Annotated in this window: 51 protein-coding genes (2 of these 51 only partly in view); 24 read left to right on the plus strand and 27 right to left on the minus strand. The window is 58.4% G+C overall.

What is annotated here, in order from left to right:
• Both AD665_RS06290 and AD665_RS06295 read right to left on the minus strand, forming a co-directional pair.
• Positions 1-213, minus strand: the start of a protein-coding gene (locus AD665_RS06290; RefSeq protein WP_024778375.1) for a DUF2138 domain-containing protein. 1,497 nt of this gene lie to the left of the window's left edge; only the first 213 of its 1,710 coding nucleotides appear in the window; it begins with the start codon at positions 211-213; the stop codon falls past the left edge of the window.
• Positions 214-246: 33 nt separating this feature from the next.
• Positions 247-1,035 carry a YfaP family protein gene (locus AD665_RS06295; protein ID WP_024778374.1) on the minus strand — a complete coding sequence of 263 codons (789 nt, stop codon included), beginning with the start codon at positions 1,033-1,035 and terminating at the stop codon, positions 247-249.
• Between the two features lie 270 nt (positions 1,036-1,305).
• Between AD665_RS06295 and AD665_RS06300 the strand changes: the two genes are divergently transcribed.
• The 6 genes from AD665_RS06300 to dxs all read left to right on the plus strand — a co-directional run bounded on the left by AD665_RS06300 (position 1,306) and on the right by dxs (position 7,712).
• Complete coding sequence (locus AD665_RS06300; RefSeq protein WP_053191412.1) at positions 1,306-2,442, plus strand: Fic family protein; 1,137 nt, start codon at positions 1,306-1,308, stop codon at positions 2,440-2,442.
• 117 nt (positions 2,443-2,559) lie between these two features.
• Positions 2,560-3,867: an AAA family ATPase gene (locus AD665_RS06305; RefSeq protein WP_053191414.1), complete on the plus strand. Its 1,308-nt coding sequence runs from the start codon at positions 2,560-2,562 to the stop codon at positions 3,865-3,867.
• Positions 3,864-4,454 (plus strand): retron system putative HNH endonuclease, encoded by a 591-nt coding sequence (locus tag AD665_RS06310; protein WP_053191416.1) that lies wholly within the window; start codon positions 3,864-3,866, stop codon positions 4,452-4,454. Before AD665_RS06305 ends, AD665_RS06310 begins: the two co-directional genes overlap by 4 nt.
• A 119-nt stretch (positions 4,455-4,573) precedes the next feature.
• On the plus strand, positions 4,574-4,816 hold the full coding sequence (locus AD665_RS06315; protein WP_003185917.1) for an exodeoxyribonuclease VII small subunit: 243 nt from the start codon (positions 4,574-4,576) through the stop codon (positions 4,814-4,816).
• Complete coding sequence (gene ispA / locus AD665_RS06320; RefSeq protein WP_024778371.1) at positions 4,813-5,700, plus strand: (2E,6E)-farnesyl diphosphate synthase; 888 nt, start codon at positions 4,813-4,815, stop codon at positions 5,698-5,700. The genes AD665_RS06315 and ispA overlap by 4 nt, the downstream gene beginning before the upstream one ends.
• Before the next feature lie 113 nt (positions 5,701-5,813).
• Positions 5,814-7,712: a 1-deoxy-D-xylulose-5-phosphate synthase gene (dxs, locus tag AD665_RS06325; RefSeq protein WP_024778370.1), complete on the plus strand. Its 1,899-nt coding sequence runs from the start codon at positions 5,814-5,816 to the stop codon at positions 7,710-7,712.
• A gap of 160 nt (positions 7,713-7,872) precedes the next feature.
• Here the strand turns inward: dxs and AD665_RS06330 are convergent, their stop codons facing one another.
• From AD665_RS06330 to nrdR, 11 genes are all read right to left on the minus strand, one after another.
• Complete coding sequence (locus AD665_RS06330; RefSeq protein WP_024778369.1) at positions 7,873-8,292, minus strand: hypothetical protein; 420 nt, start codon at positions 8,290-8,292, stop codon at positions 7,873-7,875.
• On the minus strand, positions 8,289-8,906 hold the full coding sequence (gene ribA / locus AD665_RS06335) for a GTP cyclohydrolase II (RefSeq protein WP_053191417.1): 618 nt from the start codon (positions 8,904-8,906) through the stop codon (positions 8,289-8,291). The genes AD665_RS06330 and ribA overlap by 4 nt, the downstream gene beginning before the upstream one ends.
• Positions 8,907-9,015: 109 nt before the next feature.
• Complete coding sequence (locus AD665_RS06340) at positions 9,016-9,774, minus strand: substrate-binding periplasmic protein (protein ID WP_024778367.1); 759 nt, start codon at positions 9,772-9,774, stop codon at positions 9,016-9,018.
• 11 nt (positions 9,775-9,785) lie between these two features.
• Positions 9,786-10,289: a phosphatidylglycerophosphatase A family protein gene (locus AD665_RS06345; protein WP_024778366.1), complete on the minus strand. Its 504-nt coding sequence runs from the start codon at positions 10,287-10,289 to the stop codon at positions 9,786-9,788.
• Positions 10,286-11,251, minus strand: a complete 966-nt coding sequence (gene thiL / locus AD665_RS06350) for a thiamine-phosphate kinase (RefSeq protein ID WP_024778365.1) — start codon at positions 11,249-11,251, stop codon at positions 10,286-10,288. The genes AD665_RS06345 and thiL overlap by 4 nt, the downstream gene beginning before the upstream one ends.
• Complete coding sequence (gene nusB, locus AD665_RS06355; RefSeq protein ID WP_024778364.1) at positions 11,252-11,752, minus strand: transcription antitermination factor NusB; 501 nt, start codon at positions 11,750-11,752, stop codon at positions 11,252-11,254. It abuts the gene before it with no gap.
• Positions 11,749-12,225 carry a 6,7-dimethyl-8-ribityllumazine synthase gene (gene ribH / locus AD665_RS06360; RefSeq protein WP_024778363.1) on the minus strand — a complete coding sequence of 159 codons (477 nt, stop codon included), beginning with the start codon at positions 12,223-12,225 and terminating at the stop codon, positions 11,749-11,751. Before ribH ends, nusB begins: the two co-directional genes overlap by 4 nt.
• A 224-nt stretch (positions 12,226-12,449) precedes the next feature.
• On the minus strand, positions 12,450-13,541 hold the full coding sequence (ribBA, locus tag AD665_RS06365; RefSeq protein WP_024778362.1) for a bifunctional 3,4-dihydroxy-2-butanone-4-phosphate synthase/GTP cyclohydrolase II: 1,092 nt from the start codon (positions 13,539-13,541) through the stop codon (positions 12,450-12,452).
• A 16-nt stretch (positions 13,542-13,557) separates the two neighbouring features.
• Positions 13,558-14,223, minus strand: coding sequence for a riboflavin synthase (locus tag AD665_RS06370; RefSeq protein ID WP_024778361.1), 666 nt, complete (start codon positions 14,221-14,223; stop codon positions 13,558-13,560).
• Between the two features lie 46 nt (positions 14,224-14,269).
• On the minus strand, positions 14,270-15,403 hold the full coding sequence (gene ribD / locus AD665_RS06375) for a bifunctional diaminohydroxyphosphoribosylaminopyrimidine deaminase/5-amino-6-(5-phosphoribosylamino)uracil reductase RibD (protein ID WP_024778360.1): 1,134 nt from the start codon (positions 15,401-15,403) through the stop codon (positions 14,270-14,272).
• On the minus strand, positions 15,400-15,864 hold the full coding sequence (gene nrdR, locus AD665_RS06380) for a transcriptional regulator NrdR (protein ID WP_024778359.1): 465 nt from the start codon (positions 15,862-15,864) through the stop codon (positions 15,400-15,402). Before nrdR ends, ribD begins: the two co-directional genes overlap by 4 nt.
• Before the next feature lie 127 nt (positions 15,865-15,991).
• Here nrdR and AD665_RS06385 point away from each other — a divergent pair, with 127 nt between their 5' ends.
• The 3 genes from AD665_RS06385 (at position 15,992) to trxA (ending at position 18,147) form a co-directional block, all read left to right on the plus strand.
• Positions 15,992-16,456, plus strand: a complete 465-nt coding sequence (locus tag AD665_RS06385) for a hypothetical protein (protein WP_053191420.1) — start codon at positions 15,992-15,994, stop codon at positions 16,454-16,456.
• The gene (locus tag AD665_RS06390; protein WP_024778357.1) at positions 16,453-17,112 is read left to right on the plus strand and encodes a class I SAM-dependent methyltransferase; all 660 of its coding nucleotides are present in this window, start codon (positions 16,453-16,455) and stop codon (positions 17,110-17,112) included. Before AD665_RS06385 ends, AD665_RS06390 begins: the two co-directional genes overlap by 4 nt.
• 162 nt (positions 17,113-17,274) lie before the next feature.
• The gene (trxA, locus tag AD665_RS06395; protein ID WP_024778356.1) at positions 17,275-18,147 is read left to right on the plus strand and encodes a thioredoxin; all 873 of its coding nucleotides are present in this window, start codon (positions 17,275-17,277) and stop codon (positions 18,145-18,147) included.
• Here the strand turns inward: trxA and AD665_RS06400 are convergent.
• Positions 18,144-18,497, minus strand: coding sequence for a hypothetical protein (locus tag AD665_RS06400; protein ID WP_024778355.1), 354 nt, complete (start codon positions 18,495-18,497; stop codon positions 18,144-18,146). The two genes, trxA and AD665_RS06400, sit on opposite strands and share 4 nt — an antisense overlap.
• A 132-nt stretch (positions 18,498-18,629) precedes the next feature.
• Here AD665_RS06400 and AD665_RS06405 point away from each other — a divergent pair, with 132 nt between their 5' ends.
• From AD665_RS06405 to AD665_RS06425, 5 genes are all read left to right on the plus strand, one after another.
• The gene (locus tag AD665_RS06405; RefSeq protein WP_024778354.1) at positions 18,630-19,226 is read left to right on the plus strand and encodes a DUF2796 domain-containing protein; all 597 of its coding nucleotides are present in this window, start codon (positions 18,630-18,632) and stop codon (positions 19,224-19,226) included.
• A gap of 161 nt (positions 19,227-19,387) precedes the next feature.
• Complete coding sequence (locus tag AD665_RS06410) at positions 19,388-20,098, plus strand: ABC transporter ATP-binding protein (RefSeq protein WP_024778353.1); 711 nt, start codon at positions 19,388-19,390, stop codon at positions 20,096-20,098.
• 1 nt (position 20,099) lies between these two features.
• Positions 20,100-21,365 (plus strand): ABC transporter permease, encoded by a 1,266-nt coding sequence (locus AD665_RS06415; RefSeq protein ID WP_024778352.1) that lies wholly within the window; start codon positions 20,100-20,102, stop codon positions 21,363-21,365.
• A gap of 11 nt (positions 21,366-21,376) precedes the next feature.
• Entirely contained in the window at positions 21,377-21,895 is a 519-nt protein-coding gene (locus AD665_RS06420; protein WP_024778351.1) for a DUF3299 domain-containing protein, read from the plus strand.
• Between the two features lie 185 nt (positions 21,896-22,080).
• Positions 22,081-22,779 (plus strand): OmpW/AlkL family protein, encoded by a 699-nt coding sequence (locus AD665_RS06425; protein ID WP_024778350.1) that lies wholly within the window; start codon positions 22,081-22,083, stop codon positions 22,777-22,779.
• Between the two features lie 137 nt (positions 22,780-22,916).
• Here AD665_RS06425 and AD665_RS06430 read toward each other — a convergent pair whose 3' ends face one another.
• Together AD665_RS06430 and AD665_RS06435 are read right to left on the minus strand one after the other, a co-directional pair.
• Positions 22,917-23,846, minus strand: coding sequence for an NAD-dependent epimerase/dehydratase family protein (locus AD665_RS06430; protein WP_024778349.1), 930 nt, complete (start codon positions 23,844-23,846; stop codon positions 22,917-22,919).
• Positions 23,839-24,723, minus strand: a complete 885-nt coding sequence (locus tag AD665_RS06435; protein WP_024778348.1) for a sugar nucleotide-binding protein — start codon at positions 24,721-24,723, stop codon at positions 23,839-23,841. Before AD665_RS06435 ends, AD665_RS06430 begins: the two co-directional genes overlap by 8 nt.
• 271 nt (positions 24,724-24,994) lie before the next feature.
• On the opposite strand from AD665_RS06435, the gene AD665_RS06440 reads away from it, so the two are divergent.
• From AD665_RS06440 to AD665_RS06465, 6 genes are all read left to right on the plus strand, one after another.
• Entirely contained in the window at positions 24,995-26,023 is a 1,029-nt protein-coding gene (locus AD665_RS06440) for an IS110 family RNA-guided transposase (protein ID WP_053191422.1), read from the plus strand.
• Between the two features lie 344 nt (positions 26,024-26,367).
• Entirely contained in the window at positions 26,368-30,681 is a 4,314-nt protein-coding gene (locus AD665_RS06445; protein WP_053191424.1) for a DEAD/DEAH box helicase, read from the plus strand.
• Between the two features lie 217 nt (positions 30,682-30,898).
• Positions 30,899-31,825, plus strand: a complete 927-nt coding sequence (locus AD665_RS06450; RefSeq protein ID WP_053191425.1) for a DUF72 domain-containing protein — start codon at positions 30,899-30,901, stop codon at positions 31,823-31,825.
• Positions 31,822-32,646 carry an endonuclease/exonuclease/phosphatase family protein gene (locus AD665_RS06455; protein ID WP_053191427.1) on the plus strand — a complete coding sequence of 275 codons (825 nt, stop codon included), beginning with the start codon at positions 31,822-31,824 and terminating at the stop codon, positions 32,644-32,646. The genes AD665_RS06450 and AD665_RS06455 overlap by 4 nt, the downstream gene beginning before the upstream one ends.
• Positions 32,643-33,941 carry a cardiolipin synthase ClsB gene (gene clsB, locus AD665_RS06460; protein WP_024778344.1) on the plus strand — a complete coding sequence of 433 codons (1,299 nt, stop codon included), beginning with the start codon at positions 32,643-32,645 and terminating at the stop codon, positions 33,939-33,941. Before AD665_RS06455 ends, clsB begins: the two co-directional genes overlap by 4 nt.
• A complete protein-coding gene (locus AD665_RS06465; RefSeq protein WP_024778343.1) occupies positions 33,928-34,929 on the plus strand; it encodes a lysylphosphatidylglycerol synthase domain-containing protein in 1,002 nt (333 codons plus the stop codon). The genes clsB and AD665_RS06465 overlap by 14 nt, the downstream gene beginning before the upstream one ends.
• A gap of 109 nt (positions 34,930-35,038) precedes the next feature.
• Here the strand turns inward: AD665_RS06465 and AD665_RS06470 are convergent, their stop codons facing one another.
• The 3 genes from AD665_RS06470 to AD665_RS06480 all read right to left on the minus strand — a co-directional run bounded on the left by AD665_RS06470 (position 35,039) and on the right by AD665_RS06480 (position 38,101).
• Positions 35,039-35,797, minus strand: coding sequence for an alpha/beta hydrolase family protein (locus tag AD665_RS06470; protein ID WP_024778342.1), 759 nt, complete (start codon positions 35,795-35,797; stop codon positions 35,039-35,041).
• Complete coding sequence (locus AD665_RS06475; protein WP_024778341.1) at positions 35,787-36,896, minus strand: DUF3182 family protein; 1,110 nt, start codon at positions 36,894-36,896, stop codon at positions 35,787-35,789. The genes AD665_RS06470 and AD665_RS06475 overlap by 11 nt, the downstream gene beginning before the upstream one ends.
• Positions 36,897-37,105: 209 nt before the next feature.
• A complete protein-coding gene (locus tag AD665_RS06480; RefSeq protein ID WP_024778340.1) occupies positions 37,106-38,101 on the minus strand; it encodes a GlxA family transcriptional regulator in 996 nt (331 codons plus the stop codon).
• 95 nt (positions 38,102-38,196) lie between these two features.
• Here AD665_RS06480 and AD665_RS06485 point away from each other — a divergent pair, with 95 nt between their 5' ends.
• Entirely contained in the window at positions 38,197-38,754 is a 558-nt protein-coding gene (locus AD665_RS06485; protein ID WP_024778339.1) for a cysteine hydrolase family protein, read from the plus strand.
• A gap of 1,121 nt (positions 38,755-39,875) precedes the next feature.
• Positions 39,876-41,819, plus strand: a complete 1,944-nt coding sequence (locus tag AD665_RS06495; protein WP_053191430.1) for an ATP-dependent nuclease — start codon at positions 39,876-39,878, stop codon at positions 41,817-41,819.
• Between the two features lie 341 nt (positions 41,820-42,160).
• Here the strand turns inward: AD665_RS06495 and tnpA are convergent, their stop codons facing one another.
• Positions 42,161-42,376 (minus strand): IS66-like element accessory protein TnpA, encoded by a 216-nt coding sequence (tnpA, locus tag AD665_RS26735; RefSeq protein ID WP_080996567.1) that lies wholly within the window; start codon positions 42,374-42,376, stop codon positions 42,161-42,163.
• A gap of 99 nt (positions 42,377-42,475) precedes the next feature.
• Entirely contained in the window at positions 42,476-42,976 is a 501-nt protein-coding gene (locus tag AD665_RS06500; RefSeq protein ID WP_231995014.1) for a hypothetical protein, read from the minus strand.
• Positions 42,977-43,117: 141 nt separating this feature from the next.
• Between AD665_RS06500 and AD665_RS06505 the strand changes: the two genes are divergently transcribed.
• Both AD665_RS06505 and AD665_RS06510 read left to right on the plus strand, forming a co-directional pair.
• Positions 43,118-43,309, plus strand: coding sequence for an MbcA/ParS/Xre antitoxin family protein (locus tag AD665_RS06505; protein ID WP_053191431.1), 192 nt, complete (start codon positions 43,118-43,120; stop codon positions 43,307-43,309).
• A 291-nt stretch (positions 43,310-43,600) separates the two neighbouring features.
• Positions 43,601-47,380 carry a CHAT domain-containing protein gene (locus tag AD665_RS06510; RefSeq protein WP_053191433.1) on the plus strand — a complete coding sequence of 1,260 codons (3,780 nt, stop codon included), beginning with the start codon at positions 43,601-43,603 and terminating at the stop codon, positions 47,378-47,380.
• A gap of 515 nt (positions 47,381-47,895) precedes the next feature.
• Here the strand turns inward: AD665_RS06510 and AD665_RS06515 are convergent.
• From AD665_RS06515 to AD665_RS06540, 6 genes are all read right to left on the minus strand, one after another.
• Positions 47,896-50,667, minus strand: coding sequence for a DEAD/DEAH box helicase (locus tag AD665_RS06515; protein ID WP_053191435.1), 2,772 nt, complete (start codon positions 50,665-50,667; stop codon positions 47,896-47,898).
• 157 nt (positions 50,668-50,824) lie between these two features.
• The gene (locus AD665_RS06520; protein WP_053191437.1) at positions 50,825-52,516 is read right to left on the minus strand and encodes a site-specific DNA-methyltransferase; all 1,692 of its coding nucleotides are present in this window, start codon (positions 52,514-52,516) and stop codon (positions 50,825-50,827) included.
• 19 nt (positions 52,517-52,535) lie between these two features.
• Entirely contained in the window at positions 52,536-54,275 is a 1,740-nt protein-coding gene (locus AD665_RS06525) for an AIPR family protein (protein WP_053191440.1), read from the minus strand.
• A complete protein-coding gene (locus AD665_RS06530; RefSeq protein WP_080996568.1) occupies positions 54,275-57,184 on the minus strand; it encodes an SNF2-related protein in 2,910 nt (969 codons plus the stop codon). The genes AD665_RS06525 and AD665_RS06530 overlap by 1 nt, the downstream gene beginning before the upstream one ends.
• Positions 57,181-57,378 carry a helix-turn-helix domain-containing protein gene (locus AD665_RS06535; RefSeq protein WP_053191442.1) on the minus strand — a complete coding sequence of 66 codons (198 nt, stop codon included), beginning with the start codon at positions 57,376-57,378 and terminating at the stop codon, positions 57,181-57,183. Before AD665_RS06535 ends, AD665_RS06530 begins: the two co-directional genes overlap by 4 nt.
• Before the next feature lie 184 nt (positions 57,379-57,562).
• Positions 57,563-57,671 carry the 3' portion of an antitoxin Xre/MbcA/ParS toxin-binding domain-containing protein gene (locus AD665_RS06540; protein ID WP_053191444.1) on the minus strand. 107 nt of this gene lie beyond the right edge of the window, so only the last 109 of its 216 coding nucleotides appear in the window; its start codon lies off the right edge, out of view; it ends in the stop codon at positions 57,563-57,565.

A 57,671-nucleotide genomic window follows, 5' to 3' on the forward strand; every position in this document is an offset into this window, starting at 1 on the left:
CAGGGAATGGGCTTCGAGTAGCCCGTCGGGACGACTCAGACCGAGCTTTTCCAGCGCCAGCGCCGTGGGCGGTGCCTTGGGCTTGTGCATGAACCAGCCCAACCCGGCGGCGACACCGGCCACCAGGCACAGCCCGATCAGCAACGCCGGCCAGCGGCGCGCAGGTTTAGCGACAGGTGTCGGCACGGTCGGGGAAGCAGTGTTGTCGCTCATATTCACAAGGGCCTGTTCATCCGTGGAGCGGAATTAGTAGTTGAAAGTCTTGACCAGCAAAAGATCGCCGATGGCGCGCAGGGGCACGACAAAGGTCTCGCGTTTCTCATTGACGGTATTTTCGTTGAGCACCAGATTGATCTGCGAGGTGATCACCTCGTTCTGGTTGCTGGTTTCGTCGAAGTTATAGCCGCCGTCGCCGTAGTTGCCCCAATAGTTCACGTAGACCAGGTAGGTGCCGTGCATCGGCGCCGTCATGGTGAACATTTCAGGACCGGGGCCATCGACGCCATCCGGGTCGAGGCCCCCGCCGTTGCTCAGCGCCGGCTGGCCGAAGAAGGCGTGCTGGCCGTCGGGGGTGATGATGTGCAGGTCCAGCTCGGCCTTGGGGTCGTCCCAGCCCAGCACCACGCGAATCTGCGCCGGGGTCCGCAGGTTGTTGGCCTCGTAGAACTGCACACGCTTGAGGGACTTGCCCTCGGAGCTGCGGATCTCGACGCTGTTGGAGCCGGCACCGAACGCATACGGCCGGGCGAAACGGCCTTCGTCGTCGGTGTAGAGATTCAGTGGATTGCCATTGACCGCCAGGCTGTGGGGCGGACGGGCGGTGCCCATGGCCTTGAGCCGGCCCTCGATCATCGTGCGATTGCGTTGCACACCTCGGTCGATGGGCGGCGTGGGGTAGGCCACTTGTGGGTTTTCAGTGCGATCGAGCAAGCCGCTGTAACGCCAGCCGCCCACCGGCTCCGACATCTCGGCCGCAGGCTCCGCCCACACCAGCGGTGCGACCGTCAGCGCGATCAGCAATGAAAGAAAACGCATGTATGCCTCCTGCCATGCACAACGCAACCCGGCGCCCTTCCTCGGCGCATTGATTATCTTTCTTCAGGTTTCGTCAGGGGCCCGCCATACGGGGGCTGTAGATGGCGCGAAGGTTAGCGATTCGGCGCGTTATCCACAATCGGGGAACGCGTGATTCTGTGTGGGAAATCACGTCTTGAGGAGAGCGTGAGCCGATTAGTGAATTTATTCGGCTCACAAAATGAGCCGAATAGCATTATTATTCGGCTCATCCCAGGAATGGAGAGACTCATGGAACCCTATTGGATCTGGCAACAGCCCGACTGGCCCAACTTTCACTGGCAGTCTGAAGCGTTAACGCCTCTGCTACGGGAATGCGTACAAACCCAAGGTCAATTGCTCGGAATGACCGGCGCTGTCACTAAGGCGCTCAACGCCCAGAACGAACTTAACGCGTTGTTGCAGAACATCGTGACCTCTTCGGCCATTGAAGGGGAGCAATTGAATGTGGGCTCGGTGCGGTCGTCCCTGGCCCGACGCCTGGGCCTGGAGCGGGCCGGCGATAACCCCGTCAGCCCACGCAGCGAGGGTCTGGCAAACCTTCTGCTGGATGCGACCCGGCATTTCAGCCAGCCCCTGACGGTCGAGCGGCTACTTGAATGGCATGAGTGGCTGTTCCCTGAGCAGGTTGAGGAACTTTTCCACCAGCACATCCGCGTAGGTTCGCTGCGGGGGGACGAGCCGATGCAAGTGGTCTCGGGCAGGTTGGACCGCCCTACTGTTCATTTCGAGGCACCGCCTCGCCAAGGTCTCGAACGGCAATTGCAAACGTTCCTCGACTGGTTTGAGGCCAGCCGCCATCAACCCGGACTCGATCCTTTGTTGCGGGCCGGTATCGCCCACTTCTGGTTTGTCACTCTGCATCCGTTCGACGACGGCAACGGCCGCCTGACCCGCACTCTCACCGATCTCGCACTGGCTCAGGGCGAAGCCCAGGCAATCCGTTTCTACGCCATGTCCGTGAGCATTCTGGAAGACCGCGCAGGCTATTACCGAGCCCTCGAAAGCACTCAGAAAGCTACGTTGGATATCACCGATTGGCTTAGCTGGTTTCTGCAGACCCTGTCACGCAGCTTGCACAAAGCCATGGTGCAGATCGAAAGCGTGCTAGGTAAGGCACGGTTCTGGCAAGTCCATCGCGCCTCAGGACTCACGCCAGAACAGATCAAAGTGCTGAACCGGTTGTTTGATAGCAGCGGGGAAGGTTGTGAGCACAAGATCAGAGCAGCTCAATATCAGACGCAGGCCAACGTTTCCAAAGCAACGGCCACACGGCATCTGGCAGATCTGGTGAAAAAAGGCTGCCTGGAGCGACTACCGGGTGGTGGGCGCAGTACGCGATACCGGCTAAATACCTGCCCCAAATAGCCAAGAAACCGCGCTCGATATTTCAAGTACGGATTTCGGCTGGAGCTCAATACAATCTCATGATCAACTACCGGCCAGAAAACCGTCGGCAAGGGCGGTGAAGCCAGAGGTAAGCCTGTGAAGCTGCGCAAACTGAAACTCAAGGATTTCCGTCGATTTGAAAGTCTCGACATTGATTTTCATCCAGACCTCACGGTTATTGCCGCACGTAACGGTCAAGGCAAAACCTCCATTCTGGAAGCCATCGCCACGGCGCTTGGGCCGTTCGTAGGAGCCTTTGACCTTGGCAGTTCCAAACATATCGAGCGCAGCGATGCCCGATACGTCCGGCTCGGGGACGGCTTCGAAAATGAACAACGCTTCCCAGTCATTATTGATGCATCCCTTGATAGCCCTGCCATTGAGTGGCAACGGGCATTACACGGCCCTAAAAGTCGAACCTCGGTAAAAGACGCCGCGCCATTGGCAAAATGGGGCAAAGAACTCCAGGAGTCGTTGCGAACGAGAGCCGAGACCGCCCTGCCGCTGGTCAGTTACTACCCAGCCGGAAGACTTTGGATGAACCATAAAAACAGCTCGCGCAAAGCAGTCATCAGCGCAAGCCGTACCATGGGATATGAGGACTGCCTGTCCTCTGCTTCCAATTTTGTGCAAATGCAACAATGGATGAGTAAAGCAACACTTGCCGTCGTTCAACAGCAAGATCTACCGGGTTATGAGAGGTCAGATCTAAAACCTAGAATCGTGGGTATCCAGAGCGCCGTTAATCTAGTCCTGCAAGACGAAGGCTGGAGTAATTTTCATTACAGTCTCAGCTTTGAAGAACTGGCGATGTCTCACCCAGATCATGGGCTTTTGCCAATTAGCCTCTTGAGTGATGGCGTTCGGGCCATGATTTCACTGGCCGCTGACATGGCATTTCGCTGCGCTCGATTAAATGGCCAATTCCAGGATCAGGCGTCGCTCATGACTGAAGGCATCGTACTGATAGATGAGATCGACCTACATTTGCACCCAGCTTGGCAGCAACGTGTTCTGGCTGCTCTGCGTTTAGCATTTCCGAAGATTCAATTCATTGTCAGTACTCACAGCCCCCAAGTGCTGACTACCGTAAATCGTGAGCAGATCCGTATCATCCATAAAGACGAACAAGCAGGCTGGATATCCGAACAACCTGCGACCAGCCCGCTTGCTCAGGAGTCCGGCGACGCACTGGCGAGCGTCATGGATGTGAATACGCGCCCTCCCATGGCGATTCTCCAAACCGCCCGAGCCTATGAACAATTGTTCAGGGAAGGCGCCAGCGAAGGTTCAGAGGCCAAAAAGCTCAAAAAAGAACTGGACGCTGCTGGCTATGAAATCTCAGATGCTGACACAGCCCTCTGGGCCTTTCTGGCAGAGCAAGTCAGGAAAAAGACCAAATGATTGAACTGGTACACAACCCAGTAACCCCCAAAGCACTTCATGACTTTCTCATCACCCATCCACAAGCCGGGCCAGCCGATTTCAATAATCGAGCGTTCGGTCCGGTGAAGAGTCAAGTCAAAGCAAGCCTCCATGCAGATCAAGGAGGCCTCTGCGCCTATTGCGAAGTCCCTTTGGCGCCTACAGAAGGCCAAATTGATCACATCAAGCCTAAGGCGGGCCCGAATGCTCACCCGCATTTGACCTTCGCCTATACCAACTATGCACACGGCTGCATTCGACGCGACGGGTGCGGTCAGAAAAAGAAAGATGGGGTGCTACCCATTGAGCCGTCTGTCGGCTGCAATGAGATGTTTTCATTAACATCTGATGGAGCATTGGAGCCGATGCCTTTACTCACGAAGAACGAAAAACATCGAGTACGTCAGACCAGAGACATGTTGGGGCTACAGAGCCCCACGCTCGTGAATGAGCGCGAGAAATGGATCAAGGTTCTTGTAGCCGTGATGAAGGAGGATGCGTCTGCCGCTGATGAGTTCATGAGAACAATTCCGTTCCGCCATATTTTGCTTCGCCTGTTCCGTTGACCTCAGGTTAATCGCCCCCGGTTTCACTTGCTCCACTCCCTTTACCGGGCTTCAATTTGCCCCAAAACCCCATGTCTGCTAGTGTCGCGCCGGTTTAACAGTCAACCGGAATAGCCGCCATGGCCCGCAAAAAAGCTGCATTGGACTTCGAACAATCCCTGGCCGACCTGCAAACGCTGGTCGAACGGCTGGAGAACGGCGAATTGTCGCTGGAAGACTCGCTGACTGCCTTCGAACAAGGTATCGGCCTGACTCGCGACTGCCAGGCGGCGCTGGCCCAGGCCGAGCAGAAGGTGCAGTTGCTGCTCGAGCGCGATGGCGAACTGACCGAAGAGCCTTTCGACGCGGAACAGCCTGAATGATCGGCGCCTATCAGGCCAGCAGCCAGGCTCGGGTCAATGCTGCGTTGAGCACTTTGTTTACCGCACCGAGCCCCGAGCTGGCGCGCCTGTACGACGCCATGCGCTACAGCGTCATGAACGGCGGCAAGCGTGTACGGCCGCTGCTGGCCTATGCCGCGTGCGAAGCCTTGGGCGGCGTGGCCGAACAGGCCAACGGCGCGGCGTGCGCGGTGGAGTTGATCCACGCTTATTCCCTGGTGCACGACGACCTGCCGGCCATGGACGACGACGACCTGCGTCGCGGCCAGCCAACCACCCACAAGCAATTCGACGAAGCCTGCGCGATTCTGGCCGGTGACGGGCTGCAGAGCCTGGCCTTCAGCGCCCTGCTCGACCCGGCCCTTAGCGATTGCCCGGCGCAGATCCGCCTGGACATGGTCAGCGCCCTGGCGCTGGCGGCGGGGCCTGCCGGGATGGTTGGCGGCCAGGCCATCGACCTGGGTTCGGTCGGCCTGAAGCTGGATCAGGGGGCGCTGGAATACATGCACCGGCACAAGACCGGCGCCTTGATCGAAGCCAGCGTCAAGCTCGGCGCCCTCGCCAGCGGCCGGGCCACGCCAGAACAGTTGCAAGCCCTGCAGATCTACGCCCGGGCCATCGGCCTGGCGTTTCAGGTGCAGGACGATATCCTCGACGTCGAAAGCGATACCCAGACCCTGGGCAAGCGCCAGGGTGCCGACATCGCCCGCGACAAGCCGACCTACCCGGCCCTGCTGGGGCTCGACGCCGCCAAGGCCTACGCCCTGGAGTTGCGCGACCAGGCCCTGGAAGCGTTGCGACCGTTTGACGCGGCGGCGGAGCCGTTGCGCGAGCTGGCGCGCTATATCGTCGAACGACGCAGCTGATACGGGGTCAACCCTTCAGACTGCGTATCGGCCAAGTTCCGGCCAACGCGTGGGCAGCTTGCGATGCATAAGGTAAACTGCCGCCTCTTTCTATACCTATAACGATTCGCCTGATGCCCACGACGTTTCAAGAGATTCCCCGCAAACGCCCGATCACGCCCCTGCTGGACCGCGCCAACACGCCGGACGGCTTGCGTCGGCTGGGTGAAGCCGAGCTGGAAACCCTGGCCGATGAGTTGCGCCTGGAACTGCTTTATACGGTCGGCCAGACCGGTGGGCACTTCGGTGCCGGGCTGGGCGTCATCGAGCTGACCATCGCGCTGCATTACGTATTCGACACCCCGGATGACCGGCTGGTGTGGGACGTCGGCCACCAGGCCTACCCGCACAAGATCCTCACCGGCCGCCGCGAGCGCATGGGCACCCTGCGCCAGAAGGACGGCATCGCAGCATTCCCGCGACGCTCCGAGAGCGAGTACGACACCTTTGGCGTCGGCCACTCCAGCACCTCCATCAGTGCTGCCCTGGGCATGGCCATTGCGGCCCGCTTGCAGAACAGCGACCGCAAGGCGATTGCCGTGATCGGCGACGGCGCGCTGACGGCGGGCATGGCTTTCGAGGCCCTGAACCACGCCCCGGAAGTCAACGCCAACATGCTGGTGATTCTCAACGACAACGACATGTCGATCTCGCGCAATGTCGGCGGCTTGTCCAACTACCTGGCGAAGATTCTTTCCAGCCGCACCTACGCCAGCATGCGCGAAGGCAGCAAAAAGGTCCTGTCGCGCCTGCCCGGGGCCTGGGAAATCGCCCGCCGCACCGAGGAATACGCCAAGGGCATGCTGGTACCTGGCACGCTGTTCGAAGAACTGGGCTGGAATTACATCGGCCCGATCGACGGTCATGACCTGCCGACGCTGATCGCCACGCTGCGCAACATGCGCGACCTCAAGGGCCCACAGTTCCTGCACGTGGTGACCAAGAAAGGCAAGGGCTTCGCCCCAGCGGAAGTCGACCCCATCGGTTACCACGCCATCACCAAGCTCGAACCGCTGGATGCCCCGGCATCCGCTCCGAAAAAGGCTGGTGGCCCCAAGTATTCCGCTGTGTTCGGCCAATGGCTGTGCGACATGGCGGCCACGGACCCGCGCCTGGTGGGGATTACCCCGGCAATGAAGGAAGGCTCGGACCTGGTGGCCTTCAGCGAACGCTACCCGCAGCGCTATTTCGATGTAGCGATTGCCGAGCAGCACGCCGTGACTTTCGCCGCCGGCATGGCGTGCGAAGGGGCAAAACCGGTGGTGGCGATCTACTCGACCTTCCTGCAGCGCGGTTACGACCAGTTGGTGCATGACGTCGCAGTGCAGAATCTTGATGTGCTGTTTGCTATCGACCGCGCCGGCCTGGTGGGCGAAGACGGCCCGACTCACGCCGGCAGCTTCGATCTTTCGTTCCTGCGTTGCATTCCCGGCATGTTGGTGATGACCCCGAGCGACGAGAACGAGCTGCGCAAGATGCTCACCACCGGCCACTTGTTCAATGGCCCAGCGGCGGTGCGTTATCCCCGTGGCAGCGGACCGAACGCAGCCATCGAGGCCGCCCTCGAGCCAATTGAAATCGGCAAGGGCGTGATCCGTCGCCAGGGCAAGCAAACCGCCCTGCTGGTGTTCGGCGTGCAACTGGCCGAGGCCCTGAAAGTTGCCCAGACCCTGGATGCTACCGTGGTGGACATGCGCTTCGTCAAACCACTGGACGAGGCCCTGGTCCGCGAAATGGCCGACAGTCATGTGCTGCTGGTGACCATCGAAGAAAACGCCATCATGGGCGGTGCCGGTGCGGCGGTCAGTGAGTTCCTGGCCCGGGAAAACATCCTCAAGCCCGTGCTGCACCTGGGCCTGCCGGACCTCTACGTCGAGCACGCCAAGCCTGCGCAGATGCTGGCCGAGTGCGGGCTGGACGAGGCAGGGATCGAAGCATCCGTGCGTCAGCGGCTGCAGCTGCTGGGCCTTTAACCCTCCGCCCCTGCGGGAGCGAGCTTGCTCGTGATGCGATGTTTCAGTCAAAGGCTGTTTGGACTGTTACACCGCCATCGCGAGCAGGCTCGCTCCCACAAGGAACACCATCATTCAATTGTGGGAGCGAGCCTGCTCGCGATAGGGACGCCGCGGTGTATCAGCCGAGCTGACGCGGAAGGCGATACAGGTAGAACAGTACCGCGGAGGACAAGGCCAGCAGCATCAGCGGCACGGCTTCCAGACCCACGAACACCGCCAGGGCACCGATCCAGGCCGGCAACCCGGCAGCCAGGAAGGCAGCACGCCGACAGGCGGCCAACGTGATCCAGGCCTGAGGCTCTTCGGGGGTATCAAGAGCCTTCTGGGTGGCGATCAAGGCGTGCTTGTACGCGCCGAAGAATCGCAGGCTGACGAACATCGAGGCCACGCCGGCGATGAACAGTGGCATCGCCAGTACCGGCAGAATCGCTTCACCCTGACCGAAAACAAGATTGATCACCAACAGCGGCAGCAACGCCAATGCCAGGTATTTCCACCAACTGATGGATAGTCGCCGTCGGACCTGACTCCGCGTCACGCCCGGTCGACCTCGCCCTGGTGCTCGTTGCCCATCATGTGGTCGAGCTTGCTGGCCTTGGTCGCTAGGTAGAGCTTGTTGTGAGGATTATGGCCGGTGTGCAGTGGCACACGCTCCGCCACCAAGATACCCATCTCGGTCAACGCCTTGACCTTGCGCGGGTTGTTGGTCATCAAGCGCAGGGCCTTGACGCCCAGATGTTCGAGCATGGGCAGGCAGATGCTGTAGTCACGCAGATCGGCGGCAAACCCGAGGCGCTCGTTGGCTTCCACGGTATCGGCACCGCCATCCTGCAATTCATAGGCACGGATCTTGTTCAACAGGCCAATGCCACGCCCTTCCTGGCGCAAATACAGCAACACGCCTCGACCTTCGCGGGCGATGGCCTGCAGCGCGGCTTCGAGTTGCGAACCGCAGTCGCAGCGCTGGCTGAACAGGGCATCGCCCGTCAGACACTCAGAGTGCAAGCGGCCCAATACCGGAGCACCGTCGGCAATATCACCCAGGCTCAGCACAACGTGCTCGCGGCCGGTAGCCTCATCCAGAAAACCATGCATGGTGAATTGCGCAAAGGGCGTTGGCAGCTTGGAAGCGGCAACAAAAAAGACAGGCACCGGTGTGCTCCTGATCTAGTACTGGAGATTCTCAGAGAAGCGCATTGTAACAGCAGGTCCCGGCAGACGCTTAGGCTGAATTGTCGACTATTACTATCGACAAGATTGATTAAGGCTTCGGTGGCTTACCGTGCTCGTCGAAAGGATAAGGTTGTTTCCAACGCTCGAAAATCGGTTTCAACCGACCACTTTTCACCAACACCTCCATACGCCGGTCGAACAGCGCACGCAGCGCCCGTCCGTTTTCGGTGTTGGCGAAGCCCAGGTACAGCGGCAGGTTGATCAACGGCGAGAGCTTGTACTGCTGGGGATCGTCGGCCTTGGCGAGCACACCCTGGATCTCCATCAAGGCGTCGATATAGAAATCGGCCCGGTCATGGACCAGCATCGGCAAGATCCCTACCGCACGATGGATTTCATTGAAGCGCTTGATGTTGGGCAGATAGCTGTTGTACTCGTAGCCGCGCATCCACACCAGCCGATAATTGCCGATCGTCGCCAGCGTGGGTGTCGGTTTGGAGGCCAGTCCAAGGGCATAGATGTGATCAACGTCGTAGTGCCAGTTGGGATAGAGCAGCCCTTCAGTTTCATCGCGATAGGCACCGACCTGTGCGTCGACCTCACCACGCTGTACCAAGCCGATCGAGCGGGTGTAGGGCACGCTGCGGGTTTCCAGCTTCACGCCCGCGGGCTCGAACACCTCACGCAGGATGTCCCAGGCCATACCCCGGCCGTCGGCTTCAGAGTAGTCAGCCCACTCCTCGCTGGCGGCGCGGATCTTGCCGGGCAACGCCATCGGCTCCGCCGCCAGAGCGCCGAGACTCGTGCCCAGACACAACAAGAGCAACAGTGCTCGGCTTACGCGCATGCCTGAATCCCTCAGGTAAGACACCACACCAGTCCTTGCATTGCCAGCCAGGCAAACACTCCGGCCAGGATATCATCGAGCATGATGCCTACGCCTCCGTGGACATGCCGGTCGATCCAGCGGATCGGCCATGGCTTGAGAATATCGAAGAAGCGGAACGCCAGGAAACCCGCCAACAACCAGTACCAACCTTGCGGCACCAGCCACAGGGTAATCCACATCCCGACCATTTCGTCCCAGACGATACCTTCATGATCGTGCACGCGCAGGTCGTCCGCCACCTTGCCACACAACCAGAAGCCGAACAGCATGGTGATGCCGAGCATCAGCCAGTAACCCCAGTCCGGCAACATCTGCCACAACGGTATGAAGGGTAGCGCAACCAGCGAACCCCAAGTACCTGGCGCCTTGGGCAAAGTGCCCGAACCGAAGCCAAATGCCAGGAAATGCCAGGGATTACGCCAAACCGAGGGGGGGACGAATTCGACTGGAACCTGGTTGGGATGATCTGTCACGGTGTCTCCCGAAAATGTTGATAACCCCGGATCTGCGGGGTGATGTCGGCGCCATAGGCATCCACCAGCATGACGCCCTGCCCTGCCATGACACTGCCGACCACGTGGACTGGCCAGCCTTCGGCCTGCAACGCCGACAATCGGACCGGCGGCAAGCTGAACAGCAGCACATAATCGTCACCTCCGCTCAACGCGGCCTGCTCCGCGTCCGTTTGGCCGAGCAAGGCCAGTAAAGCGTTGGACAGCGGCAGACGGTCACGTTCAACCCGGATTGCCACTCCGGACGCCAATGCGATATGCCCGCAGTCGGCCAGCAGGCCATCGGAGATATCCATGGCTGCACTGGCCCGGCCGCGCAGCGCCAGCCCCAGGTCGATCTGCGGACGCGGTGACCAATAATGCGCCAACAGCGGCTCGGCGACGGCGGGTTCAGCGTGACACTGGCCAAGCACGAGCGGCAATGCACCGGCGGCATTGCCCAGTTCACCACCAACGCAAAGCAGATCGCCGGGCTGTGCGCCGCTTCGGGTCAAGGCCTGGCCGGACGGCACGCGGCCGAACACGGTCATGGTCAGGCTCAGTGGTCCGCGAGTGGTATCACCACCCACCAGCGCGACACCGCAGGCCTGGGCCATCCGGTCCAAACCACAGGCATAGGCCTGCAGCCAATCGGCGGTCACCGTCGGCAAGGTCAGGGCAAGGGTAAAGGCAAAGGGTCTGGCGCCCATGGCGGCGAGGTCGCTAACCGCCACGGCCAGCGAGCGCTGGCCGAGCAGGAACGGATCGCAGGGATCCGAAAAATGCACACCGGCCACAAGCGTGTCCGTGGACACCGCCAACTGCTCCCCGGGAGGAACCGTCAGCAAGGCACAATCGTCGCCGATCCCCAGCGCAACGCCGTCGCCGCCCTGCGCACAAGGCGCGGCGGCGAAATAGCTGCGGATCAGCTCAAACTCACCCATTCAGCGCTTGAACGCCTTCACTTCAGCTTCCCGCAGGCGTGGAGCAAGCTTGTCGAGCACACCGTTGACGAACTTGTGCCCGTCGGTGGAACCGAAGACTTTCGCCAGCTCGATCCCTTCGTTGATCACCACGCGGTACGGTACATCGACACGCTGCATCAGCTCCCAGGTGGACAGGCGCAACACCGCCAGCTCGACCGGGTCCAGCTCTTCGATGGTCAGGTCCAGGCAAGGTGCCAGGGCCTTGTCGATTTCGGTCTTGTGCGCCGGAACCCCGTGGAGGATCTCGCGGAAATACGCGCCATCGACATCGCTGAAATCGTTATCGACCCGAAACTGCGCTTCGATCTCGTTCAGCGACTGCTTGGCCATGTGCCATTGATACAGCGCCTGAGTCGCAAGCTGACGGGCTTCGCGACGCTTGACGCTTTTCGAAGGCTTGCCGGCATCGGCAGGCTTGGGATCGCGAGGGTTGAAACGATCGCTTTCGTCGCTAATCACTTGGCCTCCAACTGCGCCAGCAGACTGACCATTTCCAGGGCGGACAGGGCGGCTTCGGCGCCTTTGTTACCGGCCTTGGTGCCGGAACGTTCGATGGCTTGCTCGATGGAATCAACGGTCAGTACGCCGAAAGCGACAGGCACGCCAAACTCCATGGACACCTGGGCCAGGCCCTTGGTGCACTCGCCAGCCACGTATTCGAAATGCGGAGTACCGCCACGAATGACCGCACCCAGGGCGATGATCGCTGCATATTCGCCCTTTTGAGCGACTTTCTGCGCAACCAGCGGGATTTCGAAGGCGCCAGGGGCACGGATGATAGTGATGTCGCTTTCGCTCACGCCATGGCGGACCAGGGCATCGACCGCACCGCCAACCAGGCTCTCGACCACGAAGCTGTTGAAACGGCCCACTACCAAAGCGTAGCGGCCTGTGGGGGCGATGAAGGTACCTTCGATGGTCTTCAGGGTCATTCGTCAATTCTCTTAAAGAGCCGGAACGCGCTCGATGCGCGCTCCTCGGTGATATTTAGCCACGAATACAGGGCCAGCCGTTCATTTCAGGAAACTACACCCCTTGTGGGAGCGAGCCTGCTCGCGATGACGTCAGCTCAGAGACATTAATGTCGCCTGATGCACCGCTTTCGCGAGCTGGCTCGCTCCCACAGGGGGAAGACCTCCCTAACTGAACGAGGTCATTATTCAGAGGGCACGTATTCTACAACTTCCAGATCGAAACCGGATATCGCATTAAATTTCATCGGTGCACTCATCAGGCGCATTTTGCGTACACCCAGGTCCCGCAGGATCTGCGAGCCGGCACCGACCGTGCTGTAAGTGGTGGTCTTCTTCACCGGCAATTGCTCGCCGGTTTCGCGGATATGCGCCAGCAGCACATCGCCATCGAGGGGGTGCCCGAGCAGCAGCACCACGCCGCTGCCGGCTTCCGCCACCGCGGCCATCGCGGCCCGCAGGCTCCAGCGGCCAGGCTGCTTGACCATCAACAGGTCCCGCAGTGGGTCCATGTTGTGCACGCGGACCAGGGTCGGCTCTTCGGCGCAGACGGTGCCCAGGGTCAGGGCCATGTGCACGTCGCCTTCCACCGAATCGCGGTAGGTCACCAGGTTGAAATGGCCCAGTTCGCTGTCCAGCGGCTGCTCGGCGATCCGCTGAACGGTACGTTCGTGGATCATCCGGTAATGGATAAGGTCGGCGATGGTGCCGATCTTGATGTCGTGCTCAGCGGCGAAGGCTTCCAGTTCCGCGCGACGGGACATGGTGCCGTCATCGTTCATCACTTCGCAGATCACGCCGCTGGGTTCGAAACCGGCCATGCGCGCCAGGTCGCACGCCGCTTCGGTGTGGCCGGCGCGGGCCAGGGTGCCGCCGGCCTGAGCCATCAGCGGAAAGATGTGGCCGGGGCTGACGATGTCTTCGGCCTTGGCGTCCTTCGCGGCGGCAGCTTGCACGGTACGTGCGCGGTCAGCGGCGGAAATGCCGGTGGTCACGCCCTCGGCGGCCTCGATGGACACGGTGAACTTGGTGCCGAAGCCTGAACCGTTACGCGGGGCCATCAGCGGCAATTTCAGCAGCTCGCAGCGCTCGCGGCTCATCGGCATGCAGATCAGGCCACGGGCGTGCTTGGCCATGAAGTTGATGTGCTCGGCCTTGCAACATTCGGCGGCCATGATCAGGTCGCCTTCGTTCTCGCGGTCTTCGTCATCCATGAGGATGACCATCTTGCCTTGGCGGATATCTTCAACCAGCTCTTCGATGCTATTGAGCGCCACGCGGCACCCCCTTGGGTCAGGATTTGAGGTAGCCGTTGGCGGCCAGAAAGCTTTCAGTGATGTTACTGCCGGATGCAGGCTCTGCGGCCTTGTCACCGAGCAGCAGGCGCTCCAGGTAACGGGCCAGCAGGTCGACTTCCAGGTTGACCCGGCGCCCAGGCCGATACGAGGCCATGATGGTTTCGCTCAAAGTGTGCGGAATGATGGTCAGCAGGAATTCGGCGCCATCCACCGCGTTAACCGTCAGGCTGGTGCCATCGACGGTGATCGAGCCTTTGTGGGCGATGTACTTGGCCAGTTCCTTCGGCGCGCGGATGCGAAACTCTACGGCCCGCGCATTATCGCTGCGGGAAACCACTTCGCCGACGCCGTCGACGTGGCCGCTGACCAGGTGCCCGCCCAACCGTGTGGTGGGCGTCAGGGCTTTTTCCAGGTTGACCGGGCTGCCGCTCTTGAGATCGTTCATGGCAGTGCAGTCGAGGGTTTCGCGGCTGACGTCCGCCAGGAAACCATTGCCAGGCAGTTCGACGGCGGTCAGGCACACGCCATTCACGGCGATGCTGTCGCCCAGTTTGACGTCACTCAGGTCGAGCTTGCCGGTTTCGACGTAGACCCGCACGTCGCCCCCCTTGGGGGTGAGGGCACGGATGCTGCCGATGGATTCGATGATGCCGGTAAACATGGAGTCCTCCTCGAGAACAGGCCGCCGCTTGAGCGAAGGCCGGGAATTATACGCTGGCCGGCGGGATGGGGACGGCGATGACTCGCCAGTCATCGCCCACGGCGCGGATTTCGGTGATTTTCAGCGCCGGGGCGTCCTTCATGTGCGCCAGTGGCCAGTCCAGCAATGGTCGCGCCGAAGATCCCAGGAACTTGCCGGCGAGGAAAATCTGGAATTCGTCCACCAGGCCTTGACGGGCAAATGCCCCTGCCAGGCGCGGACCGGCTTCCACCAGCACCTCGTTGACGCCACGGGCCGCCAGCTCGACCAGCAAGCGGCGCAGATCGACCTGGCCGTCATCACCTGCCACGATCATGCATTCGGGGCCGTTGGCGTACTGTTCTTCCACCGCCATGCACGTGGCGACCAGCGCCGGGCCGGCCTTGAAAAACGGTGCATCCAGCGGCACCCGCAGGCGACCGTCCACCAGTACCCGCAGCGGCGGACGGCTCATGATCAATGCTGTCTGGTCGGCATCCAACCCGAGTTCATCGGCGCGCACGGTCAGCCGGGCATTGTCCGCCAGCACCGTGTCCGCGCCGGTCAACACCACACTGGCCTGGGCCCGCAGCCGCTGCACGGCCGAACGTGCAGCCGGACCGGTAATCCACTGGCTTTCACCGCTTTCCATGGCGGTGCGGCCATCGAGGCTCATGGCGAGCTTGACGCGCACGAATGGCAAGCCGTGCTCCATGCGCTTGAGGAAACCCTGGTTGAGCTGACGGGCCTCGCCTTCCAGCATGCCGCTTTCGGTGGCGATACCGACCTGGGCCAGCCGCTGCAAACCGCGACCGGCGACTTCCGGGTTCGGGTCCTGCATCGCCGCCACGACCCGGGCCACACCAGCGTTGACCAGCGCATCGGCACAAGGCGGCGTACGACCATGGTGGCTGCAGGGCTCGAGGGTCACGTAGGCCGTGGCGCCCCGAGCCAGCTCACCGGCAGCGCGCAAGGCATGGACTTCGGCATGGGGTTCACCGGCGCGGATGTGCCAGCCCTCCCCGACAATTTGCCCGTCACGCACGATCACACACCCCACCCGAGGATTGGGATGGGTGGTGTAGTGGCCACGCCGAGCCAGCTCCAGGGCACGAGCCATGTAATGGGCGTCGAGGACTGCCTGTTGCGCCGGGACGCTCATTCTTTCACCGGTTCGCGGGCCAGGCGGTCGATTTCCTCGCGGAATTCGTTCAGGTCCTGGAAGCGCCGGTACACCGAGGCGAAACGGATGTAGGCGACTTCGTCGAGCTTCTGCAGCTCGGCCATCACCAGCTCGCCGACCACAAGGGATTTGACCTCCCTCTCGCCGGTCGCCCGCAGCTTGTGTTTGATGTGCACCAGCGCCGCTTCCAGGCGCTCGACGCTCACCGGGCGTTTTTCCAGGGCGCGCTGCATGCCGGCGCGCAGTTTGTCTTCGTCGAACGGCTGGCGGCTGCCGTCGGTTTTGATCAGGCGCGGCAACACCAGTTCAGCGGTCTCGAACGTAGTGAACCGTTCGCCGCAGGCCAGGCACTCGCGCCGGCGGCGGACCTGTTCGCCCTCGGCGACCAGTCGCGAGTCGATGACTTTGGTGTCGTTGGCACCGCAGAAGGGACAGTGCATGGTGGCAGGCAACAAAAAAAGGGAGGGCCATGGTAGCGCATCCCACTGGCAAGACAAGCCATAGGGTTTACGGTATACAGACGGGCTTACCGTCAGATCCATGGAATTCACCTTGCAGGAGCCGCACATGCCGCTACGATCGCTCGTTTTGCTCAGTCTTTTCAGCCTGCTGATGGCGTGCAGCAGTGACGCTCCCAAGCCCACTGCACCCGCACCGGCGCCCGCGCCGAAACAGGCCCAGGAAAAAGCCCGGCAAGCCGCCGAGCTGGGACCATTGCCGGCGTACCAACGGGAACTGAGCGGCACCCTCGAAGGCGTACCGACCGGGGCCGAAATCGAACTGGCCCTGCTGGTGATCGACGAAAAGGGTCGCCCGCAGAAATTACTCGCCAGCTCCAGCCTGATCGGCGCCAAGCAGGCCCTGCCCTTCCGCCTGCGCTTCAACCCGGATGCCTTCCCGGTCGGCGCCCGCGTGGAGCTGCGCGGCCGCGCCAGCCAGTCGGGCCAATTGATCCTGCACCTGCCGGAACAGCGCATCGCGCAACCGACCAGCCAGGCGTTGGGCACCCTGCAATTCGTCAAAGCGCCATGAATGCACCGCAAGACCTGCAACACGCGCTGAGCGAGTTGCTGGGGGACGCGCATCTGGTGGACTGCCCGTTACCCGGCACCGGTCTGAAACTGTGGCTGATCGACGGCGATAACATGGACCGAGCCTTCAACCCGGAAGAAACCCGGCGCATCCTCCACGAGCCGCCCTACTGGAGCTTCTGCTGGGCCAGCGGCCTGGCGATGGCCCGTTACCTGGCCGAGCAACCGCAGTGGGTCGAAGGCAAGCGGGTGCTGGATTTCGGTGCCGGCTCCGGCGTGGCGGGCATCGCGGCGATCAAGGCCGGAGCGCTGGAAGTGGTGGCGTGTGACCTGGATCCGCTGGCAATCGCTGCATGCCGGGCCAACGCCCTGCTCAACGACGTGACGCTGACTTATTCGACGGATTTCTTCGCCGAGGCGGATCGCTTCGACCTGATCCTGGTCGCCGATGTGCTCTACGACCGAGCCAACCTGCCGCTGCTGGACCAGTTCCTAAGCCGCGGCCACGAGGCCCTGGTGGCCGACTCCCGGGTACGTGATTTCCAGCACCCGCTGTACCAGCGTATCGAACTGCTCGAAGCCATGACCCTGCCGGATCTGGCCGAGCCCGAGGAGTTCCGGCATGTGAGCCTGTATCACGCGCGGCGCCAGCCCTAAAAGCTTCGCGAGCAAGCCCGCTCCCACAATGAACCGGGGTGTTCGCAATTCCAGCGTCCGATCTCAGTCCCTGTGGGAGCGAGCCTGCTCGCGATAGCGGCCTACCAGGCACCCCAAGACCCCGCGTATAGTTGCACCATTCAAGCGTTCTACGAGATTCCCATGACCCAGGACACCCCCTACATCTTCGACGCCACCACCGCCGACTTCGACCAGTCGGTAATTGCCAACTCTTTTCACAAGCCGGTGCTGGTGGATTTCTGGGCCGAGTGGTGTGCGCCGTGCAAGGCACTGATGCCGATGTTGCAGGGCATTGCCGAGAGTTATCAGGGCGAATTGCTGCTGGCCAAGGTCAACTGCGACATCGAGCAGGACATCGTCTCGCGCTTCGGCATCCGCAGCCTGCCGACGGTGGTGCTGTTCAAGGACGGCCAGCCCGTCGACGGGTTCGCCGGAGCCCAGCCGGAATCGGCGGTGCGGGCGATGCTCGAACCCCACGTGCAGATGCCACCTCCCGCCGCGGCCGATCCGCTCGAGCAGGCCCAGGCGCTGTTCGACGACGGGCGTTTCGCCGATGCCGAAGCCCTGCTCACCGTGCTGCTGGGTGAAGACAACACCAACGCCAAGGCGCTGATCCTGTTTGCCCGTTGCCTGGCTGAACGCGGCGAGCTGGGCGAAGCGCAGACCGTGCTGGACTCGGTGAAAAGCGACGAGCACAAGGCCGCACTGGCCGGGGCCAAGGCGCAGATCCAGTTCCTCGGCCTGGCCAAGCATCTGCCAGACGCCGCCGATCTCAAGGCCCGCCTGGCAAAAGACCCACAGGACGATGAGGCGGTGTATCAACTGGCGATCCAGCAACTGGCGCGCCAGCAATATGAACCGGCCCTCGACGCACTGCTCAAGCTGTTCACCCGCAATCGCGGCTACAGCGAAGGCCTGCCGCACAAGACCCTGCTGCAGGTGTTCGAACTGCTGGGCAACGATCACCCGCTGGTGACGACCTATCGCCGCAAGCTGTTTGCCGCGTTGTACTAAGCCTCAGCCCCCACCCAACTGTAGAGCGGCGTATCACCGCCGCTCAACACCTTGACCTCGGCGCTGTGGCGCAAGCGCACCAACAGGCGCTTGCCCGCCGGAGCACTGCCCGTCAGGCCTTCCAGTTGTTCCAGCAGGTCCGGGCCGCTCAACTGCCCGGCCTTGCGCAGCAATTCCCTGGCGATCTGCCACAGCGCATCGTCCTGGTTCACCGGTTTTGCCGCCACCATCGCCGCGCCTTCCGGCTTACCCGCCTGCAACTGCGCGCCGAGCTGCGCCCAGTCGCCTTCGTCCATTTCGATCGACAAGTCCACCGGCCAATCGCCGACGGTTCCGCGTATGCGCAACATCACCGTGCTCCTGAAGATTTAATGTTCCCATGCTCCCATGGGCCTTGCGCGACGCCAAGCAGACGGTCAAACTCTGCACACGCTTGTTATAAGATTACATAACAAAACATTCACTTTCTCTGGAGACTCGTCATGCGTCGCCTGCTTCTTGCTTTGCCGTTCGCCCTATTGCCATTAGCTGTCGCTCACGCAACGGTCGAGCACGACCATGACCACGATCATGAGCACGGCAGCCTGGGTGCCCATGAACACGGCGTTGGCCGCCTGAACGCTGCGCTCGACGGCCAGACCCTGGAGCTCGAGCTGGAAAGCCCGGCCATGAACCTGGTGGGCTTTGAACACGAAGCCACCAGCGATGCCGACAAGGCCAAGGTCGCGGCGACCCGCGCGCAACTTGAGAAGCCGTTGGTGCTGTTCAACCTGCCGGCCGCCGCCCAATGCACCCTGGCCCAGCAGGAATTGGAGAGCCCATTGTTCGGCGATGAACCGGATCACGAAGTCCATGACGAAGACGCCGACGCCGATGGCGACGAGCACCACCACGAGCACAGCGAAATCCACGCCCACTACCAGTTCACCTGCGCCACACCCGGTGCCTTGAAGAACCTCGACCTGGCGATGCTGTTCAAAACCTTCCCGGCCACCCAGAAAATTCAGGTACAACTGATCAGCCCGAGCGGCCAGCAAGGCGTGGAAGTGACGGCCAAGGTGCCAACCCTGAAGTTCTGAATACACTGCACATCCTGTGGTGGAGGCCTGTAGGAGCACAGCTTGCTCGCGATAGCGGTCCGACCGTCGACATCGACGTTGAATGTGACAGGCTCATCGCGAACACACTTTGCTCCCACAGGTACTCCACAGGGGCCTCCGTCATCCTGATATAAGCCAACATGACCCAAGCACTCATCGAACTGTCCGACCTGGTCTTCAGCTGGCCCGGACATCCGCCACTGCTGGACATCCCGGCCTTTCGCCTCGAGGCCGGCGAGACCCTGTTCCTCAAGGGCCCCAGCGGCAGTGGCAAGACCACTTTGCTGGGGCTGCTGGGCGGCGTGCAGACGCCGGATCGCGGCAACATCCGCCTGCTCGGACAGCCGCTCACCGAACTGGGGGCGGGCAGCCGCGACCGCTTTCGCGTGGACCACACCGGCTATATCTTCCAGCAATTCAATCTGCTGCCGTTTCTCTCGGTGCGCGAGAACGTCGAACTGCCCTGCCACTTTTCCAAACTGCGGGCGCAGCGGGCCATCCAGCGTCACGGCAGCATCGACCAGGCTGCCGCCACACTGTTGACCCACCTGGGGCTGACCGATGCGAACCTGCTGGAGCGCCGCGCCGACTCGCTGTCCATCGGCCAGCAGCAACGTGTCGCCGCCGCCCGGGCGTTGATCGGCCAGCCGGAACTGGTGATCGCCGACGAACCGACTTCGGCCCTGGACTACGACGCCCGGGAAAACTTCCTGCGGTTGCTGTTCGCCGAATGCCGCGAGGCCGGCTCAAGCCTGCTGTTCGTCAGCCATGACCAGAGTCTGGCGCCGCTGTTCGACCGCAACCTCTCGCTGGCCGATCTCAATCGTGCCGCCAAGCCACTCGAGGTCTGAGATGTATTTGTTCCGTCTAGCCATGGCCAGCCTGGCGAACCGCCGTTTCACCGCGATCCTCACCGCCTTCGCCATCGCCCTGTCGGTCTGCCTGCTGCTGGCAGTAGAGCGGGTGCGCACCGAGGCAAAAGCCAGTTTTGCCAGCACCATCAGCGGCACCGACCTGATCGTCGGCGCCCGCTCCGGCTCGGTGAACCTGTTGTTGTACTCGGTGTTTCGCATCGGCAACGCCACCAACAACATCCGCTGGGACAGCTTCGAACATTTCGCCAGCAACCCGAAAGTGAAATGGGCAATCCCCATGTCCCTCGGTGATTCCCATCGCGGCTATCGGGTAATGGGCACCACCGAGGCCTATTTCGAGCATTACCAGTACGGCCGCCAGCAACACCTGGAACTGGCCGATGGCCGGGCTTTCGCCACTGACCCGTTCGAAGTGGTGCTCGGTGCCGAAGTGGCCGAGGCGCTGCATTACAAGCTCGGCGACAAATTGGTGCTGGCCCACGGCGTGGCGACGATCAGCCTGGTCAAGCATGACGACAAACCCTTCACCGTGGTCGGCATTCTCAAGCGCACCGGCACCCCGGTGGATCGCACGCTGCACATCAGCCTCGGCGGCATGGAAGCGATCCACATCGATTGGAAGAACGGCGTGCCGGCCCAGGGCAGCGGTCGTATAAGCGCCGACCAGGCCCGCAACATGGACCTCACGCCCCAAGCCATCACCGCGTTCATGCTCGGCCTCAACAGCAAGATTTCCACCTTCGCCTTGCAACGCGAGATCAATGAATTCCGTGGCGAGCCGTTGCTGGCGATCCTGCCCGGCGTGGCCCTGCAAGAATTGTGGAGCCTGATGGGCACTGCGGAAAAAGCCTTGTTCGTGATTTCGTTGTTCGTGGTCCTGACTGGATTGATCGGCATGCTCACGGCAATCCTCACCAGCCTCAACGAGCGGCGCCGGGAGATGGCAATCCTGCGTTCGGTGGGCGCGCGGCCGTGGCACATCGCGAGCCTGCTGGTGCTGGAAGCCTTTGCCCTGGCGTTGACCGGGGTGGCCGCCGGGCTGGCCTTGCTATATATCGGCATCGGCGCGGCTCAGGGTTACGTACAGTCGGCCTATGGCCTGTATTTGCCGTTGAGTTGGCCAAGCGAATATGAATGGACGCTCATGGCTGGCATTCTGATCGCCGCCCTGCTGATGGGCAGCGTACCGGCCTGGCGCGCTTACCGCCAATCGTTGGCCGACGGCCTGTCGATCCGTTTATGAGGACAATGAAGATGCACCGCGCCCTGTTTGCGCTGTTGATGATGGTTGCCCTGCCGCTGTGGGCGGCCGAGCCGAGGGACCTGGCCTGGTCGGAAATGATCCCGCCCGACGCACCGCCGGAGGTGCCGAACATGACCCCGCTGCATGACCTGTCGCAAATGGCCAATGCACTGTCCGCCGAATCCGCCCCGGCCGCCAAACAGGACCTGCCCAACGCACCGGTGGTCAAGGCGCTCGATGGCCAGCAGATTCGTTTGCCGGGCTACATCGTGCCGCTGGAAGTCAGCGAAGAAGGCCGTACCACGGACTTTCTGCTGGTACCGTATTTCGGCGCCTGCATCCATGTGCCGCCACCGCCCTCAAATCAGATCGTGCATGTGAAAAGCGAAGCCGGGGTGAAGCTCGATGAGCTGTATCAGCCGTACTGGGTCGAAGGGCCGATGCAAGTCAAACCGTCCAGCAGCGAGCTGGCCGATGCCGGGTATCAGATGGAGGCCGAAAAAATCTACGTCTATGAGCTGCCGGAGTGAGACTGGTAGAGGGACGACGCCTGCCGGCATCGCGCGAAAATGCGCGATGAACCCTCAAGTGCTTGTCGCCGCTTTATTGAGCTGAGTCAATTAATTGACCAAGACTCATTGAGCTGAGTCAAAAGACCGATCCAGACGGCTCCATACCATGAGACATCACTTTTTCGATGCCCTCTGGAGCCCTCATGCACAAGTCCTTGCTTAGCGTTTCCCTCGTCGCCCTCGCGCTCGCGGCCCCAATCGCCCAGGCCCACACGGCCGGCGATATCATCGTTCGCGCCGGCGCCATTACGGTCAATCCGGAAGCAGACAGCTCCAGTGTCAAGGTCGACCGCGGCCCGTTGGCCGGTGCCGACCTGGGCGGCAAGGCGACCATGAGCAGCGACACGCAACTGGGCTTGAACTTCGCCTACATGATGACCGACCACCTGGGCGTCGAGTTGCTGGCTGCCTCGCCCTTCGAGCACGATGTGAAGATCAAGGGCACCGCACTGGGCGCTGCCAACGGCAAGCTCGGCACCCTCAAGCACCTGCCGCCGACCCTGAGCCTGGTCTACTACCCGCTCGACACCAAATCGGCCTTCCAGCCTTATGTCGGCGCCGGCATCAACTACACCTGGATCTATGACGAGCATGTCGGTAGCGAAGCCAGCGCCAACGGCTTCAGCAACTTCCGGGCGAGCAACAGCTGGGGCATGGCGTGGCAAGTGGGCGCTGACTACATGCTGACCGACAACATCATGATCAACGGCCAGATCCGCTACATCGACATCGACACCACGGCGTATGTCGACAACAACGCCGTGGCTGGCGGCACCCGGGCCAAGGTGAATGTCGATGTGGATCCGTGGATCTACATGGTGGGGTTGGGTTACAAGTTCTAACCTAACCAGAACATATCACCGTCCCTGTGGGAGCGAGCCTGCTCGCGATGGCGGCACGACAGTCACTGAAGAGGTGAATGTCAGGGCGCTTTCGCGAGCAGGCTCGCTCCCACAGTTTTTTTGTGGCGATTGGAAACTCAGCGGCCCAACAGCCGCGCCAGCCCCACACTCATCGGCGTCTGCTGCGGGAAGTTGAAGCGCTGCAACAGCCGATGGTTATCGGCCCGGGAGTGGCGGATATCTCCCGAACGCGCCGGGCCGTAGCTGACCGGAGGCAGGTCACCGACGACCGTGGCCAGGGCCTGGAGCATCTGCTTGAGGGTCGTGGCCTGGTTCCAGCCGACGTTTACCGCCCCGACTTCCACCTCAGGCTTCTCGATGGCTTGCACCAGCAAGTCCACCAGGTCTTCCACATAGACGAAATCCCGGGTCTGCTCGCCGTCGCCGAACACGGTGATCGGCAAGCCCTTCTGTGCCCGTTCGCTGAAGATGCTGATGACCCCGGAATACGGCGAAGACGGATCCTGGCGTGGGCCATAGATGTTGAAAAAGCGGAACACCACCGGCTCCAGCGCGTGCTGGCGGCGGTAGAAGTCGAAGTAGAACTCGCTGGCCAGTTTGTCCGAGGCGTAAGGCGTGAGCGGGGCCTTGGGCGTTTCTTCATCGATGGACTGGCCTTCGCCATTGTTGCCGTACACCGCTGCGCTGGAAGCGAACAGAACCCGCTTCACACCAGCCTGGCGCATGGCTTCGCAGACATTCAGGGTGCCAATGAAATTGCTCTGGTGAGTGCGTACCGGATCGTCCACCGAGGCTTGCACAGAAGCCACTGCGGCCAGGTGCGCCACGGCGCTGCAACCTTCCATGGCCCGGGCCACCAGGGCGGCATCGGCGACGTCGCCTTCGATCAGTTCGACCGCGGGGTTCTCCAGCGGCAGGTTGCTGCGCTTGCCGGTGGACAGGTCATCGAGGATGCGCACCGAATGTCCCTTGGCGAGCAAGGCGTCGGTCAGGTGCGAGCCAATGAAGCCCGCACCGCCGGTGATTAGAACAGGGCCGTCAGCCATGGCGATAAAACCTATCCAGTAAGCCCGGGAGCGCGGCGCGCCAGGCGCGGGGCTTGATCCCGAAAGTGTGCAGAATTTTCTTGCAGGCCAGCACCGCATGTTGCGGTTCTTCCGCGGCATCCGGCCGTGCGGCGTGAGCCTGGGGCGTGGGCGATTCGATTGCCAGCGGATGCAGGGCACGGGCTTCGGTGAGGATCGCCTGGCCCAGCGCCAGCGGCGTGGTCGCCTCATGTCCGGCGTAATGATAGGTGCCCCACAGTGGCGCAGCGCAGTCAAGTTGCTTGAGCACGGAGATGATCACCCGGGCCGCATCGTCCACCGGCGTCGGATTGCCACGACGGTCATCGGCCAGCAACAACTCTTCGGGCTGCTCGGCCCGGGCGAGAAAACGCCCGAGGATGCCGTCGGCGCTGTCGTCCAGCAGCCAGCCGAAGCGCAGTAGTACATGTTGCGGGCATGTGGCGCGCACGCTTTGCTCGATCCGCCACAAGGCCTGGCCGCGCAGGCCCAGGGGCACGGGCTCGTCTTTTTCGCTGTAGGCGGTGGCGCGGGAGCCGTCGAACACGCGATAGCTCGACGGTTGCAGCAAGACGATATTGTGGTGCTGGCACAATTCGGCCAGGCGCTCGACCGCGCGCTCCTGGCTGGCCAGGCGCTGCTCGCTGACGACCTCGGCCTGAAACCAGTCGAAGTAGTACGCCAGATTGATCAAGGCGTCCGGACGGGTGTCGTCGAGCAACTGTGTCAGGCTCGCGGCATCCCAGCCATCTTCGGGGGGGCGGGGGGCGAGAAAACCGATGTCTTCTTCCGCACCGAGGCGAATCAGCGCCTGCCCAAGGGCATTTCCGCCGCCCAGTAACATAAGGCGCATTCGCATAAAGTCAGCAGGCCCAGTCTGTTGGCACAAGAATTTGGTCGACAACGCCCACGGGCGTTGCCGGAATCGTTGCATTTTGCGGGTTTAGTGCGCAACCGTCATCCGTAAAGTGCAGATCAGGGATTTTGCGCCGCGCTTCAGGGCCCCATCGCGAGCAGGCTCGCTCCCACAATGGCTCTGTGGTGCTCCATCCTAATGAGATGGCTACCCCCGCCGCCCCCTGTGAACGCCCGCTAAGCTTTCACAGGGGGATCTATCGGAGACCGCCGTCATGAACAAAGTAGCTATTGTCGCCATCGACCTTGGAAAGCTCACCTTTCACGTACATGAGCAAGATGATCACGGGCATCCGCTTCTGCGCAAAAAATTTAAGCGAGTGGAACTCCTCCAGCACCTAGCAAATCTCGAACCGTGCATCGTCGTGATGGAAGCTTGTGGCGGGGCCCATTTCATGGCGCAAGAAGTCGCCAAGTTAGGCCATTCGCCCAAACTGATAGCACCTCATCTCGTACGTCCCTATGTGAAAAGCAACAAAAACGATTTTGCCGATGCCGAGGCGATCTGCGAAGCAGCCAGTCGTCCAACGATGCGTTTTGTCCCCGTTAAAAACCAGACTCAGCAGGCGCTGGCAATGCTCAACTCGGTCCGCGACTCGCTCATCAAGGATCGCACGGCGACCGTCAATCGGATTCATGCCGCGTTTCTGGAAGTCGGCATCAGCCTGACCCCGGGCTATAAGTCGCTCAAGGACATACCGGCCCTGTTGGAAGCAAGTTCCTTTCACGGACTCATCCGCAAACTTGTGGCGGACTTGTACGAGCATTACCTCTACCTCAATCTGCGTATCAAGGTGTTGGACAAGGAGGTCGATTGCCAGGCCGCTGGAGATGATCTGGCCTCCCGCCTGATGACAATGCCATGCGTGGGGCCGATCACCTCCAGCGTCCTGGCCGCCGAAGTGGGCGACGGTAAGCAATTCAAATGTGGTCGAGACTACTCAGCCTCGATTGGGCTGGTCCCCAAACAACACTCAACGGGCGGGCGGACGGTACTTTTGGGCATCAGCAAACGAGGCGATCGAAATCAGAGACGCCTGTTCGTCCAGTGTGCCCAGACGTATGTGAACAGGCTGGATCGACAGGAAGGGAAGCTGGCTGATTGGGCTCGCAAGCTCCTGGCCAGCCACCGTCACCGCAATCTTGTGGTCTGCGCACTGGCCAACAAGTTCGCGAGGATCGCCTGGTCGATTGCGGCAAACCACACGGTATTCGATGCAGGGCCAAGCGCGATGAACGCTTGACCCTGCTGCTACCCGAGCACCACCCACCTGGTTTTGCGATGCTGAATAACAGATGACATGAACGGCTAACCGGCCTGACGAAAACCCTGGGCTCCCACACGGCTGCAAGGCCGTCACACTAATCAGGATCGTCGGGCATCGAATTCTCATCGAGGCGCAGGGACACAACTCCCCACTCAGACGCCGGATAGATGAAAGCAAGCCAAACACGCATCAAAGACAGTATTGCAGAAAAGGGGGTAACCATAGATGTGGGAGCGAGCCTGCTCGCGATGGGGCCTGCCAGGCAACGGAGATATCAGCCAGTACTTGCATCTTCCCCATCCCACCCGCATAACTGCCCCATGAATCAGCCCCTTGCAGCCGACCACGCCATGGCAGGCTTTCACCCCGCCGTCCGTGCCTGGTTCAGCCAGACCTTCCCTGCGGTCACGGCCGCCCAGGCCCGGGCGTGGCCGTTGATCGGTCAGCGTCGTTCGACCCTCGTGGCCGCCCCCACCGGCTCGGGCAAGACCCTCACGGCGTTTCTCGCCGTGCTCGATGACCTGGTGCACCAGGGCCTGGAACAGGGCGGCCTGCCGGACCAGACCCTGGTGGTCTACGTCTCGCCGCTCAAGGCACTGAGCAACGACATCCGGATCAACCTGCAAACCCCGCTGGCCGGCATCACCGAACAATTGCGGCAGATGGGCCTGCCGGCCCTGCAAATCACCACCGCCGTGCGCACTGGCGACACACCGCAGAAAGAACGCACGGCGATGCGCAGAACCGCGCCGCACATTCTGGTGACCACGCCCGAATCGCTCTACGTGCTGCTCGGCTCCGATTCCGGCCGGCAGATGCTCGCCAGCACCCGCACGGTGATCGTCGATGAAATCCACGCCATTGCCGCCAGCAAGCGCGGCAGTCACCTGGCCTTGACCCTGGAACGCCTGCAAGCGCTGTGCAGCGAACCGCTGATGCGCATCGGCCTGTCCGCCACGCAAAAGCCCATCGAAGCAGTGTCGCGCTTTCTGGTGGGCGAAGGTCGCTCGTGCGAAATCGTCGACATCGGCCATGCCCGTCCCCGCGACCTGGACATTGAGGTGCCGCCAGTGCCGCTCTCGGCGGTGATGGCCAATGATGTGTGGGAACTGGTCTACAACCGCCTCGCCGAGCTCGCCCGGGCACACCGCACCACCCTGGTGTTCGTCAATACCCGGCGCCTGGCCGAACGCCTGAGCCGCCATTTGAGCGAGCGCCTGGGCAAGGACGCCGTGGCCGCCCACCATGGCAGCCTGGCGAAAGAATTTCGCCTCGACGCCGAGCAGCGGCTCAAACGCGGCGAATTGCAGGTGCTGATCGCCACCGCGTCCCTGGAACTGGGCATCGACATCGGCGACGTCGACCTGGTGTGCCAGATCGCCTCGCCCCGCTCGATTTCGGCGTTCCTGCAACGGGTTGGCCGCTCCGGTCACCAGGTCGGCGGCACGCCCAAGGGACGCCTGTTCGCCACCACCCGCGACGATCTGATCGAGTGCGCCGCCCTGCTCGATTGCGTACGCCGGGGTGAACTGGACATCCTGCACATCCCCAAGGCACCGCTGGACGTGCTGGCTCAGCAGATCGTCGCCGAGGTCAGTTGCCAGGAATGGCAGGAACAGGCGCTGCTGGACACCTTTCGCCGTGCTGCGCCCTACGCCGAATTGGACGAAGGGCATTACCAGTCGCTGTTGCAGATGCTCGCCGAAGGCCTCAATGGTCGCCAGGGCGTGCGCAGCGCCTACCTGCACCGCGACGCAGTCACCCGTACCCTGCGCGGACGCCGGGGCAGCAAACTGACCGCCGTGACCAGCGGCGGCACCATCCCGGACAACGCTGACTACAGCGTGCTGCTCGAACCCCAGGGCCTGAACATCGGCAGCGTCAACGAAGACTTCGCGGTGGAAAGCATCGCCGGCGACGTGTTCCAGCTCGGCAATACCTCCTACCGCATCATTCGCGTCGAGACCGGCCGCGTGCGGGTCGAGGACGCCCAGGGCCAGCCGCCAACCATTCCGTTCTGGCTCGGCGAGGCCCCGGGGCGCAGCGCCGAACTGTCCCTGGCCGTGGCCCGCCTGCAAGCACAGCTCGATCAACTGCTCGGCGCCACCCCCGGCAATCTGCAGCCGGCCCTCGACTGGCTGACCGGCACCCTGCAATTGAACCTGGCCAGCGCCGAACAACTGGTGGATTACCTGGCCCCGGCTCGCCTGGCGTTCGGTGCTCTGCCTTCCCAGGACACGCTGTTGATGGAGCGGTTCTTCGACGAGTCCGGCGGCACGCAGTTGATCATTCATACGCCGTTCGGCAGCCGCATCAACCGCGCCTGGGGGCTGGCCCTGCGCAAGCGTTTCTGCCGCACCTTCAATTTCGAATTGCAGGCCGCCGCCAGCGAAGACGCCATCGTGCTGTCGCTGTCCACCAGCCACAGCTTCGAGCTGGATGAGGTCTGGCGCTACCTCAACAGCCACTGCGCCGAACAGATCCTGGTGCAGGCGGTGCTGGATGCGCCGCTGTTCGGCGTACGCTGGCGCTGGAATGCCGGGGTAGCCCTGGCCTTGCCGCGCTACACCGGCGGACGCAAGGTCGCTCCGCAGATCCAGCGGATGAAAAGCGAAGACCTGATCGCCAGTGTCTTTCCCGACCAGATCGCCTGTGTGGAAAACCTGGCCGGCGAGAGGGAAATCCCCGACCACCCACTGGTGGAACAGACCCTTGACGACTGCCTGCACGAAGCCATGGACAGCGAAGGCTGGCTGGCGCTGTTGCGGCGCATGGAGGCGGGCGAAGTTCGCCTGGTCAGTCGCGACCTGCCCGCCCCCTCGCCCCTGGCGGCAGAAATCCTCAGCGCCCGGCCCTACACCTTTCTCGATGACGCGCCGCTGGAAGAGCGCCGAACCCAGGCGGTGATCAACCGGCGCTGGAGCGATCCGCAATCCACCGACGATCTCGGCGCGCTGGACGCCGAGGCTATCCAGTCGGTCAGGGAGGAAGCCTGGCCGACCCCGGCCAACCTCGATGAAATGCACGAAGCGCTGATGAGCCTGGCCTGCATCGCCGACAGCGAAGCCCGAGCCCACGAATCGTGGCCGGGCTGGCTGCAGGCGTTGGCCGAACGCGGGCGAGCCAGCCATGTGCAGATCAGCGCCGAGCGCGGCCTGTGGGTGCCATTGGAGCGGCTGACCTGCCTGCAAGGGATTTATCCACAGGCCCAGTGGCAGCCCGCGCTGACACCCCTGGCCGGGTTCGATGAGGCCTGGGACAGCGACGAAGCCGTGGTGGAAGTGCTCCGCGCCCGGCTCAGCGCCTTTGGCCCGCTGCCGCTGACCGCCATCGCCTATCCGTTGGGGTTATCGACAGCGCAAGCCACCCAGGCCCTGGCGCACCTTGAACAACAAGGCTACGTGCTGCGCGGCCGCTTCACACCGGGCACCGGCCAGGAAGAATGGTGCGAACGGCATCTGCTGGCCCGCATCCACCGCTACACCGTCAAACGCCTGCGCCGGGAAATCGAACCGGTGATGCTGCAGGACTTCATGCGGTTCCTGTTCGACTGGCAACACCTGTCGCCGTCGACCCAGGGCCGGTGCAGCGCCGTGCTGCCGTCGATCGTCAGCCAGTTCGAAGGCTACCCGGCTGCGGCCTCGGCCTGGGACAGCGACCTGTTGCCGGCGCGGATCAAGGACTACTCCGCCAATTGGCTCGATGAATTGTGCCGCAGCGGCAAGCTGGTCTGGACTCGCCTCAGCGCCCGGCAGAAAGCCTCCGCCACGGCCCTGCGCAGCACGCCGGTGGTGTTGCTGCCGCGCAGTCAGGTCACCCTGTGGAGCAGCCTGACAGAGCAGACGCCGCTGAGCGAACTGTCCCTCAAGACGCAAAAAGTCCACCAGGCCCTGCGCGAACATGGCGCGCTGTTTTTCGACGAGTTGCTGCACGAAGCCCACCTGCTGCGCACCGAACTGGAAATCGCCTTGCAAGAACTGGTGGGCGCCGGCCTGGTTAACGCCGACAGCTTCGCCGGGCTGCGGGCGCTGATTACACCCGCCAGCAAGCGCCAGGCTCGCAGCAGCCGGCGTGGGCGCGGGGCGTTTGTCGGCGGCATGGACGATGCCGGCCGCTGGGCCTTGCTGCGCCGCAGTCAGTCCGCGCCGAGCGAAGGCAATCGACCCGCGTCGACACCGACTGAAACCCTGGAGCACATCGCCATGACCCTGCTGCGCCGTTACGGCGTGGTGTTCTGGCGTTTGCTGGAGCGGGAGGCGGATTGGCTGCCTAGTTGGCGCGAGTTGCTGCGCACGTTCCATCGCCTGGAGGCACGCGGCGAAATCCGGGGCGGGCGCTTCGTCAGCGGTTTGGCCGGAGAGCAATTCGCCCTGCCCGAAGCCATCCCGCTATTGCGCGAAGTCCGTCGCCGTCCTACCGACGGCAGCGTGATTGCGGTGTGCGGCGTCGACCCGCTGAACCTGGCCGGTACATTACTGCCTGGGACGAAAGTGCCGGCTCTGGCGAGCAATCGTCTGGTGTACCGCGATGGGGTGCCGGCGGCCGCGCAGATTGCCGGGAAGCTGCACTTCTGGCTGGAACTGGATGTGCAAGCGATGGGTGAAATCCGGGGCAAGCTCATTCAGAGAAATTGACGTGTCTGGGCGGCCCCCGCCTTTGGCTCCTCCCCTCCGTTTCGATGCACTGCCGTGATGGTTACCCACATGCGCCTCCCGACACGGGATCAGCGCCCTGCTGGGCGCAAACGAGCGCCCCCTCCTCCATCGGGCACTTCGTCGAAACTTTCCGCGCCGCTCGACAGTCATCTGCAAGACACCGGCAGTACGAGGTCATCTGGCACGGGAGGGACACATGACGGCAATCTACATCGGCATTTCCGGTTGGCGATACACGCCTTGGCGGGGGGACTTCTACCCCAAGGGGCTGACCCAGAAGCGTGAATTGCAGTTCGCCTCAAGAGCGGTCAACAGCATCGAAATCAACGGCTCGTTCTACGCCCTTCAGCGTCCCGAACGCTATGCCCAGTGGTATGCCGAGACGCCGCCGGGCTTCGTGTTCAGCGTCAAGGCACCGCGTTTCATCACCCACATCAAGCGCCTGCGGGATATCCACAAGCCGTTGGCCAATTTCTTCGCGTCCGGGGTGCTGGAACTCAAGGAAAAGCTCGGCGCCATTCTCTGGCAGTTTCCCCCCACCTTCAAATTCGACCCCGAGCTGTTCGAGGACTTTCTCAAGCAATTGCCCCACGACAGCGTCAGTGCCGCCGCCCTGGCCCGGGAACACGAGCCACGCCTGGACGGCCACGCCAGCACCGAAACCGATAAGAAGCGCCCGCTGCGCCACGCAGTCGAGATTCGCCATGAAAGCTTCATCGACCCGCGTTTCGTCGCCCTGCTCAAGCGCTACGACATCGCGCTGGTGATCGCCGACACCGCCGGAAAGTGGCCCTATCGCGAAGACGTCACCAGCGACTTCGTCTACCTGCGCCTGCACGGCGCCGAAGAACTGTATGCCAGCGGCTACACCGACGAGGCTTTACAACGCTGGGGCGACCGGATCGAGGCCTGGAGCCACGGCACGCAACCGGAAGACGCCCACTTGATCGACCCGAAAAAGAAACCCAGGGCGCGTAAGAGCCGGGAAGTATTCTGCTATTTCGATAACGACATCAAAGTCCGCGCCCCTTACGACGCGCGCCACTTGCTGGAGCGCTTCGACCTGGACAAAGGCCTCGCTACCACACCGGGCGAGCGACCTGCCGAGGGAGTACTGCCATGAGCACGCCTGGCCCTACCGAAGCGACCTGCGATGCAACCACCGAAGCTCACCAGAACCTGGCCCATGGCCTCGACCGGATCAGCCGCTTCACGGTCCTGACAATCAACACCCACAAAGGGTTCACAGCCCTGAACCGGCGTTTCATCTTGCCGGAGCTGCGCGAAGCGGTGCGCAGCGTGTCCGCCGACGTGGTGTTCCTGCAGGAAGTGCATGGAGCCCACGAACAGCACCCCCAGCGCTTCTCCAACTGGCCGAGCGTGCCGCAATACGAATTCCTGGCCGACAGTCTCTGGCCGCAGTTCGCCTACGGACGCAACGCCGTGTATCCGGCAGGCGACCACGGTAACGCGCTGCTATCGAAGTTCCAGATCGTGCGCCACGACAACCTGGACGTCTCCATCAGCGGCCATGAGAACCGCGGCATGCTCCACAGCGTGTTGCGTCTGCCGGGTGGCGACGGCCCGCAGATCCACGCCATTTGTGTGCACCTGGGGCTACGCGAGGGTCATCGTATCGAACAGCTGAAATTGTTGTGCAAACGCCTGAGCGAGCTGCCGCCCGAGGCCCCGGTGATAGTCGCCGGGGATTTCAATGACTGGCGCGGCAAGGCCAACGACCTGCTCGAACCCTGCGGTCTGCGGGAAGTATTCGCCGAGCAATGGGGCAAGCCGGCCCGCAGCTTTCCGGCGCGGCTGCCGATCCTGCGCCTGGACCGCATCTATGTTCGCAATCTCAAGGCCTGTCAGCCCAAGGTGCTGAACGTGCGTCCCTGGTCGCACCTGTCCGACCACGCGCCGCTGTCGGTGGAGATCGAACTATGAGCGCGGCAGTGAACAAGGCAACGGTGGAGCAGGTCGAGACACCGCCCACCGAGCGCGATCCGGCGCTGGTGGACGTCGAATACGGCTGGCATGGCAACAACCGCATCACCCTGCTGGAAAATGGCGAAGCCTATTTCCCTCGGGTGTTCGAGGCTATCCGCCGCGCCGAAAATGAAATTCTCATCGAGACCTTCATTTTGTTCGAGGACAAGGTCGGCCACGAATTGCGCGATGTGTTGGTGGACGCTGCCCATCGAGGCGTGCGAGTCACCCTGAGCCTGGATGGTTTTGGTAGCGGGGAGCTGACCCCGAACTTCCTGGCCTCGTTGAGCGACGCCGGTGTACGGCTGCAAATGTTCGACCCCGCGCCCCTTCACTTGGGCATTCGTACCAACTGGTTCCGCCGCCTGCACCGTAAGGTGGTGGTGATAGACGGCGTGATCGCCTTCATCGGTGGAATCAATTTCTCCGCCGACCATCTCGGCGATTTCGGCCCCGAAGCCAAGCAGGACTATTCGGTGGAGATCAAGGGCCCGGCGGTGGTCGATATCCATCACTTCGCATTGATGCAAAGCGGTCGTCCGGCCCGGGCCAAATACTGGTGGCAACGTCGTCGCAGCCGGCGCAGCGAGCTGGCTTTCAGCGACCATGACGGCCAGGTGCGGCTGGTCTATCGCGATAACCACGAGCACCAGACGGACATCGAAGAGGTCTACCTGCAGGTGCTGCGCAGCGCCAAACGGCGCGTGGTCATCGCCAATGCCTATTTCTTCCCGGGCTATCGGTTGCTGCGGGAGATCCGCAATGCGGCGCGTCGTGGTGTGCAAGTGCGGCTGATCCTGCAGGGCCAGCCGGACATGATGATCGCCAAGCTCGCGGCGCGGATGCTGTATGACTACCTGCTCAAGGCCGGCGTGACGATCTACGAATATTGCGAGCGCCCCCTGCATGGCAAGGTCGCCCTGGTAGACGAAGACTGGAGTACCGTCGGTTCGAGCAACCTCGACCCCCTTAGCCTGTCGCTGAACCTGGAAGCCAACGTGCTGATCCGCGACCGGGGGTTCAACCGCGAACTGTTCGAGCGCCTCGAACACCTGAGCCGCGAGTACTGCACCGCCATGCCCGCCAATCACGCCCCGCGGGGCCTGATCTGGCGGATGACCATCGGTTTCATGGTGTTTCACTTCCTGCGTCACTTCCCGGCCTGGGCCGGGTGGTTGCCGGCCCATAAACCGCGCCTGAAACCTTTTTCGCCGCCAACGGCGGTTCGGAGCGAACCCCATGAACCACTCTGAGGCGCACACCGCACCAGGCGATGCCCATGTCCGGGACGGGAGCAAGCCTAAATCACGCTGGAGCCGCTGGAAAAAACCGCTGACCCTGGCTTTCTTCCTGCTGCTGATTGCTCTGTTCACGACCCTGGCCAGGCGCATCGACTGGGCCGAAGTCTTCGACACGCTGGCCGCTTTCAAGGTACGGACCCTGATCATCGCCGCCACGCTGACCCTAGCCAGTTTCATCACCTATGCCTGCTTTGACCTGATCGGGCGCACCTACATCCGCCAGAAACTGGGTTGGCGGCAGATCTTGCCTGTGGGGGTGATCAGCTATGCCTTCAACCTCAACCTCAGCGCCTGGGTCGGCGGCATCGCCATGCGCTATCGGCTGTATTCCCGACTAGGGGTCAGCAGCGGCAATATCGCCAAGATCCTCGGCCTGAGCCTGGCCACGAACTGGTTTGGCTACATGACCTTGGCCGGGGCGGTATTCAGCAGCGGCCTGGTGACGATGCCGCCAGGCTGGAAACTGAGCAGCGATGCCCTGCAGGGCGTAGGTGCGCTGTTGCTGCTGGCAAGTGCCGGATACCTGCTGGCTTGCCGGTTTTCCAAGCGTCGTGCCTGGACGATTCGTGGCATGGAAATCAACCTGCCCTCGCTACGCATGGCTGTGCTGCAATTGGCCCTGGGGGCGCTAAACTGGTCGTTGATGGCGGCGGTGATCTTTACCTTGCTGCCCAGCAAACTGGAGTATCCGGTGGTACTCGGCGTACTGCTGATCAGCAGCATCGCCGGGGTCATTACCCATATTCCGGCGGGGCTCGGCGTACTGGAGGCGGTGTTCATCGCGCTGCTGCAGCACGACGCGTCCCGGGGCAGCCTGCTGGCGGGATTGATTGCCTATCGGGCGATCTATTTCATCTTGCCGTTGCTGATCACGGTAGTGATGTATCTGGTGATCGAGGCGAAGGCCAAGGCGTTGCGGGTCAAGCCTGGGCTCAAGTGATCATTGTTTGACCCGGCGTCATCGCGAGCAGGCTCGCTCCCATAGGATGGATGCGAGCCCATGTGGGAGCGAGCCTGCTCGCGATTGCGTCCGCATGGACAAACGACCCTCAACGCTCTTGAATGATGCTCAACCGCTCGCCCACCACCATTTCCGTGATCCAATCCACCAGGATCGAGGTGTAGGCCTGCTGTGAGATGGGATCGCTCAAGGCATGGTCGGCGCCATCGATGATCCGGTGGGTCAGCGAATGGGTCTGCTGACACGCGGCGCGATAGCTCATGATGGTTGCATGGGGCACATGGTCATCGGTTTCCGATTCCACCAGCAATACGTCGCCCGTGAACTGCGAACAGGCGTGTAGTGCGCGATTGGTACCGGCGTGCACCAGCGTACTGCGATAATCCAGCAGGTCGATCTTGTCCAGGTCGCGCTTGGGCGTGTGCCATTGCTCGTCGCGGTACAGCGCCGGTACCCGCAACGCCAGCCAGCGTACCGGTCGCAGCGAGGTCAGAATCGAGGCGAGGTAACCGCCGTAGCTGGTGCCGACCACCGCAATTGCCGACGTATCCAAGGCAGGATGAGCGAGCAGCCGATCGTAGGCCGCCAGCAGATCCCGCAAGTTGTCTTCTCGCGTCACCCGGGACAGAGGTATACCCGCCCCGCCGGTGTGGCCGCGCAAGTCAAAGGTCAGACAGACGCAACCCAGGCCGGCAATGCCCTTGGCCCGCTCCAGGTCGCGCTCCTGGCTACCGCCCCAACCATGCACGAACAACACACCAGGGACTTTCGACTTGGGGCTCAGGAAGGTGCCGTTCATGTGCTCGTCGTCGATCTCGATCTGAATGGTTTCACTTCTAGCCGTCATGGGAATGAACCGTTACGTATTTGAGTAGGAAATCACCGTTGTGCGCCGGCCCGCGGTACACCTGCGTGGCGCCGGAAGGCAACGGCTGGTCAATGTAGGTTTCCACCGAGGACACACGGACCACGCTGCTCGACGGGTCCTGGACGAATATTTGCAGTGCCGCCAGTTCTGCACTGCTGGCCCCGCCCATGCGCCAGGATTGCTCCAGCACGCCGCCACGGGGCTGGCCGCCGGTATCGATGCCCTGAGCAATGTCGTAGTTGCGCCGAGACGCAAAGAAACCCGGATAGGCTTGGTTGGCCGCATCGTCGAACACTTGCGCGAGCCGCACCGCTTCGCGCATCTCGTCGGGCAGCTCAAGCTTGAGCAACTCGATGTAGCCGCCCTGCACCACCAGCAGATCCGAGCCGCCGTAAACTTCCAGTCCTTCGCTGTCCCGGGTCAGGTGCTGCACGCCGCAATAGCTCAGGCTTTTGCCATGGATAGCACTCTGGCCGACGCTCTGGGTCCTGACCTCATCAAGGTTCTGCTCCAGCACCACACCGTCGCGGAACACGGCCTGGGCATCGGGATCAGCGGCAATTTCATCGAACTGTGCAAGGTCCCTGATAACCCGCTGGTCACGCCCGGCACAGGCATGAATCGGCTTGAAGCGAATCGGCCCGGCGTACAGCAGATGTTCGGCGGCCAGACGTGCATCCTTGAGTGAAAAGACACTCACGCCATCGAGCACCACACTACGGGCGAGCTTGGCAAACAGCGGCGACCAGCCGATGGGGGCGACGGCATGCTTATTCAGGAGACCGTGGGTGATGGCCTTGGTGCAGATGAAATCATGCTCGACGTAACCGCCCCACAGATCGTCCGGCCCCAAAACCCCCAGTTGCCGCGCAGTTTCCAGGCCGATCAGGGTTTGCGTAGGCAACAGATACAGATCGTGCCCGGCATGCTGGCGGCTGTCATAGCTGCCGCCGAATTCAACTTCCAGGATCTGCGCCAACCAACGCGCCAAGGCACGATTGGTTTCCACTTCATGAAGCGGCGCGTGAGGATTGACCGAATGGGCCACCACGGTTTTGTTGCGATTGACTGGCGTCATGCGTTGCCCTTTTACCTGCGCTCATGGCTGTAGGTAGATGGGTGCAGAGATCAGGCCAACAGGCGAGGCTGTGCGGATGGTCAAGGAAACGGGCATGTTTCAGAAGGTTGATAGCACCGCGCTTGTTTCATTCTGCACGATCTGCGGTGGACATCCCGCAAATTGCACGATGCTTTGAATCTGGCATTGTCCCCTGGGCGAGGGAGCAACTACTGTTTCGGAAGGCTTGGCGGACTCACCCCGAACTTTGCCCGGTAATCACTCGGCGCCAATCCGGTGATTTTCTTGAATGTCGCCCGAAAAGCGCTCGGGTCCTGATAGCCCACGGTCCAGGCTATGTGATCGATGGTGCCGTTGGTGAACTCCAGCATTTCACGGGCCTTGCCCACTCGCAGGTGCTGGCAGTATTCGGTGGGCTTGAGCCCGGTGGCGCTACGGAACCTGCGCAGGAAAGTGCGCTCTTCCAGACCCGCCTGCTCGGCCATCGCAGCCAGGGAGACGTCTACCGCGCCGCTGCCTTGCAACCAGTGTTGCACCTTGAGAATCGCCCCGTCGCCGTGCGCGAGGATCGGCGCAAAATTGCTGCCGCATTCGCTTGCGCTATCACTGTGCTCGATCACCAGGAACCGTGCCGTGCGCGTCGCGATGCTGGGACCCAGCAAGCGACTCACCAGCCGTAGTCCCAACTCCGCCCAGGCCATCAGCCCAGCGGTGGTGATCAGGTCGCCGTCGTCGACAATCGGCTTGTCGGCGTCGAGCTTGATCTTCGGGTAACGCTCGGCAAAGGTCTTGGCCGACGTCCAGTGGGTGGTGGCGCTACGCCCATCGAGCAGGCCGCTTTCAGCCAGCAGGATCGACCCTACGCACACCCCGCCCAACACGGTGCCGCCGGCATGCTGCGCCCGTAGCCAATCCATCAGCGCCTGGGAGACAAGCCCTTCGCTGAATCCGGCGATGGAGGGTGGAATCAGCAACGCAACCAACCGGCCCGCAGTGCCGGTTTCACTGTCGAACACCCGCTGCGGCACCTCGCCTTGCTCTGCCCGCCAATGGCTCACTCGCAGCCGTGGCAACTGCGCGCCGACCTGCTCGGCCGCGATCCGCTCCGCCACGGCAAACAGATCGGTCAAACCGTGCACCGCCGCCAGTTGCGCACCGGGGTAAATCAACACTCCCAGCTCAGCGACCGCCCTTTCCTGCGCCATTGTCAGTTTTCCCTCGCTTATTGTCGTTGCGGCCAATCCTCGAATTGGCGGCAAGAGCCGATACTGGCCCCACACACCTTATCGAGGAAGCCTCCATGTCCAAGCAAGCGCTCATCGTAGTCGATATCCAGAACGACTACTTCCCCCAAGGTAAATGGCCACTGAGTGGCGTCGAAACCGCCGCGGACAACGCCGCACGAATGATCGCAGCCTTTCGCCAGGCAGGAAATCAAGTGGTGCACATCCGCCACGAATTCACCTCCGAAGATGCACCCTTCTTCACTCCGGGTTCCCTAGGCGCGCAGCTGCATCCCAAGGTCCTCAACCAGGCCAATGAACCGGTGGTGCTCAAGCACTTCGTCAATGCATTCCGCGAAACCGAACTGCAATCCCTCCTCGACCATCACGGTATTACGCAACTGGTCATCGTCGGCAGCATGAGCCACATGTGCATCGACGGTGTCGCTCGGGCGGCGGCGGACCTGGGCTATGACGTCACGGTGATCCACGACGCCTGCGCAACCCTCGACCTGGAGTTCAACGGTGTCGTCGTTCCCGCCGCCCAGGTCCATGCCGCTTTCATGTCGGCGTTGGGGTTTGCTTATGCAAAGGTGGTGAGTACGGAGCAGTTCCTGGGGCTGGCGCAGCGTTAAGCTGCAAGCAAAAAAAACCGCGCTGGAAATCCAAGCGCGGTTTTTGTTTTTCAGCTTGAAGCAGCCGTTTTTCAGAACGGTTATGAACACCAAAAAGCATTAAACCCTATCGAGTGAGTGAGTGAATCTCTATCTCTTATGGGTCATTACAGAGTCAATAGTCACATCCACACTCATCACCGTAAAATTTTTTGTTAATTTTCGACCAAAAATGCTCTCAAAACTTTACAAAAATCGCTGGCCGTATCTCTTCGTACGGATCGTCTAAGCTGCGCCTAATTCCAGACGAACGGTATCTCCCCTCGGACATGCTCCCATCCCATTCCCAAAGACCTGCGTATGACCAAGAAAGCCTTCTTGAACCAGCAACAGTTTACCAGTCAGGCTCTGGCTCTGTGCTCAAATGCATGGACATAACCAGCGCACGCCGGTAGTGCAAAGGACTGGCGCTCAACGCTAGAGACAGAAGTCGGTCAGCAGCACCAACCAAGGCATCAACCCTCTCCCGAGGCACTGCTATATACGCAGTCAAACGTGTCCCGCTTGCGGTCATCGACCCTATCCCTTTTGGAGGGGCTATGTCTTGCTTCAGGCCAGGATCTGCGTAGAGCTGGCACTCGACCTCAGGGTATTTGAAGCTCTCCGGGTAGAGTACTTCGCCCCTCAGCGTCAGTATCATATGCTCATGACCTTCATTAGCCATCGCGACAATGACTGATTTCAGTGAGATTGGAAGCGGCATGGAGCAACATCGCATCGGGCATTGGCCACCACCACCACCACCACCACCACCACCACCACCACAGCGAGCACTAGCGCGCTGTGACTTCACCTGAGCCCTAAGAATCGGTGTAGTCGAGATGAGGAGTGCTACGGAGCAGTACAGCCTATAGCCATCATGGCATGTTATGCCTAAAATCTTGCTATTTCCCTATCCCGCTAGGCAAAATCTTCCCAGCCAAAACTACATCATTATGAAGCCATGTTTAACTTGCATCTTAGGCTCTACAGAGCGACTTCATAATCGATTTTTTCGGCTTGCTCTACTAGGTTTAGCTACTACCAATGCGTGGAAAGACAATCAAGACCTTAACAAGTCAATGTGTTAAAGGAATTACAGCGTGAAGGTTTCCAAAATCGTATTGAAAGGCGTTAAATCCTTTGAAAATGGAACTTTAGTCGAGCTTCCTCCCGACGTCCCGATGTCCGCATTTTCAGGAAAAAACGGAGCGGGAAAATCGACCATATTAAAAGCAGTATGGCTCACACAAAAAGCTCACTTCGTAAAGCTCTTAAATGACGAAAACATAAGCCAAACGTTTTCACAAGAAATAAAAAAATACCTCAATACAAAAGACGCATACATAAAAATAACCTTTGATAGCGAAGATAGTGAGCTTGAGATTCAGCTGTCCAAAGATAGCAGCAACCCATTGGGATATCGAATAAGCTACAATGATGAGGTATCGCTAACCAAGTACTGGAACCTTTCAACCCCAAATAACCTAGTACTATACATCGATGCAAGCAAAGGTTTTTCTGAAGGCACCCTGAAATTTGACGAAATAAATATCGAAGGCAACGACAAGAGCAGTCTAGTCCTAGAGGCGATTTTGAATCCGGAAGGTCTTTTCTCAGGAATATATCGTCAACTTGTAAAGGACTACGTTCATGACAGGCTGATCCCAAGCAAACCAGACAGGCTTCTTTATTACCATATCTCCTCAAAATTATTCACACACTTAATACCTACTGTAGAATTAAGAAACTTTAGTGGTAACCATACGCCTGGTGAATTTGTCCTTCTAGGAAAAGCAGGCGGAAACAAGGCCAGACCACTTTATGACGTAAGGGATTTCAGCTCTGGTGAGAAAGCGCTTCTCAGCACCCTCACATTTTTATGCATCTCAAAAACAGTAAGCACGCTGATTATTGACGAACCAGAAAACCATTTCCATGAGTCATTGCTACTTGAATTTATGAGCGTTCTGCATAGACTCTGCGAGAAAGGAGGAATCCACAAATGGATGGAAGGCTTGGAAGGACTGGGCAAAAAAGTCAAGTTAGACTGGGTCGCAGCAGAGTACAAAGATCACAACATTAATCAAGTACTAGTATCAACCCATTCAAAATCACTAATCTATAAATTTTTTCTTATCGGCAAGAATTATATTGTCAACCAAGGTATCTCCTCGATTTCTTATGAGGACGCTGAAGCAGAACTTCGGAACCTGGGCTTAAGCTCTATTTACAGTAAAGTTCTTTTGGTTGAAGGGGACGGAGACCACGAAGCACTAGAGCATACCCTTCAGGAGCAAAGTCTTCAGATCAAACCACTCAATGGCTCATCGGCAGTTATTGACACATTCAAGCGACTGGCGGAACTGAAAAACTTTGTACAGGACTCTAAGTTCGTTTTTCTGGTTGACTCAGACAACAAGCCAAATGAATTTTTTGACAAATTAGAAAAAATAGATCCTCAATATTACAATAGTAATTTTATAAAAATTGACCGACACGAGTTCGAGAACTATTTTCTAGATGCTCCAATAATAAAAACAGTATTAGACAGCTTTTTGGATATATCTGGTGAGCATGGTAAAAAATTAGATACTGCTACAATTGAGTCCAAGCTTCTAGATATTGCACGCGAGTCTCTGCCCACTGTCTATAAAAAGGAGCTTTCCCTCGCATTTCAGCAGGTGATTGAAAGAAAATTTTCGTCGTTGATTTGGGGAAACAAACACTTCGACTGGACTGACGCGGTGAAAATCCATGAACAGCTGACGATAAATACATTAACAGACTCGGAGTTCACTAATCTAAGGAGTGAGTTATCAACAGAGTCTGGCAAAGTGTTCGCAAACTACTCGACAATCAGTGACACTGACCTTCTGAGACGTTGCGATGGAAAACAAGTACTTTCCAAGGCTGCCGGTTACTTCGCCAGCACAGCAGGCGTGAACTCTCACACCTTTAAAAAAGCGCTCTATAAAACCGCATTTTCCATTCAGACCTCCGAAGCATCGAAACTTATCAGCAATATTTTAATTAAGTTTTCGTAGCCGAAATTTGTAAGGTAGCGCAATAGGCTCTGGCCAACCAGGGCCCGATTAGCAATTATGCATTTGCGGGCTTCCGACCAAAAAACACGATAAATCAATTTTTCTGGTTGCTAGCTGCCTCCACTTGATGGGCGTCGCTTAAACCAATGCGATACCACCAAGCTGGCGACACCAACGATCATGAAGGCCCAGATGAGGCACACAGATCCAAGCCTGGCCACGTGCAGATAGCGATCCATGAAGACTCTGAGAGGGCGCCCCCATACATTTTGACCGTAACCGCTTCACCAAACCCACCTTCACACCGCTGGTATGCTCGCCAACAAGCAGCTCAATAATCGCTAGTGCACCACCGGAGGTTTAGGCGAAGCTTTCAAAGGAACAAATGCAGGTAGCGTCGCTGCTGACTGATCCCGATAAAGCGGCAGCCATTTGCGAATGACATTGGCGTTTATGCCGTGGGTAATGGCAACGCTGGAGACGCTCACACCGGGTTGCAGGCATTCCTGAACAACCTGGGCTTTGAACGGATTGGTGTAAGAGATTCGTTGACACATGGAAATCCTGACGTTAAGGGCTATCGCATCCGCTTAAAAATAGTCGGACACCATCGCCCCTAATGCTGGAGTTCGGAAGGTGACTTCCCCAGACGCGTACTACCAATCGGGCTCTGGCTCGGTACCCAAATGCATAGACATAACCAGCCCACGGCGGTAATGCAAAGGTGTGGCGTTCAACTCTAAGGAAAGTAGTCGGTCGGCTGCACCAACCAGGATGTCTATCCGCTCACGCGGCACTGCTATATACGCCACCAACCGTGTCCCGCTCGCGGTCATAGACCCTATTCCTTTTGGGGGAGCTATGTCCTTCATCAATCGAGGATCTGCGTAGAGCTGGCACTCCACATCTGGGTATTTGAAACTCTCCGGGTAAAGCACGGTACCCTTCAGCGTCAGGATCATATGTTCATGATAGTGACCTTCGCTTGCCCTCAAATTGTTGGGCATTGCCAAGCTGAGCGACCAGGCAAAATCCCACCCAGACAGCTTGATTTGATAGAGGGTACGTTGCGTTTCGATCCTTGGTCGACCTCGCCGACCTTTAGATTTCTGCTGGGCTTTAGGGGGCATAGCGACCTCCACCAGAAAGGCCTGCATTGGGGATAGGATCCTGGCTGACCACAAAAGCATAGCCGTGGTAACGGCGGGAGCTCTGCTCTCAACTCTTGAGGGGGGTAGCCGTGAAGTTAAGCTATTGCACCGCCCTCTAGAAAAATCGGTTTCACAGGAGCCAAAATTATGAATTTCATAGAGCTAATTCAGCAGCAAGCTGAACAGGTGTTTGCTGACAAGGAGAAAGCTGCGGCCTGGCTGAACAAGCCGCAGACTGTTTCTGGGGGGAGGACGCCCTTAGAGATTTCAAATACTGAGACTGGGTACGTTTTGATCAAGGACGCGCTTGAGAGACTGAATCAGGGCTACATCTCCTAATCCAGTTAAGCGGCTGCGATTTCAGCCCCTCTGATTTCAATATTTTCAAGTGCAATCCATTTGTTAGCCTGCTCAAGAAACTGATAGAAGCAGATCCGCAAGCTGTCGCGAAATTTATACATGTCTGAGTATTACCTAATGAACTCTTTAGCGTCCATATCAAGGTCAGGACTGTCTTCAGCGAAACCTGCGATGGAACGTAGACGTCGCTCATAGGATGATTTTGGTAGCCGTCCGAACAGCCGCTTGTCAGTCTTGAAAAATCCAACATTTTGAACCGAGACATCAGCCATGAACAATGATGAGGGCAATGTGCAAGAGAGTATTGAGGGATTCGATCCACGGGTGATGTTTGCTGACGGATTGTGGCGGGAAACAGGAGATTTGCTGGTCGGTGTGCCTACAGACCAGGTCATCGGTCGCATCAGCGCAATGTCTTTTCTGTTCTTCAAAGACCACAGTGGCGCAGCAATCTTCGACAGCATTACCGTTGTCGTCCCTCCTCTGAACGTCTGGCCCATAATAGACACTGACGTTCTCGATTACGTTCGACAGGGTGTTGAAGCACTGTGGGGCAAATCGCCAAGCGAGCAACAGCTCGAATACATCCGCAAAAAACTCATTATTCACAGATGCCTCGATCTGGACTCGAAAGGTCTGCTAGAAAAAATCAAACAGCTGAAGCGCAACCTCGTGATAGTCCCCATGGCCCACGTATACCGCGATGTGGATGCTGTGGAGGTCAAATATCAGGGAAGGGCACCAGTAGGCAAGACCGGGGACACGTGGGTGCCTCATGTAGCAGCGTGGTCGGACAAATGTATCAGGTCACTGAAAGATTCAGATAATTACCTGGTGCTGGCTACCCCCGAAAACCCGCCGAGCGATGAACGCCACATTGATAAGCTGGCCTCGATTGAAAATCTCTCCTTCGCATACCTGAAGTCCCAAGCAACGATGAACGTCGAAACAGTCATCTCCGGGGGCATCCAACGCTGGACTGCGCTCGCTGTTTGTGGACGCGTCGACGAAGCACTCGGTGAAATCGCTGCTCTGGACGTTGAGCTGGCAGTGAAACGCCAGCTGGAGATCCAAATGCTGAACCGTAGCAGTTTTCGAGAAAGGACACTTACTGCGCTAAAAGCGTACGTCGATGATGGATTCGATCTGACGGGAGATCAGGCTGTAAGGTTTGGTCGAATTGCGTTTCGTTCGGGTAGTCGAGACATGGCTATACGGTTAATTAGTGAGGGGCTGAATGGCACCTGCGAACGAACACTGCTCGAAGCAACCCTGATTACCTGTGAATCCCTTGAAGATGATGCGTTGACGCTGCGCGTCTTCCTGCAACTTAAAGAGCTATTTCCAGATTCGCCAACGCTCGCTCGCTACAGACAGGCTTGTCTTATTAGAATGAGCGGTTCTCTCACTCACGAATTTTCTTGTGAATGGTTGCCGAAAATTGGCTTCGTAGGGTTTGAGCTGGTCGTTGCTGAAACGTTTCTAGCGCCTGCTGCTGAAATGCTCAATACTCTGATCCTAGCCGCTGACTCCCAAAGCGCACAAGACAGAGACTTGGCTTTGCTGTGCTGCGCAACTTACTCGTTGACCAAGCTAGATGCGCAGGAAGCAATCACGCTTGCCCTTGGCATTTCCGATACGGGCTTATTTAGGCTTCGTGCGTGCTGGTTGCTCATTGGAGCGATGAAACGCACGCTTTTGGAGGTAAAGCTTGATAGTGATCCGATCGCCCTTCTTGAGGCTCCAATCGCCTACCTGAGGCGTTACATCGCTGGACATCCTGATGATGTTGAAACGCGGGAAGCATTCACGGCTCTGTTCGCTGTCGAATCCAGCGCAAACTTAGGCACACCTATTCTAATTGCACAGACGCTAAGTCTCGCCCAAGACAGCGGGGCTCTTTTGCTTGTTGATCAGCCTGAAACTCCCAGAGCAACAGCTGCACAACTCAGCCGCTTTCTGAGCGAAGCTGATGCTTGGCTAGTACAGGTCGGATTCTATGACGTCAGCCGTACTGAAATCCCAGCTGAACTTATGCAAGGAGAGCCGCTTGCCATCCTTCATTCCTTGGAGTCTATGATCAGAGGGGTAGCCGTCGAATCTGAGGACGGGCTGGATAACGCCGAACACCTCTCTTTCCTTGCGTGCGGGGTAGCGCGCCACGTCAGCGACACCACTGCTGATATCAACGCCCTGCGTTTCGTTGCTTGTTCTTTTGCGAGTGGCGGTCAAACACAGAGAGCACGCGATCGCGCAGAGCAGATCCTTGAGATCGCCGGCGACTCCGTGACCAGGCAGCGGGCCGCATGGGTCGCATTCGCGGACATCTACCACCGAACTCGGGGGCCTTTGCCTGCGCTTCTCGGACTGGCGTTTGCTTTCGAGCTGAAGCAACCAGTTGTCCCCGATGAGCTGTGGTGGGAGAACTACACATTGTTTCGCATCGTCCGTGATCTTGGAGTGACGTCTTACGCTCAGGCGTCCCTCGATAACCTCAAGCGCATCTCAACCCTGATCACCAAGCCCGAAGAAAGCGAGAAACGGATCCGCACGCTGGAGCTCAGTATGCGCTTGCTACACGGAAAGCATCAGGATCTCGCATTCCGAGTCGAATTGGTCGCCGATGCCGAGGAACATTGCAATCAGATAATGAAGGGCAGGGACGAGATCTTGCCAGCCATTGTTTTACTAGCCCAATCCATCGGTCTCCTGGAACATTTCGGCGGCTGCGCAAGTGAGAGTGCGCGTGCACTACTAGAGGAGGCACTAAGTCGATTGGACGCCCCTCGCGCCAAGTATGTTCGTGCCATGACGGCCAGCAAGCCGACGATTGCAGATGCACTGCATCTCGCTAAGCGTGTTGACCCTACCCGCAACAGCGGTGATGTTCCAGGGGATCTGCGGGTCGCCGAGATCGCAGCAAGGCGTGTTCTAAAAACCAACGAAGATTCGATTTCGGCCCAGACGGCTGCTACTGCTCTTGAACTCATTGCCGATCACGCGCTGGATCCACTCGACGGTGCTCGGGAGCTCGACATGCAGTGGCCGTTGGAATTTGCGCAGAGTATTTGTCCTGAAGACGGTGCTGTATTGATGCTCGGCCTGGATTCAGAAGGTGCGCTGGTCAGCTTAACGATAGGTGAGGAGCAGACTCTTGTGTCGCAGCACGAGGGGAGCGATACCACCTTCCGCAAAACCTTGAAAGAATGGGCTCAAACGTACCCCTACCGTTATGGGTATATAAATCGGGAAGAAGGAAACAATGAGTTCTTTCTCAGCATGCAAGACCTTCAGATACCGATACCCAATGCCAAGCGCACGATTGTCGTCGCAGAACCCTCTGTACAGCAGGTGCCGTTGAATTTGGCCCTGTTCGAAAACAACCTCGCGGGCTATCAATCCGCGATTGGGTATGTACCTTCGCTCACCTGGCTGTACGCGAAGTCACAGCAACTACGAACCCGTGAGACCAAGCGGGTTGCATGGATATCGGAAGCGACCGGCGGACACGATGACGACGTATTGGTACGCGTATTGATGCGTACCGAATCCACGCTGAGAGACCATGGATTTGATGTAGAAACGGAAGGCGTCGTCCCCGTAGCTCTCAAAGGTGCACAGATTGCAGTAGTAGCTGCTCATGGTGGCGTTGGATCGGGAGGCAAGTTCTTCCATCGGTTGTCGGACGAGGGGAATCTTGTCGTGTCACCTAGTTCACTGGCAACAGCGCTAGAGGGCGCAGAACTGGTGATTTTATTTGTTTGCAGTGGCGGGCGAACAGATAAACATCCGCACGTGAACACTGCGGTTGGATTGCCAAAGCACCTCCTGTCTCGGGGCTGCCGAACAGTGATTGCGTCGCCGTGGCCTCTTTTTGCAAGCGTCCCTGGCCCTTGGCTTGAGTCATTTTTGAAATCGTGGGATGGCGGACTTTCTGCTCTGGACGCAACGTTTGCAGCGAACCAGGCTGTTGAAAGCCACTTCGGAAATGTTCCGCAGTATTCGTTGGCTATGACGGTTTACGGGGATGTGCTCATGAGCAAAGAATGAACAGGTCTGTTAGCTCTACACCACAACGATGGGGAGCTCCCATTTGAATACCTACCTTTGTCCCGGCGCTTTAGCAGGTTGCGCTCCTGCAGTTTGAAGTAGTTGAAGCGGGCTGGGCGACAAAGGAGTAGGCGCAGGAAGCTCTACGGTTGCGTGTAGCCATTGATACCTCTGTTTATGATCGCTGGCGAAAATAAGTGTAACCGTACGCCCCCCCCGATCTACTTCAAAATAGCAACGATGGTGCCCGTCTATGCGAGCACCATCGGCATTAATGCTGGAGTTCGGATAAGCGTCTACCCAACACATTTTGCATGATTAAACAGCCAGCCAGAGGCCTAAAAACCGAGCGTTAACACCGCAGCGGTGGCATCGCGGGAGAGTTCCGAATGAAACGCCGTCACCTCTGATCAAATACTGACCAAGGGAAAAGGTTACGCACGCATTTTCGAATGCGCGCACCGTACATTTGGAACGCCAAAACTCCTTACTTGGCATCCCAGCCCAACGCAGCATCAGTCGCGATCACTACTCTTGATCTCAAACCGCATGTAATCGGATAGCCGCTTGTCTTCACTCAATTCGTCGTGGGGAATTACAAGGTAGTCCCAAGGCTTACCCCCTACGCGAGCTGAGTGCTCGCTGGCATGCCGACACCAGCGAGAAGCCGCTGCACTCTTTGCCTGAACTTCGGGAGACGCTATATCCACACGTGCCTTGGTCTCGACCATCAAGATCCTGTTATCCAGTTCGGCTACAAAGTCTGGGATGTACTCAGGCTGCTCGCTACCCAGCCTGTAGTAGATCTGGAACTGGCCCTTGGCAGGTTTGAACCACTTCAGGGCGTCGCGCTCAAGCAGTAAGGCAAACCGCCGCTCGGTATCCGAATCGAACTTCTGCAAGGGGTACAGACAGCGACTGAATCCACCAAACAACATCTGCTTAATACGGCTCGTTTCCGTTAATGTCTCCCGCAGATTGCGGGTAGCCTGCCCCAATGTAGCGGTGTAATTGCAAGATTTCAGCTCGGTGAAACCCCGACTCACATGCACCTCATAACCTGCGGCCTGCTCCCAGAAATGCTCCATCATTTGGGCTCGGATCAGCCGCGCAAGCTCTTTGCCGTAGGTATCGAAAATCTCATGCAGCTCGTTTTCCGAGTAGTTCTGCTTCCGATAATGCTCGACAGCCTGGCCAGCGAGGTCATACAGCAAATCGGCCTGAGTGAAGTAATCGATATCATCGAAGTCGATCAACCGCTTGACGACGTAATCCTCTAGTCGCTTTTCCCGCAGACCGCTTTCACTGCCTAAGGTAAATTGTTCATTCGTGCGTAGCGCCTGACCGACAATTTCGCGCTGGCCTGGTTGGAAGTTAGGCAACTCCCCTAGGCGAAAGGGATTAAATCCAGTCGTGACTTCCCCCGTGGGTACCACAGCGATACGTGGGATATCGATGCTCTGCTGCACCAATATTTCAGTTGTCCTAGCCACCACGGCGGATAGATCCAGTGGAGGAACCTGCTCATCCGTATCCAGATGCAAATACCCCTGAAGTGGCTTTAAGCGCTGCGCTACCTCAGCAAGGATGCTCAGTTGCACCTCAGGCGTGAGCAACGCGGCGCTGGTAGGAGCCAAATCGCGCCTAACTTCATAGGTAGCGATAACGTCTCGAACCGCCTGTGCTGCATTGAGCTCAGCCTCGGTAGCGAAGATGGGCACAATCTTCGGCGCGGCCTGCTCACCACCCACTTCGGCGCCCGCATCCGCGCCCGTCAATGCAGCAGGGATGTGCGGTGATTGTTCGTCGTGAAGGCCGAGTCGAGCTAGGGTATTGGGAACCACTTGGACACTGACTCTTCGTTCCTCATCGCTCGGGGCTTCCAAAATTACCTGTTTGAGTCGGATTGGCGAATCACTTCGGTTGGCGTCATCAATGATTTCTTGGAATCTGTCATGAGCAACGATGTTGAGTCGATCCACCGCCGCCACGCCAGTGCGCTTGCCATAGGGTAAGCGCAAGCCACGACCTATAGATTGTTCAATTAACGTACGTGCATTAGCTGCCCGCAAAGGCACGATGGTGTAAAGGTTAGTGACGTCCCAACCTTCCTTGAGCATGTTTACGTGAATAACAATCTCGGTAGGCTCATCCGGGGTCTCTACGTTCAGCAGCGCTTCGATCATCTTCTCTTCTTCGGCTCCAGTCCGGCTAGAGTCGACTTGGATCACCTTTCCTTGATATCGAGCCTCGAAGAACGCAGCGGATTCGATCAATGTCTTCAACTGCCCCGCATGGGTAGTGTCACGGGCGATCACTAGGATAAAGGGCTTGACCATTTTAACCCCGTTCTCTCGGGCATAGGTCAGCAACTCCACCTTGGTGGCCTCATGCAGGCGCACCCCGTCTTCTAACTTGATCTTCTCGATATCTTCTGCGCTGTGGTTGCTAGCCTTGAAATTGCGCTGAGTTACCACGGCAGGCTCTTTGACGAAACCATCGTCCATAGCCCGAGCCAAAGGGTAGTCCATCACAACGTTTTTGAAGGGCACCGGCCCTCTAGGGGACTCCACGAATGGTGTAGCAGTGACCTCCAAGCCGAACAAGGGATTCAGTTCGTTGATCGCGCGCATGCCTGCCTGCGCTCGGTAGCGGTGCGACTCATCCATCAACAGAACCAAATCCGGTAGGTTAGCGAGGTGATTGAAGTAACTCTCGCCTAACACCTCTCGCATACGCTTGATGCGCGGCTCTTTACCACCACGCAGCTCTGAGCTGATCTTGGAGATGTTGAAGATGTTGATACGCACTTCACCAAACAGTTCGCCAGCAATAACGTTTTGCTGATCGTAGTTTTCGCCGGTGATGACCCTAGGAGCATTAATCGCGAACTCGCCAATACCCTTGAACACATACTTAGGGGTATTAGGCGTGAAATCACTTATCAGCTTGTTATAAATCGTAAGATTGGGCGCCAGCACAAAAAAATTGTTGATGCCATGTGCCAAGTGCAGGTAAGCGATGAACGCTCCCATCAACCTTGTTTTACCAACACCTGTGGCCAATGCGAAACACAGAGACGGGAATTCGCGCTCAAAGTCTTTAAGCGTTCCGAACTCCGTCGTGAGGGTCGAGAGAATTGAGGCCAAACCCGCTTTGCGAGCTTTGTCCTTATCAAGCATCTCTGGTGATGCGCTTAACGCATTTACCAGGCGCGACAAGGATTCCTCCTGCGGAGGCCGCAGTGAAAGTCGGCCAGCGATGTGATTCTTAATGCGCGCACTCATATGCTTTTTCCTTTTTTCGAATGTGCAGGGCGCTTCCTGCCGCCTCCAAATTGCTTAACAGCTTGAGTGCTAACCACGTCGAAATTGTACCCCGGCTGAATATGAGCTTGGAAGTCTTCGACCCAGTAGAGCGGGAACTCACCTTGACTCATATCCTTCAGTCCTCTGCAGCTATATGGCCAAACAGATCGGCGGTGACTCTAGTTAGTCCCAAATTACTGGTACGAGCTGGCGGAGAGGCCTGTTCGGCAGCCTGCTCAGCCATTGGTAAATCGGCGATTTTCAGGCTGTAATCGTCCCGACCCCATTCGCAGCGGGCTAGTACCATCCTCGGGATTTTTTTAAGCGTAAGGTTCGGCCAACGCTCAGTTGCGGCGACTCCTGTAATGCCGTGAAAAGCAGCGCAACAGACCAACAGGCTCTGTTCACTACTCACTTCCTCCGACAATGCTTGCAATTGTTCTGCTGATAGGTTTTGAGTGGTGACGCAGATAAAGTCACGTTCGCTGGAATGTCCGTGTTGCCACCACCGAACTTCCGAGGGCGCATAGGTAAAACCTTCCAACTTGCAAAGCGCCTCAGCCAACTGGGCTGCATTAAACTCCGGGTTGATTACATCATTTCCCCAGCGATCCTTGACGATCAAACTGGGTGCTAGACTGTAATAGCGGAAGCCACCGCCACCCTTCCAACCCATCAAGCTGGTGATACCGCCTGAATCTTCGCCGTCAATCACCCGCCTCAGACGAGGAATGATGTGTGTATGGCAATGATCGCCCAACTCTACCATGATCCACCGACGACCCATTTTGTGAGCGACGGCGCCGGTGGTGCCAGAGCCTCCGAATGAGTCTAATACGAGGTCACCAGGGGATGAGGCTAGCGTCAACACCCGATGCAAAAGCTTTTCCGGCTTAGGGTTCTGAAACACGTCCTTCTGATCGCCGAACATTTTTTTTAGATCAATGCTCGCTTCCTTATTGCTACCAGCCTCTTCATGTATCCACCACGTATTCGCAGTTAGCGCATCATCCATTTCTGCCAGGAACTTCTTAAGCATTGGACGACCGCTACCATTTTTCCCAAAAGTAATACGCGCATCTTCCAACCACTTTTTATATTGCTGTTCATTGCACCGCCAGTAGCGGCCCTTCGGAGGAAGAAAGGTATCCCCCTTAGGCCCTACAATCTCAAACTGACCCGCCGCATAAAACTTCCCCGCTGAAAGGTTCTCTGCTTTCCATGGGCCACGAGGATCGTTATCAAAGTTACTAAAAGTATTCTTTTGCTCCTCTGTTCTCGGGAGTTTACCTATGCGAAAAGCATTTATATTCTTTGCGTAGCACAACAGATGATCATGTGTATTCGAAAGGTGCTTTGCTGTCTGATTAGACGTATATGCTTTTTGCCAGACAACATTAGCGACAAAGTTTATTCGACCAAATATTTCATCGCACAAAACTTTTAGATAATGCGCCTCGTTATCATCAATTGTAATCCACAACGAACCATCATCCGCCAAGAGGCGTTGAAGGATTTCAAGCCTATCCCGCATCAAGCCTAGCCAGATAGAGTGCTCTACCCCATCATCGTAATAGGTAAAGGCGCTGCCTGTGTTATATGGTGGATCAATAAATACACACTTGACCTTGCCCGAAAACTCTTGTTCAAGCGCCTTCAACGCTAACAAATTGTCCCCAAAGATCAGCCGATTGTCGAAAATATCGCTTTCATTTATCCGCGCCTCCGCGTGATACGATTTTTCCATGTCAGCCAGCAAAATGCGGGGCTCCAACTTGGGCCTATTTTCTTTTCCCACCCACGTTAGTTCAAGTTTTTGCTTGCTCATTGTACGATTCCTAAAATCTTTATTGTGCGAGGGCAGCCATCAACCGGCCCTTGACCGCACGGCAATCTGTTTTGTTCTCAAATACGCTGCGAGCTTGCTTATTCCATTGGACTGACTGGACGACATGAACAAGACGCTCAGCCACCCTGTCAATCTCACGGGAAACAGCTGTCAGCTCATCTTGGGTCAAGGCTAAGGTGGGCCCATTCTGCAATTGGAGCCGGATGAAGATGACATGCAAAATGAGCCAAACACCATGAGTAAGAATTTCTTTGGCCGAGAGTGTGCCCGTTGGAAGTCTACTTGGATCACTTTCAGTGCCGGCGCGACCGCGTACATTCTCGATCACCAATCGCCCAGTTTGCGCAATGCGCCACATTTGTCGAGAAGTGAGTGAATCAGCGAACAGTTTTTCGTAGGAGTGACGTAGCGGATCTGTGGCGCCCACCAGTCCCTCGCGCCCAAATAGCTTCTTTCTATCAGTCTTGGCCGCAACTACATAATCCTGCCAGTCGGCAGTGCCAACGGTACAGGCTAAAAATGGCGCGAGCTCTCGCACGCTAAAGCAGCTGGAGGATGGCGGCGGATCATCCTGTCCCAGCTTAACCAAATAGGTTATCCCGGCCATTTTTAAAGTGTGCTGCCACATGGCCTGTTTCTCATCGAGCGCCGCGAAGTCCTCCAGATCAACAGCATTCTGACGATTGCGAGACTGAGTGACACGCTCGCCAAAGTCATCAGGCGCGTTGGCGAGACACACAAACGTCGCCATAACGGAGGCAGGGTTAGCGTCGTAGTGAGCTAGTGGCTCCTTGGCTATCGCACCAACTGTCTGCGCCCCGTTGATTATCGATAATCCTCGAACGCGAAATTTGCCGCGATGCCGGTGCGGATCGAGTGGAATTAGCTCCTTGATGGTGTGACAAAGAAAGGTGACACCATTGTTAAAGTAGAAGAAGTGCTCAGCCTCTTGTTGAAGAGTTTCGCTCAACCCTACGTTTACCGAAGTCGTACCCTTGAAATGACGAATATTTCGGTCAACAAGCTGTTCTTTATGATCAGCCCAAAGCTCAGCGAGCCGTTTCGCATCCATACGACCATAGAATGCCTTATAGGGCACCTGAGTGTGACCGAAATCATTTAATACAATGTCTGCCTCTATAGGCTGGGCTGAGACTCCGTTCAAATGCAAGTCATGCAGGGTTCCTAGTCCATAGGCATAACAGCGAACAAACCCCGGATTCGTTCCATTGAAAGAACGCTCTAGGTCAGCGAAGATTTCGCGTCGATCATCGGACACGGCAGTGCCGGAATAGGCCAGGATTACCTTGACCTTACAGACTCCACTGTCCAGCGCACTGATAATAGCCGCCTGGCGGCTTTGTAAGGCGCTGTTGAAGCGTGTCCAGCGCCCCTGAAGAAGATCGGATACACCATCTCGGAATTTGGATACGTCGCCAAGATCCGGCTCACCTACTCCAGAGGCTTTGTATTTGGATTGAACAAGCCAGATTGTCTGATCCGACGACACAAATACCGAGTCGATACCATGATCCAGGCCACCATCAATACTTGCCGCCACGGCATCAATAACCGAAGCGCCAGCATCTTCATGAAGGACAAATGCCGCAAGCGCCTTGGACAAAAAGTTGCTACGCCGAGAATCAGCAGTAGTTCCCGTCCCGGTAATGTGAGTCGAATAGTCTTCGTCAAATTTTCGACACAGCAGATCAAGCTCAAGTGGTCTAACTGTTGCCATTACACCAACTCCCACTCGATGATGAAAAGTACTCGCTCTTCGACCTGTTGCTTGAGTTGCACCTCCAGCTGGTTGATGAGGTCATTGCGATGGGCCTCGATCTCGTCCTGCCGAGCAAACAGCTCCCTTCGCAGCTTGCTGCGCCTGCCCTCCAATTCTCGTTGTTTTTTCTGCCACGATAACTTTTCTTCGAGTGTTGGAGAGGTCGCTGCGGTGCGGCGCACCTCCTTAATCTCCCGATCAACTTCCTTGATTTCCTGCTCAAGCCCGAGTTTAAGATCATCTGCCCAAGAATCGAGCTTTTGAACTTCCTGCTCAAAGTAACCTAGGTTGCGCTGCTTGATCTCCCGTAGAAGCAAATTCTTGCGTGCAACCACATCCGCCGCCAGTTCCACTGGCGTATCCGAGGATGCGACATCATTTACTTGGGCGGGCAGGCGCAACAGTTTTTCTGGATCGTCTTCCGGCAGTCGCTCGCCGGCCTTGGTGCAAGCCGCAACGATTAGATGCTGCTCTTGATTATCTAATGCATCCACGCTTAGCAGCGTGAGGGAAAGCCAACCGCTCTGGCCCCGCCATTTTTCGAGCGTGCTGATTCTGTTGCCGTAGGCGGCATAGTCAAAACTGAGACGATTAGGAGCTTGTAGGCTCCGACTTTTGGCTTGTTCAATGGCCCATTCCGCCAGCGGATGGCCAATGCGATACAGATGCGCATCACCACTGCGGCGAGGTAGCTCGTAGCGACCTAGAACAACGGCAGGCCCCTCGTGTCTAGCTTGCTGATCAAGACCTCCAGGCAAGCTATGCAATACAAAGTCATTGATTTCCGCCAGCCCCTCAAAGTGAGCATGACCTTGCAGTTCCGTCCGACTTAGATCCATCAACAGGCGTTCGTATTTGTTGAGAACGGTTTGACTGTCTCGGTTACGGATACGCAGTTTTTCCTGAACCTCTTCGTCAAAGTTCTCCAAGAGAATCTGACGAGTTTTAACCATCGCTTCGTCGATCTCACTGGCAAGTTCTTTCTGAAGCGCTGCGAAGCTGGTGCGAATTTCTTCCGGTTCCCGGCAGCTCTGGTAGATTGCGGCTATCCGCCTCTCGAAATCCACGCCTGAGCCGATGGCACCTAAAACTTCATCACTGGCGCCAAAGACACCCTCAAATAGCTTGAATTTCTGCGACAACAATTCATATACGCGCGCATCCGCCTCGTTACTACGGTCTACGAAATTGACCACGACCACATCGTGCTTCTGCCCATAACGGTGGCACCGGCCTATGCGCTGCTCAATCCGCTGCGGATTCCAAGGTAGGTCATAATTGATAACCAACGAGCAGAACTGCAGGTTAATACCTTCTGCGCCTGCCTCTGTGGCAATCATGACCGTACCTCGTTCCTTGAAGTGCTCTACCAGAGCAGCACGGATGTCAGCAGTCTTGGAGCCAGTAATACGATCACTGCCTGCATGCCGCTTGAGCCAATCCCTATAGATGACCTGAGCTGCTGCATCGCTGTTAGTCCCATTGAAAAGCACGATGCCGTCGCCGTAGGGGGTCTCGGACAACACAGAAAGTAGGTAGTCTTGGGTTCGTTTGGACTCGGTAAATATCAGGGCTTTCTTCGCAGCCCCCAAGCGTTCCAGTTCGACGAAAGCCTTGTCCAATGCGGTCAACAAAGCCTGCCCTTTGGCATTTTGGCGAATATTTGTCGCGAGCACCTTGAAGTGCCTTAGCTCAGCCACCTCGTCGGCAAGAGCTTCTCGCTCACTTGTGCCAACATTTAATGAGGCATCACGATCCGCGTATCCGCTCCACTCATCGACGGTTTCATCTAAGGATTCGTAGTCATCGTCTAAGGCATCAACCAGGTCTGGAACCTCCAGAGACTCATCCAGCTTGCCTTGAAGACGGTTAGCCATGGTCTCCAACGCACCGGCGATAGCATGACTTGAAGAGGCCAGTAGCTTCCACAGCACCAGCGAGATCAGTTGGCGCTGGCCTTCTGGTAGGGCCTTCAGGTTGGGGCGCCGCAGATAGTCGGCGACCAATGAGGAAAGCTTCTGCTCTTCCACGCTGGGTGTGAATTCTTCAAGTATGGCGATCCGGGCCGTGTAGGGCACATATTGCTGTACCTGCCGGCGCAGGGTGCGTTTGCACACGGTTGCGAGGCGCTCACGCAGATTTCGTGCGGCCTGCTCGGTGCGTACAGTGGAGAACTGCATGCGAAAGCTATCAAGATCGCCGAATACGCGCTCATCAATCATGCTTACTAGGCCAAACAGCTCCAGCAACGAGTTTTGCAACGGCGTGGCGGTTAGCAGAACCTTGGCATGGACATGTTCAAGCGCATCGCGAATCGTACGAGCAATAACATTGTCAGGCTTGTAGACATTACGCAGACGGTGAGCTTCATCCATCACCACCAGATCCCACTGGATGCGCTTGAGATCGTCCGCTTTGCTCTTCGCGAACTGGTAGGAGCAAATGACCGGGCCATCCGTGTACAGAAAGGGCTGCGAGACACCGCTCTTACGTAGGGCATTAAAGCTTTTCGCTTCGAGAATAAGCCCCTGGAGATTGAACTTGTCCTGCAGCTCTTGATGCCATTGCTTGCGCAGATTTGCTGGCGCAATGATGAGAATCTTCCGACGTCTTTCGGCCCAATGCTGAGAGATGACCAGCCCAGCTTCAATGGTTTTACCTAGACCTACTTCATCCGCTAGGATCACGCCGCGCGATAGTGGATTGCGGCACGCAAAAAGTGCAGCTTCTACCTGATGAGGGTTCAAATCCACCTGGGAGTCCACCAGGGCCCCAGCCAAGGACTCAACGCTACCGCTGGCGGCTCTACGGGTGAGCTGCCACGCAATGTATTGGCTCTGCTGAGGTGTCAGAAGGGAATTTCTCATTCACTTTTTTCCTTATGACCCTTGATCCGCTCGGCGATCCAAAGATCCAACTCTTGACGCCGAAAGCGCCACGTCCCCCCAAACTTGAATGCGGGAATTCCACCTTTTTGAGCCAGACGATAGATTGTGCGCTTCCCTGCCTTGAGGTAATCGGCCACTTCGTCAAGCGTCAGGATGTCACTTTCTAAATTCATCTTTGTGGTAAGCCAATAGCGGTCATTGTTTGCCAAGTCTGGCCAATACTAACCATCCAGGGAAAACAAGCCCAGCATAAATGCTCCAGCCACCAAATTTGAGGTTACGATTCACAGCCTCATTGGCCTGCACGGGGGGCGCTTCAACGCCTTCAGTACTACCCGCAATGAAGCGAAATGCTGCTCACGTGATGACCCCATGCATCAAGCGTCCAATCAAGTCGAAAACGGCTTCGATTTCAACCTGAGTACCGAGCATGTCGACAGGCGATTTTGAGCCCAGACCAAGAACT

The organism is Pseudomonas corrugata, from assembly GCF_001269905.1.
Lineage (GTDB): Bacteria > Pseudomonadota > Gammaproteobacteria > Pseudomonadales > Pseudomonadaceae > Aquipseudomonas > Aquipseudomonas corrugata.

What these genes read in the sequence shown, in the direction of transcription:
- AD665_RS06420 (WP_024778351.1), top strand. Translation starts at nt 21,377, where the DNA reads ATGCACCGCGCCCTGTTTGCGCTGTTGATGATGGTTGCCCTGCCGCTG.
- AD665_RS06445 (WP_053191424.1), top strand. Translation starts at nt 26,368, where the DNA reads ATGAATCAGCCCCTTGCAGCCGACCACGCCATGGCAGGCTTTCACCCC.
- AD665_RS06390 (WP_024778357.1), top strand. Translation starts at nt 16,453, where the DNA reads ATGAATGCACCGCAAGACCTGCAACACGCGCTGAGCGAGTTGCTGGGG.
- clsB (WP_024778344.1), top strand. Translation starts at nt 32,643, where the DNA reads ATGAGCGCGGCAGTGAACAAGGCAACGGTGGAGCAGGTCGAGACACCG.
- AD665_RS06405 (WP_024778354.1), top strand. Translation starts at nt 18,630, where the DNA reads ATGCGTCGCCTGCTTCTTGCTTTGCCGTTCGCCCTATTGCCATTAGCT.
- ribH (WP_024778363.1), bottom strand. Translation starts at nt 12,225, where the DNA reads ATGACCCTGAAGACCATCGAAGGTACCTTCATCGCCCCCACAGGCCGC.
- AD665_RS06450 (WP_053191425.1), top strand. Translation starts at nt 30,899, where the DNA reads ATGACGGCAATCTACATCGGCATTTCCGGTTGGCGATACACGCCTTGG.
- AD665_RS06465 (WP_024778343.1), top strand. Translation starts at nt 33,928, where the DNA reads ATGAACCACTCTGAGGCGCACACCGCACCAGGCGATGCCCATGTCCGG.
- AD665_RS06515 (WP_053191435.1), bottom strand. Translation starts at nt 50,667, where the DNA reads ATGAGTGCGCGCATTAAGAATCACATCGCTGGCCGACTTTCACTGCGG.
- AD665_RS06505 (WP_053191431.1), top strand. Translation starts at nt 43,118, where the DNA reads ATGAATTTCATAGAGCTAATTCAGCAGCAAGCTGAACAGGTGTTTGCT.
- AD665_RS06485 (WP_024778339.1), top strand. Translation starts at nt 38,197, where the DNA reads ATGTCCAAGCAAGCGCTCATCGTAGTCGATATCCAGAACGACTACTTC.
- AD665_RS06530 (WP_080996568.1), bottom strand. Translation starts at nt 57,184, where the DNA reads ATGAGAAATTCCCTTCTGACACCTCAGCAGAGCCAATACATTGCGTGG.
- AD665_RS06415 (WP_024778352.1), top strand. Translation starts at nt 20,100, where the DNA reads ATGTATTTGTTCCGTCTAGCCATGGCCAGCCTGGCGAACCGCCGTTTC.
- AD665_RS06525 (WP_053191440.1), bottom strand. Translation starts at nt 54,275, where the DNA reads ATGGCAACAGTTAGACCACTTGAGCTTGATCTGCTGTGTCGAAAATTT.
- AD665_RS06425 (WP_024778350.1), top strand. Translation starts at nt 22,081, where the DNA reads ATGCACAAGTCCTTGCTTAGCGTTTCCCTCGTCGCCCTCGCGCTCGCG.
- AD665_RS06480 (WP_024778340.1), bottom strand. Translation starts at nt 38,101, where the DNA reads ATGGCGCAGGAAAGGGCGGTCGCTGAGCTGGGAGTGTTGATTTACCCC.
- thiL (WP_024778365.1), bottom strand. Translation starts at nt 11,251, where the DNA reads ATGGGTGAGTTTGAGCTGATCCGCAGCTATTTCGCCGCCGCGCCTTGT.
- AD665_RS06430 (WP_024778349.1), bottom strand. Translation starts at nt 23,846, where the DNA reads ATGGCTGACGGCCCTGTTCTAATCACCGGCGGTGCGGGCTTCATTGGC.
- AD665_RS06470 (WP_024778342.1), bottom strand. Translation starts at nt 35,797, where the DNA reads ATGACGGCTAGAAGTGAAACCATTCAGATCGAGATCGACGACGAGCAC.
- AD665_RS06435 (WP_024778348.1), bottom strand. Translation starts at nt 24,723, where the DNA reads ATGCGAATGCGCCTTATGTTACTGGGCGGCGGAAATGCCCTTGGGCAG.
- AD665_RS06385 (WP_053191420.1), top strand. Translation starts at nt 15,992, where the DNA reads ATGCCGCTACGATCGCTCGTTTTGCTCAGTCTTTTCAGCCTGCTGATG.
- ribD (WP_024778360.1), bottom strand. Translation starts at nt 15,403, where the DNA reads ATGAGCGTCCCGGCGCAACAGGCAGTCCTCGACGCCCATTACATGGCT.
- dxs (WP_024778370.1), top strand. Translation starts at nt 5,814, where the DNA reads ATGCCCACGACGTTTCAAGAGATTCCCCGCAAACGCCCGATCACGCCC.
- AD665_RS06340 (WP_024778367.1), bottom strand. Translation starts at nt 9,774, where the DNA reads ATGCGCGTAAGCCGAGCACTGTTGCTCTTGTTGTGTCTGGGCACGAGT.
- AD665_RS06315 (WP_003185917.1), top strand. Translation starts at nt 4,574, where the DNA reads ATGGCCCGCAAAAAAGCTGCATTGGACTTCGAACAATCCCTGGCCGAC.
- AD665_RS06510 (WP_053191433.1), top strand. Translation starts at nt 43,601, where the DNA reads ATGAACAATGATGAGGGCAATGTGCAAGAGAGTATTGAGGGATTCGAT.
- AD665_RS06500 (WP_231995014.1), bottom strand. Translation starts at nt 42,976, where the DNA reads ATGCAGGCCTTTCTGGTGGAGGTCGCTATGCCCCCTAAAGCCCAGCAG.
- ispA (WP_024778371.1), top strand. Translation starts at nt 4,813, where the DNA reads ATGATCGGCGCCTATCAGGCCAGCAGCCAGGCTCGGGTCAATGCTGCG.
- AD665_RS06410 (WP_024778353.1), top strand. Translation starts at nt 19,388, where the DNA reads ATGACCCAAGCACTCATCGAACTGTCCGACCTGGTCTTCAGCTGGCCC.
- trxA (WP_024778356.1), top strand. Translation starts at nt 17,275, where the DNA reads ATGACCCAGGACACCCCCTACATCTTCGACGCCACCACCGCCGACTTC.
- AD665_RS06535 (WP_053191442.1), bottom strand. Translation starts at nt 57,378, where the DNA reads ATGAATTTAGAAAGTGACATCCTGACGCTTGACGAAGTGGCCGATTAC.
- AD665_RS06520 (WP_053191437.1), bottom strand. Translation starts at nt 52,516, where the DNA reads ATGAGCAAGCAAAAACTTGAACTAACGTGGGTGGGAAAAGAAAATAGG.
- AD665_RS06370 (WP_024778361.1), bottom strand. Translation starts at nt 14,223, where the DNA reads ATGTTTACCGGCATCATCGAATCCATCGGCAGCATCCGTGCCCTCACC.
- AD665_RS06400 (WP_024778355.1), bottom strand. Translation starts at nt 18,497, where the DNA reads ATGTTGCGCATACGCGGAACCGTCGGCGATTGGCCGGTGGACTTGTCG.
- AD665_RS06310 (WP_053191416.1), top strand. Translation starts at nt 3,864, where the DNA reads ATGATTGAACTGGTACACAACCCAGTAACCCCCAAAGCACTTCATGAC.
- AD665_RS06300 (WP_053191412.1), top strand. Translation starts at nt 1,306, where the DNA reads ATGGAACCCTATTGGATCTGGCAACAGCCCGACTGGCCCAACTTTCAC.
- AD665_RS06295 (WP_024778374.1), bottom strand. Translation starts at nt 1,035, where the DNA reads ATGCGTTTTCTTTCATTGCTGATCGCGCTGACGGTCGCACCGCTGGTG.
- tnpA (WP_080996567.1), bottom strand. Translation starts at nt 42,376, where the DNA reads ATGTGTCAACGAATCTCTTACACCAATCCGTTCAAAGCCCAGGTTGTT.
- AD665_RS06475 (WP_024778341.1), bottom strand. Translation starts at nt 36,896, where the DNA reads ATGACGCCAGTCAATCGCAACAAAACCGTGGTGGCCCATTCGGTCAAT.
- AD665_RS06455 (WP_053191427.1), top strand. Translation starts at nt 31,822, where the DNA reads ATGAGCACGCCTGGCCCTACCGAAGCGACCTGCGATGCAACCACCGAA.
- AD665_RS06440 (WP_053191422.1), top strand. Translation starts at nt 24,995, where the DNA reads ATGAACAAAGTAGCTATTGTCGCCATCGACCTTGGAAAGCTCACCTTT.
- nrdR (WP_024778359.1), bottom strand. Translation starts at nt 15,864, where the DNA reads ATGCACTGTCCCTTCTGCGGTGCCAACGACACCAAAGTCATCGACTCG.